At 74.6% G+C, this 55,593-nt stretch carries 61 protein-coding genes and 1 pseudogene (2 of these 62 only partly in view); 26 read left to right on the top strand and 36 right to left on the bottom strand.

The window, feature by feature from the left end; genetic code table 11:
* From GCU56_RS12545 to GCU56_RS12570, 6 genes are all read right to left on the bottom strand, one after another.
* A protein-coding gene (locus tag GCU56_RS12545; RefSeq protein WP_163482081.1) for an AI-2E family transporter crosses the window boundary here: on the bottom strand, positions 1-243 show its beginning. It extends 1,101 nt beyond the left edge of the window; only the first 243 of its 1,344 coding nucleotides appear in the window; it begins with the start codon at positions 241-243; the stop codon falls past the left edge of the window.
* A 154-nt stretch (positions 244-397) separates the two neighbouring features.
* Positions 398-808: an ankyrin repeat domain-containing protein gene (locus GCU56_RS12550; RefSeq protein ID WP_345771807.1), complete on the bottom strand. Its 411-nt coding sequence runs from the start codon at positions 806-808 to the stop codon at positions 398-400.
* 46 nt (positions 809-854) lie between these two features.
* Positions 855-1,601, bottom strand: a complete 747-nt coding sequence (locus tag GCU56_RS12555; RefSeq protein ID WP_163482082.1) for a dienelactone hydrolase family protein — start codon at positions 1,599-1,601, stop codon at positions 855-857.
* 39 nt (positions 1,602-1,640) lie between these two features.
* On the bottom strand, positions 1,641-2,180 hold the full coding sequence (locus tag GCU56_RS12560) for a hypothetical protein (protein WP_345771808.1): 540 nt from the start codon (positions 2,178-2,180) through the stop codon (positions 1,641-1,643).
* Between the two features lie 80 nt (positions 2,181-2,260).
* The gene (locus GCU56_RS12565; RefSeq protein ID WP_163482084.1) at positions 2,261-2,848 is read right to left on the bottom strand and encodes a hypothetical protein; all 588 of its coding nucleotides are present in this window, start codon (positions 2,846-2,848) and stop codon (positions 2,261-2,263) included.
* Positions 2,849-2,886: 38 nt separating this feature from the next.
* Positions 2,887-3,354 carry a PPOX class F420-dependent oxidoreductase gene (locus GCU56_RS12570; protein WP_163482085.1) on the bottom strand — a complete coding sequence of 156 codons (468 nt, stop codon included), beginning with the start codon at positions 3,352-3,354 and terminating at the stop codon, positions 2,887-2,889.
* A 67-nt stretch (positions 3,355-3,421) separates the two neighbouring features.
* Here GCU56_RS12570 and GCU56_RS12575 point away from each other — a divergent pair, with 67 nt between their 5' ends.
* The gene (locus tag GCU56_RS12575) at positions 3,422-4,744 is read left to right on the top strand and encodes an AI-2E family transporter (protein ID WP_345771809.1); all 1,323 of its coding nucleotides are present in this window, start codon (positions 3,422-3,424) and stop codon (positions 4,742-4,744) included.
* Between the two features lie 85 nt (positions 4,745-4,829).
* Positions 4,830-5,783, top strand: coding sequence for a PAC2 family protein (locus GCU56_RS12580; protein ID WP_163482087.1), 954 nt, complete (start codon positions 4,830-4,832; stop codon positions 5,781-5,783).
* A 32-nt stretch (positions 5,784-5,815) separates the two neighbouring features.
* Here the strand turns inward: GCU56_RS12580 and GCU56_RS12585 are convergent, their stop codons facing one another.
* From GCU56_RS12585 to GCU56_RS12615, 8 genes and pseudogenes are all read right to left on the bottom strand, one after another.
* On the bottom strand, positions 5,816-6,181 hold the full coding sequence (locus tag GCU56_RS12585) for a nuclear transport factor 2 family protein (RefSeq protein ID WP_163482088.1): 366 nt from the start codon (positions 6,179-6,181) through the stop codon (positions 5,816-5,818).
* Positions 6,182-6,281: 100 nt separating this feature from the next.
* A pseudogene (locus GCU56_RS24650) lies at positions 6,282-6,599 on the bottom strand (catalase-related domain-containing protein); the annotation flags it as partial.
* Positions 6,600-6,611: 12 nt separating this feature from the next.
* A complete protein-coding gene (locus tag GCU56_RS12590) occupies positions 6,612-7,946 on the bottom strand; it encodes a catalase (protein WP_275585861.1) in 1,335 nt (444 codons plus the stop codon).
* Positions 7,943-8,422 carry a Fur family transcriptional regulator gene (locus GCU56_RS12595; protein WP_163482089.1) on the bottom strand — a complete coding sequence of 160 codons (480 nt, stop codon included), beginning with the start codon at positions 8,420-8,422 and terminating at the stop codon, positions 7,943-7,945. Before GCU56_RS12595 ends, GCU56_RS12590 begins: the two co-directional genes overlap by 4 nt.
* Before the next feature lie 109 nt (positions 8,423-8,531).
* On the bottom strand, positions 8,532-9,452 hold the full coding sequence (gene ligD, locus GCU56_RS12600; protein WP_163482090.1) for a non-homologous end-joining DNA ligase: 921 nt from the start codon (positions 9,450-9,452) through the stop codon (positions 8,532-8,534).
* A gap of 4 nt (positions 9,453-9,456) precedes the next feature.
* Positions 9,457-10,914 carry a non-homologous end-joining DNA ligase gene (gene ligD / locus GCU56_RS12605; RefSeq protein ID WP_163482091.1) on the bottom strand — a complete coding sequence of 486 codons (1,458 nt, stop codon included), beginning with the start codon at positions 10,912-10,914 and terminating at the stop codon, positions 9,457-9,459.
* A 1-nt stretch (position 10,915) separates the two neighbouring features.
* Positions 10,916-11,917 (bottom strand): non-homologous end joining protein Ku, encoded by a 1,002-nt coding sequence (ku, locus tag GCU56_RS12610; protein WP_163482092.1) that lies wholly within the window; start codon positions 11,915-11,917, stop codon positions 10,916-10,918.
* Positions 11,918-12,043: 126 nt separating this feature from the next.
* Entirely contained in the window at positions 12,044-12,616 is a 573-nt protein-coding gene (locus GCU56_RS12615) for a DUF1360 domain-containing protein (RefSeq protein ID WP_163482093.1), read from the bottom strand.
* A 164-nt stretch (positions 12,617-12,780) separates the two neighbouring features.
* Between GCU56_RS12615 and GCU56_RS12620 the strand changes: the two genes are divergently transcribed.
* Positions 12,781-13,191, top strand: coding sequence for a hypothetical protein (locus tag GCU56_RS12620; protein ID WP_163482094.1), 411 nt, complete (start codon positions 12,781-12,783; stop codon positions 13,189-13,191).
* Between the two features lie 292 nt (positions 13,192-13,483).
* Positions 13,484-13,882: an anti-sigma factor antagonist gene (locus GCU56_RS12625; RefSeq protein WP_163482095.1), complete on the top strand. Its 399-nt coding sequence runs from the start codon at positions 13,484-13,486 to the stop codon at positions 13,880-13,882.
* Positions 13,883-14,035: 153 nt separating this feature from the next.
* On the opposite strand, the gene GCU56_RS12630 is transcribed toward GCU56_RS12625, so the two are convergent.
* Both GCU56_RS12630 and GCU56_RS12635 read right to left on the bottom strand, forming a co-directional pair.
* Positions 14,036-15,058 (bottom strand): DNA topoisomerase IB, encoded by a 1,023-nt coding sequence (locus GCU56_RS12630; RefSeq protein WP_345771810.1) that lies wholly within the window; start codon positions 15,056-15,058, stop codon positions 14,036-14,038.
* A gap of 59 nt (positions 15,059-15,117) precedes the next feature.
* Positions 15,118-16,977: a SpoIIE family protein phosphatase gene (locus GCU56_RS12635; protein ID WP_163482096.1), complete on the bottom strand. Its 1,860-nt coding sequence runs from the start codon at positions 16,975-16,977 to the stop codon at positions 15,118-15,120.
* A gap of 226 nt (positions 16,978-17,203) precedes the next feature.
* On the opposite strand from GCU56_RS12635, the gene GCU56_RS12640 reads away from it, so the two are divergent.
* Both GCU56_RS12640 and GCU56_RS12645 read left to right on the top strand, forming a co-directional pair.
* A complete protein-coding gene (locus GCU56_RS12640) occupies positions 17,204-17,701 on the top strand; it encodes an ATP-binding protein (protein ID WP_163482097.1) in 498 nt (165 codons plus the stop codon).
* Positions 17,698-18,654 carry a SigB/SigF/SigG family RNA polymerase sigma factor gene (locus GCU56_RS12645; RefSeq protein ID WP_163482098.1) on the top strand — a complete coding sequence of 319 codons (957 nt, stop codon included), beginning with the start codon at positions 17,698-17,700 and terminating at the stop codon, positions 18,652-18,654. The genes GCU56_RS12640 and GCU56_RS12645 overlap by 4 nt, the downstream gene beginning before the upstream one ends.
* Before the next feature lie 53 nt (positions 18,655-18,707).
* Here the strand turns inward: GCU56_RS12645 and GCU56_RS12650 are convergent, their stop codons facing one another.
* Together GCU56_RS12650 and GCU56_RS12655 are read right to left on the bottom strand one after the other, a co-directional pair.
* Positions 18,708-19,898: an SPFH domain-containing protein gene (locus GCU56_RS12650; protein ID WP_163482099.1), complete on the bottom strand. Its 1,191-nt coding sequence runs from the start codon at positions 19,896-19,898 to the stop codon at positions 18,708-18,710.
* A gap of 44 nt (positions 19,899-19,942) precedes the next feature.
* Positions 19,943-20,395: an NfeD family protein gene (locus GCU56_RS12655; RefSeq protein WP_345771811.1), complete on the bottom strand. Its 453-nt coding sequence runs from the start codon at positions 20,393-20,395 to the stop codon at positions 19,943-19,945.
* A gap of 77 nt (positions 20,396-20,472) precedes the next feature.
* Between GCU56_RS12655 and GCU56_RS12660 the strand changes: the two genes are divergently transcribed.
* From GCU56_RS12660 to GCU56_RS12670, 3 genes are all read left to right on the top strand, one after another.
* Entirely contained in the window at positions 20,473-21,210 is a 738-nt protein-coding gene (locus tag GCU56_RS12660) for a hypothetical protein (protein WP_163482100.1), read from the top strand.
* Positions 21,211-21,267: 57 nt separating this feature from the next.
* On the top strand, positions 21,268-21,918 hold the full coding sequence (locus GCU56_RS12665; RefSeq protein ID WP_163482101.1) for a hemerythrin domain-containing protein: 651 nt from the start codon (positions 21,268-21,270) through the stop codon (positions 21,916-21,918).
* An 81-nt stretch (positions 21,919-21,999) separates the two neighbouring features.
* Positions 22,000-22,485, top strand: coding sequence for a hypothetical protein (locus tag GCU56_RS12670; RefSeq protein WP_163482102.1), 486 nt, complete (start codon positions 22,000-22,002; stop codon positions 22,483-22,485).
* Positions 22,486-22,518: 33 nt separating this feature from the next.
* On the opposite strand, the gene GCU56_RS12675 is transcribed toward GCU56_RS12670, so the two are convergent.
* The 3 genes from GCU56_RS12675 to fabG form a co-directional block, all read right to left on the bottom strand.
* Entirely contained in the window at positions 22,519-23,634 is a 1,116-nt protein-coding gene (locus GCU56_RS12675) for a ferrochelatase (protein ID WP_163482103.1), read from the bottom strand.
* A 66-nt stretch (positions 23,635-23,700) separates the two neighbouring features.
* Entirely contained in the window at positions 23,701-24,471 is a 771-nt protein-coding gene (gene fabI / locus GCU56_RS12680; protein ID WP_163482104.1) for an enoyl-ACP reductase FabI, read from the bottom strand.
* A complete protein-coding gene (gene fabG, locus GCU56_RS12685) occupies positions 24,471-25,175 on the bottom strand; it encodes a 3-oxoacyl-ACP reductase FabG (protein WP_163482105.1) in 705 nt (234 codons plus the stop codon). Before fabG ends, fabI begins: the two co-directional genes overlap by 1 nt.
* A gap of 107 nt (positions 25,176-25,282) precedes the next feature.
* On the opposite strand from fabG, the gene GCU56_RS12690 reads away from it, so the two are divergent.
* From GCU56_RS12690 to GCU56_RS12710, 5 genes are all read left to right on the top strand, one after another.
* Positions 25,283-25,588 (top strand): hypothetical protein, encoded by a 306-nt coding sequence (locus GCU56_RS12690; RefSeq protein ID WP_163482106.1) that lies wholly within the window; start codon positions 25,283-25,285, stop codon positions 25,586-25,588.
* A gap of 117 nt (positions 25,589-25,705) precedes the next feature.
* A complete protein-coding gene (locus GCU56_RS12695) occupies positions 25,706-26,671 on the top strand; it encodes an ABC transporter ATP-binding protein (protein WP_345771812.1) in 966 nt (321 codons plus the stop codon).
* The gene (locus GCU56_RS12700) at positions 26,661-27,563 is read left to right on the top strand and encodes an ABC transporter permease (RefSeq protein WP_163482107.1); all 903 of its coding nucleotides are present in this window, start codon (positions 26,661-26,663) and stop codon (positions 27,561-27,563) included. Before GCU56_RS12695 ends, GCU56_RS12700 begins: the two co-directional genes overlap by 11 nt.
* The gene (locus GCU56_RS12705) at positions 27,560-28,510 is read left to right on the top strand and encodes an ABC transporter ATP-binding protein (RefSeq protein WP_163482108.1); all 951 of its coding nucleotides are present in this window, start codon (positions 27,560-27,562) and stop codon (positions 28,508-28,510) included. Before GCU56_RS12700 ends, GCU56_RS12705 begins: the two co-directional genes overlap by 4 nt.
* A complete protein-coding gene (locus GCU56_RS12710; RefSeq protein WP_163482109.1) occupies positions 28,507-29,235 on the top strand; it encodes an ABC transporter permease subunit in 729 nt (242 codons plus the stop codon). Before GCU56_RS12705 ends, GCU56_RS12710 begins: the two co-directional genes overlap by 4 nt.
* Positions 29,236-29,465: 230 nt before the next feature.
* Here the strand turns inward: GCU56_RS12710 and GCU56_RS12715 are convergent, their stop codons facing one another.
* The 3 genes from GCU56_RS12715 to GCU56_RS12725 form a co-directional block, all read right to left on the bottom strand.
* The gene (locus tag GCU56_RS12715; protein WP_163482110.1) at positions 29,466-30,710 is read right to left on the bottom strand and encodes a 3-deoxy-7-phosphoheptulonate synthase; all 1,245 of its coding nucleotides are present in this window, start codon (positions 30,708-30,710) and stop codon (positions 29,466-29,468) included.
* 199 nt (positions 30,711-30,909) lie between these two features.
* The gene (locus GCU56_RS12720; RefSeq protein ID WP_345771813.1) at positions 30,910-32,178 is read right to left on the bottom strand and encodes an RNA polymerase sigma factor; all 1,269 of its coding nucleotides are present in this window, start codon (positions 32,176-32,178) and stop codon (positions 30,910-30,912) included.
* The gene (locus tag GCU56_RS12725; protein WP_163482111.1) at positions 32,175-32,546 is read right to left on the bottom strand and encodes a YciI family protein; all 372 of its coding nucleotides are present in this window, start codon (positions 32,544-32,546) and stop codon (positions 32,175-32,177) included. Before GCU56_RS12725 ends, GCU56_RS12720 begins: the two co-directional genes overlap by 4 nt.
* A gap of 112 nt (positions 32,547-32,658) precedes the next feature.
* On the opposite strand from GCU56_RS12725, the gene GCU56_RS12730 reads away from it, so the two are divergent.
* Positions 32,659-33,135, top strand: coding sequence for a YybH family protein (locus tag GCU56_RS12730; protein WP_163482112.1), 477 nt, complete (start codon positions 32,659-32,661; stop codon positions 33,133-33,135).
* On the opposite strand, the gene GCU56_RS12735 is transcribed toward GCU56_RS12730, so the two are convergent.
* The gene (locus tag GCU56_RS12735) at positions 33,090-34,313 is read right to left on the bottom strand and encodes an MFS transporter (RefSeq protein WP_163482113.1); all 1,224 of its coding nucleotides are present in this window, start codon (positions 34,311-34,313) and stop codon (positions 33,090-33,092) included. The genes GCU56_RS12730 and GCU56_RS12735 overlap by 46 nt on opposite strands.
* Positions 34,314-34,334: 21 nt before the next feature.
* Here GCU56_RS12735 and GCU56_RS12740 point away from each other — a divergent pair, with 21 nt between their 5' ends.
* Entirely contained in the window at positions 34,335-34,943 is a 609-nt protein-coding gene (locus GCU56_RS12740; RefSeq protein WP_163482114.1) for a TetR/AcrR family transcriptional regulator, read from the top strand.
* Between the two features lie 335 nt (positions 34,944-35,278).
* Complete coding sequence (locus GCU56_RS25865) at positions 35,279-35,662, top strand: helix-turn-helix domain-containing protein (protein ID WP_440588743.1); 384 nt, start codon at positions 35,279-35,281, stop codon at positions 35,660-35,662.
* Positions 35,663-35,703: 41 nt separating this feature from the next.
* Here GCU56_RS25865 and GCU56_RS12750 read toward each other — a convergent pair whose 3' ends face one another.
* Entirely contained in the window at positions 35,704-36,348 is a 645-nt protein-coding gene (locus GCU56_RS12750; RefSeq protein ID WP_163482115.1) for a winged helix-turn-helix transcriptional regulator, read from the bottom strand.
* A 5-nt stretch (positions 36,349-36,353) separates the two neighbouring features.
* A complete protein-coding gene (locus GCU56_RS12755) occupies positions 36,354-36,788 on the bottom strand; it encodes a VOC family protein (protein WP_163482116.1) in 435 nt (144 codons plus the stop codon).
* Between the two features lie 213 nt (positions 36,789-37,001).
* Between GCU56_RS12755 and msrA the strand changes: the two genes are divergently transcribed.
* The 3 genes from msrA to GCU56_RS12770 all read left to right on the top strand — a co-directional run bounded on the left by msrA (position 37,002) and on the right by GCU56_RS12770 (position 39,793).
* The gene (gene msrA, locus GCU56_RS12760; RefSeq protein WP_163482117.1) at positions 37,002-37,517 is read left to right on the top strand and encodes a peptide-methionine (S)-S-oxide reductase MsrA; all 516 of its coding nucleotides are present in this window, start codon (positions 37,002-37,004) and stop codon (positions 37,515-37,517) included.
* A gap of 106 nt (positions 37,518-37,623) precedes the next feature.
* A complete protein-coding gene (locus GCU56_RS12765) occupies positions 37,624-38,541 on the top strand; it encodes a hypothetical protein (protein WP_163482118.1) in 918 nt (305 codons plus the stop codon).
* Positions 38,542-38,821: 280 nt separating this feature from the next.
* Positions 38,822-39,793 (top strand): quinone oxidoreductase family protein, encoded by a 972-nt coding sequence (locus GCU56_RS12770; RefSeq protein ID WP_163482119.1) that lies wholly within the window; start codon positions 38,822-38,824, stop codon positions 39,791-39,793.
* Between the two features lie 60 nt (positions 39,794-39,853).
* On the opposite strand, the gene GCU56_RS12775 is transcribed toward GCU56_RS12770, so the two are convergent.
* The 8 genes from GCU56_RS12775 to GCU56_RS12810 all read right to left on the bottom strand — a co-directional run bounded on the left by GCU56_RS12775 (position 39,854) and on the right by GCU56_RS12810 (position 48,283).
* Complete coding sequence (locus tag GCU56_RS12775) at positions 39,854-40,810, bottom strand: VWA domain-containing protein (RefSeq protein WP_163482120.1); 957 nt, start codon at positions 40,808-40,810, stop codon at positions 39,854-39,856.
* The gene (locus tag GCU56_RS12780) at positions 40,807-41,790 is read right to left on the bottom strand and encodes a DUF58 domain-containing protein (protein WP_163482121.1); all 984 of its coding nucleotides are present in this window, start codon (positions 41,788-41,790) and stop codon (positions 40,807-40,809) included. The genes GCU56_RS12775 and GCU56_RS12780 overlap by 4 nt, the downstream gene beginning before the upstream one ends.
* 65 nt (positions 41,791-41,855) lie before the next feature.
* Entirely contained in the window at positions 41,856-43,121 is a 1,266-nt protein-coding gene (locus GCU56_RS12785; protein WP_440588744.1) for an AAA family ATPase, read from the bottom strand.
* 307 nt (positions 43,122-43,428) lie between these two features.
* Positions 43,429-44,823, bottom strand: a complete 1,395-nt coding sequence (locus GCU56_RS25205) for a C40 family peptidase (RefSeq protein ID WP_345771814.1) — start codon at positions 44,821-44,823, stop codon at positions 43,429-43,431.
* Between the two features lie 268 nt (positions 44,824-45,091).
* On the bottom strand, positions 45,092-46,627 hold the full coding sequence (locus tag GCU56_RS12795) for an AMP-binding protein (protein ID WP_163482123.1): 1,536 nt from the start codon (positions 46,625-46,627) through the stop codon (positions 45,092-45,094).
* A 107-nt stretch (positions 46,628-46,734) separates the two neighbouring features.
* Positions 46,735-47,157, bottom strand: coding sequence for a DUF1772 domain-containing protein (locus tag GCU56_RS12800; protein ID WP_163482124.1), 423 nt, complete (start codon positions 47,155-47,157; stop codon positions 46,735-46,737).
* Complete coding sequence (locus GCU56_RS12805; protein WP_345771815.1) at positions 47,154-47,531, bottom strand: hypothetical protein; 378 nt, start codon at positions 47,529-47,531, stop codon at positions 47,154-47,156. Before GCU56_RS12805 ends, GCU56_RS12800 begins: the two co-directional genes overlap by 4 nt.
* Positions 47,528-48,283: a Sir2 family NAD-dependent protein deacetylase gene (locus GCU56_RS12810; protein ID WP_163482125.1), complete on the bottom strand. Its 756-nt coding sequence runs from the start codon at positions 48,281-48,283 to the stop codon at positions 47,528-47,530. The genes GCU56_RS12805 and GCU56_RS12810 overlap by 4 nt, the downstream gene beginning before the upstream one ends.
* 168 nt (positions 48,284-48,451) lie before the next feature.
* On the opposite strand from GCU56_RS12810, the gene GCU56_RS12815 reads away from it, so the two are divergent.
* From GCU56_RS12815 to GCU56_RS12825, 3 genes are read left to right on the top strand one after another with little or no spacing between them, the layout of a single operon-like run.
* Positions 48,452-51,283: an aconitate hydratase AcnA gene (locus tag GCU56_RS12815; RefSeq protein ID WP_163482126.1), complete on the top strand. Its 2,832-nt coding sequence runs from the start codon at positions 48,452-48,454 to the stop codon at positions 51,281-51,283.
* Complete coding sequence (locus GCU56_RS12820) at positions 51,283-52,044, top strand: SDR family oxidoreductase (protein ID WP_163482127.1); 762 nt, start codon at positions 51,283-51,285, stop codon at positions 52,042-52,044. The genes GCU56_RS12815 and GCU56_RS12820 overlap by 1 nt, the downstream gene beginning before the upstream one ends.
* Complete coding sequence (locus GCU56_RS12825) at positions 52,041-52,820, top strand: sirohydrochlorin chelatase (RefSeq protein WP_345771816.1); 780 nt, start codon at positions 52,041-52,043, stop codon at positions 52,818-52,820. Before GCU56_RS12820 ends, GCU56_RS12825 begins: the two co-directional genes overlap by 4 nt.
* Here GCU56_RS12825 and GCU56_RS12830 read toward each other — a convergent pair.
* Positions 52,763-53,380 carry a TetR/AcrR family transcriptional regulator gene (locus tag GCU56_RS12830; RefSeq protein WP_163482128.1) on the bottom strand — a complete coding sequence of 206 codons (618 nt, stop codon included), beginning with the start codon at positions 53,378-53,380 and terminating at the stop codon, positions 52,763-52,765. The genes GCU56_RS12825 and GCU56_RS12830 overlap by 58 nt on opposite strands.
* A gap of 104 nt (positions 53,381-53,484) precedes the next feature.
* On the opposite strand from GCU56_RS12830, the gene GCU56_RS12835 reads away from it, so the two are divergent.
* From GCU56_RS12835 to GCU56_RS12845, 3 genes are all read left to right on the top strand, one after another.
* Complete coding sequence (locus GCU56_RS12835) at positions 53,485-54,495, top strand: hypothetical protein (protein WP_163482129.1); 1,011 nt, start codon at positions 53,485-53,487, stop codon at positions 54,493-54,495.
* 98 nt (positions 54,496-54,593) lie between these two features.
* Complete coding sequence (locus GCU56_RS12840; protein ID WP_163482130.1) at positions 54,594-55,319, top strand: hypothetical protein; 726 nt, start codon at positions 54,594-54,596, stop codon at positions 55,317-55,319.
* 120 nt (positions 55,320-55,439) lie between these two features.
* On the top strand, positions 55,440-55,593 hold the start of the coding sequence (locus tag GCU56_RS12845; RefSeq protein WP_163482131.1) for a multicopper oxidase family protein. 1,628 nt of this gene lie beyond the right edge of the window; the window shows 154 of its 1,782 coding nt (coding positions 1-154); the start codon lies at positions 55,440-55,442; its stop codon lies beyond the right edge, outside the window.

A 55,593-nucleotide genomic window follows, 5' to 3' on the forward strand; every position in this document is an offset into this window, starting at 1 on the left:
CGTCGCGGCCGCACCGCCCACGAGCAGCACCAGCCAGCGCGGGAGGCCACCCGCGGACTCGATCGCCGGCGGCTCCTCGCGGGGTGCTGGCTCGCCGGGCGCCCCTCCCTCGGGCGCCCGCGCCTCCTGGAGCGCGACCGTGTCCACCTCCGCCACGGTGGCCGGACTCAGCGCGGTGGCGCCCACCGCGTCCGGGACGGCCGTCCGCTCCCCGGCTCCGGACAGTCCCGGCTGCGCGACCATCTCCGGGGTCCCCCGGCTCAGGCCGTGCGCCGGTGGCGCCCGGCCGAGCCTGCGGAGGCCCCACCCACGTGCTTCGCGACCATGTGCACTCCGCTCTCCCCCGTGTGCGGCGCCGCAGTACCCACGACCCAGCCTGACATGCCGGGCCCCGGGCTCAGGACCCGGCGCGCTCCAGCAGCGCGGTCATCGCCGGCAGGTCGAAGAACGCGGCGGTCTGCCGAGCCGTCGGCCCGCCCGCGTCGGGCTCGGCCCCCGCGGCCAACAGGTGGCCGACGGTCTCGGTCGACTGCTTGAAGACGGCGGCGGCCAGCGCCGTCTGCCCGCGGTCGTTGACGACGTCGGGATCGGCACCCCGGGCCAGCAGCGCGGCCACCGTGCCGGCGTGACCGTGGTAGGCCGCCAGGATGAGCAGGGTGTCGCCCTTGTCGTTGGTGAGGTTCGGCGGGACCCCGGCGTCCACGTAGGCGGCGAGCTCGTCGGTCGCACCGCCCCGGGCCATGTCGAACAGCCGCCCCGCCAGCTCGATGACGCCCGGGTCGATCGCCTCGCCGTCCTGTCCGGTCACGGGGCGAGCGTAGGAGCCGCTCCGCCCCCCGTCGCCCCGGAGGCCCTCAGCTCGCCGCGACCCGGTCGGTCAGCTCGAGCACCCGGCGCCAGACGTCGGCGCAGGCGTCCTCCCACTCGCCGTGGGCGCGGTCGAAGAAGGAGTGCGGCGCACCGTCGTAGACCGCGGTCTGCACGTCGGCTCCCCCGGCGCGCAGCCGCTCGGCCAGCGCGAGCTGGTCCTCCACCGGCGTGGCGGCGTCCGCGCCGGCGATGAGCATCAGGGTGGGGCGGGTGGCGACGACGTCCTCGACCATCGACGGCCGCCCGTAGAAGCCGACACAGCCGGCCACGTCGACGTCCCGGCCCGAGAGCCGCCAGGAGTGGCTGCCGCCGAAGCAGAAGCCGACGGTGACGACCGGCAGCTCGGGGCGGGTGCGCTCGCGCAGGTAGTCGATCGCCGCGGTGACGTCGGCGTCCACGCCGGCCTCGGTGGTCTGCGGGATGTGCGTCTGCCAGTCGAAGTCCTGCTCGCGGGTGCCGGTCGGCGGCAGCTCCGCCGTCCGGCCGAACCAGTCGAGGGCGAGCGCGGGGAGGCCGGCCTCGGCGAACCGCTCGACGAGGGCCACGTAGTAGGGGTGCAGCCCGCGGATGTCGGGCAGGACGACCACGCCGACCCGCGCCGGGCCGGCGGGGGCGGCGTAGGCGGCGGCGAACTCGGTGCCGTCGGCTCCGGTCAGGGTGAGGGTCCCGCGCTCGGCGACGTCCCCCGTCCGGGGCGGTGCGGGCGGGCGGCTGTCGGTGTCGTGGCACATGCCACGCGTTTCTACCGGGCCGCCCCGGCGGTCCTCCGCTCAGGTGTCGGCGGCGGCGTCCGCGGCCCCGGGGTCACCGCCGAAGACCCGCGCGGCCACCTCCCGGCGGGTGTCGGCGAGCCAGTGGTGCTGCTTGTCGGCCTGCGCGATCAGCCGCTCGAACAGCGCGGCGTCGACCCGGGAGTCGGCCTCCCCGATCGCCCGCAGCGTCTCGAAACCGGCCCGCTTGGCCAGGACCGCCGTCGCGATGAACTCGAACTCGACGAGGTCGGAGAGCTCCGAACGGGAGAGCACCCGCCCGTTGAGCTTGACCCGGGACAGCTTCTCGCCGATCCAGACGGCGGCCTGCTTGTACTGCCGCACGGGGATGCCCAGCGCGCCCATCGTGGTGCGCAGCGCTGCCCGCTCCTCGCGGAGCTCGTCGAGCAGCTCCTCCAGGCGCGGCTCGTGCGACGTGCCCCGGTGCCGGCCGAGCATCCGGGTGACCAGCTCGATCCCGCCCGTGGCGGAGGCGAGGTGGTCGTTGGTGTAGATCCCGAGCAGCTCGAGGTTGCGGATCCCGCCGGTTGCGGACGGCACGGCCACGAGCACTCCCAGGGACGACGGACGGCGGTCGGCGCCCATTCTCGCCGCACGGTGATCGTCGCGCGCGCCGGCGGTCAGCCGGCCGCCCGCGCCAGAGACCGCGCGGCGGTGGGCCGCAGCTCCTGCTCGAGCTCCCACAGCCCGGCCGCCAGCCGCTGCCCCACCGCCTGCCGGGAGATGCCGAGGGCGGCGGCTGCCGCGGCCTGGCTCCGGCCGCCGGCGACCAGCTCCACCGCCTCCCAGGCCGGTCCGCTGCGCCGCTGCACCAGCACCGCCAGGGCCGTGACCACCGCCTGCGCGTCGGCGGCGTCGGGCGGGACGGCGCCCCGGACCGCCAGCCGGGTGCTGCGCCGGCCGGCTGCCACCACGGCGCGGCGCGCGCTGCGGGCGGCCGGCCCCGGGACGCCGCGGACGCTCTCGGGCAGCGGTCCCGGCACCGGGCCGGCGCCCACCCCGATCCGCCACCCGGAGTCGCGCACCAGGTCGAGCACCACGTCGACCACCACCGCGGGGTCGGTCAGCACCCCCTGCACCTCCGCCTCCGCGGTGCGCTCGAACGGCAGCACGGCGGGCACACCGGCGTTGAGCCGGCGCAGGACACCGGCGAGCCGATCGGGGTCCTGCCGGCCGTCCCGCTGGTCGGCGATCAGCACGAAGGGCACCCGGCCAGCCTGTCAGCTCCCCGGCCGGGAGGCCGGACTCAGAGGGTCGCGGCGACCTCGGGAGGGAAGCCGCCGGTCGCGATCGGTCCCCAGCGTTCGACGGTCACCCGCACCAGCGACTTGCCCTGCCGCGCCATGGCGGCCCGGTACTCGTCCCAGTCGGGGTGCTCACCGCTGATCGCCCGGTAGTAGTCGACCAGCGGCTCCAGCGCCTCGGGCAGGTCGAGCACCTCGGCGCGACCGTCCACCTGCACCCACGGGCCGTCCCAGTCGTCCGACAGCACACACACCGAGACAGCCGGGTCGCGCCGCGCGTTGGCCACCTTCGCCCGCTGCGGATACGTGGACACGACGATCCGCCCCTCGCCGTCGACCCCGCAGGTCACCGGCGACAGCTGCACCCCGCCGGCGCTGCGGCGGGTGACCAGCAGCGCGCGATGACGCGGACGCAGGAACTCCTCGAGCGCGGCGCGGTCGACCCGGTCGGCGGTGGCGGTCCTCGGCATGCCGACGACGCTACGGCGGTCGCCCGATGATCGTTTCCGCCAGCCCCGCAGCGGACATCCCCCCAAGGTGAACGATCGCCTGCGGCTGCGCCGCTCCGGCCACTCCTCCGCAGCGGAGCAGGACCCCGGCCCCTCGCCGGAGCGCGGCACCGCTCGGGACGGCGACCCGGCGGCGGTGACCAGCGCTCCCGCCCCCGGGGCCGACCGCGGCCCCCGGCTGTGGCGGGCGATGCGGACCCTGGCCATCGCCTCGGCCCAGCTCCTGCTGATCGCCGCCGGCGTGGTGGTCATCGGCTGGGTCCTCGGCAAGCTCTGGGTGATCCTGCTGCCCATCATCCTGGGGCTGCTGTTCGCCACCGTGCTGTGGCCACCCACCCGCTTCCTGCGCCGGCACGGCTGGCCACCGGCGCTGGCCGCCGCCGTCGTCCTGCTCGCCGCGCTCGCTCTCTTCGGCGGGATCATCGCCGCGATCGCGCCGTCGGTCGCCGACCAGGTCGGAGAGCTCGCCGACCAGGCGACCGGCGGGCTGCAGGAGGTCCAGGAGTGGCTGTCCGGCCCGCCGTTCAACCTCGGCGAGGACCAGGTCGGCCAGGCCGTGGACAACGCGATCAACTCGCTGCAGAACAACGCGCAGAACATCGCCGGTGCCGCCCTGACCGGCGCCACGGCCGTCGGCAACGGCCTGATCAACCTGGTGCTGGCGCTGCTCCTGGCGTTCTTCTTCATCAAGGACGGGCCGCGCTGGGTGCCGTGGCTGTCGGCGCAGACCGGCCACCGGGCCGCGCCGCACGTGGCCGCGCTGTCGCAGAAGACGTGGGACACCCTGTCGGAGTTCATCCGCCAGCAGGCCCTGGTCGGGTTCGTCGACGCCCTCTTCATCGGCATCGGGCTGTGGATCCTCGACGTGCCGCTGGTGCTCCCGCTGGCCGTGCTGACCTTCTTCGGCGCGTTCATCCCGATCATCGGCGCGTTCGTCGCGGGTGCGTTCGCGGTGCTGATCGCCCTGGTCAGCGAGGGCTTCACGACCGCGCTGATCGTGCTGGTCATCGTGCTCGTGGTGCAGCAGATCGAGGGGAACGTGCTGCAGCCGATCATCCAGGGCCGCGGGTTCAACCTGCACGCGGCGGTGGTGATCCTCGCGGTGACCGCCGGCGGCAGCCTGGCCGGCATCACCGGCGCCTTCCTCGGGGTGCCGGTCGCGGCGCTGATCGCCGTCATCTACCGGTACGTCCGCGACGAGCTCGACGGCCGGTCGCCCGAGATCGCCGACGACGGCACCCGGCCCCAGGTGACCGGTGACGTCGACGGCGCCGAGGTGGTCCGGGAGCAGGTCACCGCGCCGGCACCCGAGGGCACCGGACGCCCGTCCCAGGAGGGCGGGGGCACGTGACGCCGGACAGGTGACGGCGGGAATGCGCGGGGCGCCGCGGAGGCTGTCCTCCACGTAGACGACCCGACCACGAGGAGGCACCACCGTGGCGCAGCGACCGGAGGAGCTCGTCGAGCTGCTCCCCGAGGCCGAGCCGTTCCTGGCGCGGGCGGCGCAGGTGACCGACGCCGCCGGCGGTCGTGGCCTCGTGCTGGTGTACGACCTCACCGGGGAGTTCGACGCCGCGCACGCAGGCGCGCTGGCCGGCTCCCACCTGCTGGCCACGCTCCCGAACCAGGTGGTGGCCCGGTTCGACGTCGACAGTCTGGTCGACTACCGGGCACACCGGCCGCGGATGACCTTCAACGGCGACCGGTACGAGTCCTTCGAGGTCCCCGAGCTGCAGCTGCACGCCCTCGAGGACGACGCCGGGACGCCGTTCCTGCTGCTGCACGGCACGGAGCCCGACCTCGCCTGGGAGCGGTTCGTCGCGGCCGTCGCCGGCGTGGCCGAGCGCCTGGGCGTGACCTCGGTCGTGGGCCTGCAGGCCATCCCGATGCCGGTGCCGCACACCCGCCCGGTCACCGTCACCGCGCACGCCACCCGGCGGGCCCTGATCGAGGACTACCCCGTCTACTGGGGCGAGCTGCGCATCCCCGGCAGCGTCGCCGCGCTGCTGGAGCTGCGGCTGGGCGAGGCGGGGGTGGACGCGCTCGGGGTGGCCGCGCACGTGCCGCACTACCTGGCGCAGGCCACCTCCCCGGCCGCCTCGCTCACGCTGCTCGAGCACCTGGCCCGGCTGACCGGCCTCCTGGTGCCCACCGAGACGCTGCGGGAGGCCGCCGAGGCGCATCGCACCGAGGTGGACGAGCAGATCGCCCGGTCGCCGGAGAACACCGCCGTCGTGGCGGCGCTGGAACAGCAGTACGACCAGTTCACCGCGGCCCGCGAGGGGACCGACCTGCTCAGCGACGTCGGCGAGGTGCCCAGCGGCGAGGAGCTCGGCGCGGAGTTCGAGCGGTTCCTCGCCGAGCAGGACCGTCGCCGCCCCCGCGACTGAAGGAGGACCCTCTCCCCGAGCCCGTAGCAGGCTCAGGGCACGCCAGGAGAGGGCCGGCCGCCGGGGTCGCCGACGTCCATCCGGGACACCAGCTCGCGGCTGAACGTGTAGGTGTGCAGCACCTCGGTGTCGGCCAGCAGGTCGCCGTCGTGGTCGCGCACCACCTGGTGGACGAGCACCTCGACCCGGCCGTCGGGCAGGGCCCGGATCCGCTGGGGGTGCACCTCGGGGTGGATGACGTCCCACTGGCGCAGCCAGTAGTCGCGCACCGCCGCGTGCCCGACCACCCGGTCGCCCTCCCAGGCGTTGGGCCAGTCCACGTCCGGAGCGAACCGGGCCAGCACCGCGTCGATGTCCCGGGCGTTGAAGGCGTCGTAGAGCGCGGCGATGCCGTCCATGCGCGGAACCGTAGCCACCGCGCACGACAGCGGGCCGCGCCCGGGATCGCTCCCGGGCGCGGCCCGCCGTGTGCTCAGTGCGGAACGCGGCCCGCCTGCGTCACCCCGCGAGGACGACGCGCTCGTTGGGCACGGTGTGCGTCATCGTGAGGCCGGTGACGTCGCGCGGGCCGTTCTTGCCGAGGTTGGCCGCGCGGGCCAGCTCCTCCTCGCTGAGCGTCTGCGTCTGCAGGGGCTCCAGCCCCCGGACGTCGTCCGCGCTGATGCCCAGGCCCTCACCGACGCGGGCGCCGAGCTCGTCGTCGCACATGAAGAAGTGCCACACCATCCGCTGCTGGACCTCGGGCACGGCCTCGCCGATGAGCGTGACGAAGTTGGCGACCAGGTCGTCCTTCTCCCACTGCTCCAGCAGCTGGTACCGCTGACCGGCCTACAGGTAGTCGTTGGTCAGCGGGATGCGCTTGCGGGTGAGCCGGCCGGTGATGACCGGGCCCTGCTCGTCGTGCGTCGGGTACTCGGCCTCGCGCAGGCCGCCGGTGATCGAGGGCTCGTAGTTCACGTGCGGGTTCTGGCCGGGGCCGAGGTCCACACCGAAGGACATCTGCCCACCGCGCTGGTTGGTCTGCACCACCGCGTTCTTCGCCGAGTTGACCGGCAGCTGCAGGTAGTTCGGGCCCACCCGGTAGCGCTGGGTGTCGGAGTAGGAGAACGTCCGCCCGATCAGCATCTTGTCGTCGGAGAAGTCCATCCCGTCGACCAGGACACCGGTGCCGAACGCACTCTGCTCGTTCTCGTTGTGGTGGTCGGTGATGTTCCGGTTGAGGGTCATCGTCCCGACGAGCTTGGGCTCGAAGTCGTTCTCCGGCCAGACCTTGGTGTCGTCCAGCGGGTCGAAGTCGAGCTCCGGGTGGTCGCCGTCCTCCATCAGCTGGACGTAGAGGTCCCACTGCGGGTACTCGCCGCGCTCGATGGCCTCGTAGAGGTCCTTCGAGGCGTGCCCCAGGTCCTGCCCCTGGACCACGGCGGCGTCGGCGTCGGTCATGCTCTTGACGCCCTGCTTGGGCAGCCAGTGGTACTTGACCAGCTTCGTCTCGCCCTGCGCGTTGACCCACTTGTAGGTGTTCACGCCGAAGCCCTGCATGTGCCGGTAGTCGGCCGGGATGCCACGCGGCGAGAAGAGGTTCACCAGCATGTGCATCGCCTCGGGGGTCTGCGACATGAAGTCGAAGATCCGCGCCGGCTCCTGGCGGAAGGTGACCGGGTCGGGCTTGAGGGCGTGGATGACGTCGGGGAACTTGATCGCGTCGCGGATGAAGAAGACGGCGAGGTTGTTGCCGACGATGTCCCAGTTGCCGTCCTCGGTGTAGAACTTCACCGCGAAGCCGCGCGGGTCACGCGCCGCCTCGGAGGAGTCCCGCCCGCCGATGACGGTGGAGAAGCGGATGGCCAGGTCGGTCTTCTTGCCCGGGGTGTTGAACAGCTTCGCCCGGGTGTAGCGCTCGATCGGCTCGTCACCCCACGTGCCGGTGGCCTCGAACTCGCCGTAGGCGACGAACCCGCGGGCGTGCACCACGCGCTCCGGGATGCGCTCCCGGTCGAAGTGGCTGATCTTCTCGAGGAACTGGTAGTTCTCCAGTGTGGCCGGGCCACGGGCACCCACGGTGCGCTGGTTCTGGTTGTCGTAGACCGGGTGACCCTGACGGTTGGTCAGGATCGGCCGGTCGGCCTCACTGGCCGCCGGTCCCTGCGATGCGACGTCGGTCATGCGCGAACTCCTCCTCGGATCGAACTGCTGGTGGTGCCCGGTGCGTGCTGGTGCTGCCTGCGCGCGGCCTGACAGCCGGCGCAGAGTCCCCAGAAGACGACCTCGGCCTCGTCGACGACGAACCCGGCCGCGTCCGAGGGGGTCAGGCACGGAGCCGCCCCCACGGCGCAGTCCACGTCGGCGACCACTCCGCACTCCCGGCAGACCAGGTGGTGGTGGTTGTCGCCGACCCGGAGCTCGAACAGCGCAGGCGCACCCGCGGGCTCGATCCGGCGGGCCAGGCCCCCGGCCACCAGCGCCCTGAGCACCCCGTAGACCGGCTGCGGCGAGAGCGACGGGTGCAGCTCACGGGCGCCGGTCACGATGGTGTCGGCGTCGGCATGGGGGCGGTCGGCCAGGACCTCGAGGACCGACAGCCGGGGTCGCGTCACGCGCAGCCCCGCCGATCGCAGCCGGTCCGCCCAGGTCGTCTCCATCGGGTCCCACCCAACCGCCTTTTCTTGACTCAGTCAAAGAAAGGCGCTCGTGCCCCCCACCACTCGCACGCTCGCGGCGGGCTCCTGCGCGAGGCCGCGGCGGCCGGGTTCAGGCCTTCGGCAGGACGGCGCGCTGCGCCCCGGCGATGTCGAACAGGTCGCCGTACTCCTCGACGCGGGCGAGCACGGCGCCGGTCCGGAAGCGCAGCGAGCCGGGGTCGGCTCCGTCGACGACCGCCTCCACCTCGTCCCAGCCCAGCGGCGCGGAGACGGTGGCATCGGGACGGGCGCGCAGCGAGTAGGGCGCGACGGTGGTCTTGGCCGGGTTGTTCTGGCTCCAGTCGACGAGCACCTTGCCGGGGCGGAGCACCTTCTCCATCCGCCACACGACGCGGTCCGGCGTCTCGGCCGACAGCTCCTGGGCGAGGACCTTCGCGTACCGGCTGGGGTGCTCCCGGTCGGTCACCCGGATCGGGGCGTAGACCTGCATCCCCTTGGAGCCCGACGTCTTCACGACCGGGTCCAGCCCGTCGGCCACCAACCGCTCGCGCAGCCGCTCGGCGACCTCGCAGCACTCGAGGATGCCGGCGTCCGGCCCGGGGTCGAGGTCGAGCACGAGCAGGTCGGGCAGCGCCGGCTGCAGCTTGCTGCCGACCTGCCACTGCGGCACGTGCAGCTCCAGGGCCGCCAGGTTGGCCGCCCACGCCAGGTCGGCGACGGTCTCGAGGATGACCATGTCCAGGGTCTCCCGGCCGCGCGAGCTGCCCGGGCTCGGGACGGTCACCCGCCGCACCCAGTCCGGGGCGTGCCGGGCACTGTTCTTCTCGAAGAACGCCTGGCCCTCCACGCCGTCGGGCCAGCGGGTGAAGGTCACCGGCCGGCCGGACAGGTGCGGCAGCAGCACCGGGGCGATGCGCACGTAGTAGTCGATCACCTCGGCCTTGGTGAACGAGACCTCGGGGAAGAGCACCTTCTCCAGGTTGGACACGTGCAGCTGCCGTCCGTCCACCCGCACCAGCTGGCGGCTCACGCCCTCACCACTCCTCCACCACGTCCTCCGGGGCGAGGTCGTCGCGCAGCCCCCGCCACGACGGGTGCCGCATCCGCCCGTCGGTGGTCCAGACGGCGAAGGCCACCTCGCCGACCAGCTCCGGCTCGACCCAGTGTGCGTCCCGGGTCACCTCCCGCGGCAGGGTGCCCGTGAAGGGGGTGGTCCGGCGCGGTGTGAACAGCGGCTCCAGGTCGCGGAGCGCCTGCGCGGTGAAGCCGGTGCCGACGTGCCCGGCGTAGACGAAGCGGCCCTCGTCGTCGTGCAGGCCCACCAGCAGCGAGCCGACCCCGCCGGCCCGGCGGCCCTGGCCCGGACGCCACCCGCCGACGACGACCGCCTGGGTGCGGACGTTCTTGACCTTCCGCCAGTCCGGGCCGCGAACGCCGGGCCGGTAGGCCGAGTCCAGCCGCTTGGCCACCACTCCCTCCAGGCCGTTCTCCCGGCTGGCGGCCAGCACCGCGGCGCCGCCGCCGCGGAACCACGGCGTCGACGCCCAGCGGTGCCCGCCCAGGGCCAGGGCGTCGAGGCGCTCCCGGCGCCGCGCGTACGGCAGGTCCAGGAGGCTCTCGCCGTCCCAGCCGAGCAGGTCGAAGACGAGGTAGGTGACCGGTGCGGCGGCGGCCATCCGGTGCACCTCCGGGCCGGTGCGGTGCATGCGCCCCTGCAGCGCGCCGAAGTCCGGCCGGCCGTGCTCGTCCATGGCCACGACCTCGCCGTCGAGGACGGCGTCGTGCCCGGCGAGCTGAGCGGGCAGGCGGGCGAGCTCCGGGTAGCGGACGGTGATGTCGGTGCCGCTGCGCGCCCAGAGCGTCAGCGCGCCGTCCTGCACCACGGCGACCGCCCGCACGCCGTCCCACTTGAACTCGTACCCCCACTGGCCGTCCTGGGCGGCCGCGGGCAGCTCGCCGGTGGCGGCCAGCATCGGCGCCGGCGCCTCCACCGCGGCCGGCCCCGGGTCGAGCTTGCGCACGTTCCAGGTGCCGTCGGCCAGCCGGAACAGCACGTAGCGGCCGCGCAGCCGGCGTCCGTCGAAGGCCACCGTCACGTGGTCGTCCACCCACTTCTCGGTGGCGTAGCGGCCGGCGTCCCAGATCCGCACCCGGCCGCCGCCGTACTCGCCCGCGGCGATGGTGCCCTCGAACGCGGCGTACTCCAGCGGGTGGTCCTCGGTGGGGACGGCGAGCCGGCTCGGTCCCGTCGTGGTCGGCGGCCCCTTCGGGACGGCCCAGCTCTTGAGGACGCCGTCCCGCTCCAGCCGCAGGTCCCAGTGCACCCGCTCCCCCGTCCGGCCACGGGGGGTGTGGTGCTCCTGCACGACGAAGGTGTCGCCGTCGCCCCGCGGCAGGGGCTGGCCGGGCGGCGGCACGGGCTCGGCGGTGCGGGCCGGGTCCCGCTTGGCGCGGTACTCGGCGAGCGGGTCCTCCTGCCGGCGCGCCGGCACGTCAGGCGGTGCGGCGGGCGCGCTTGGCGGGCGGCTTGTCGGCGGCCGCGGTCTTCTGGGCAGCGGTCTTCCTGGGCGTCGTCCGCTTCGCCGGGGTCGCCGACTTCGCGGCGGTCTTGCGGGCGGGCGCCTTCTCCGGTGCCTCGTCGGCGGTCTCCCGGGCCGGGGCCCGCTTCGCGGCGGCCTTCTTCGCCGGCGCCGGGCGGGCCGGCGGCTCCTCGGCGCCACCCCCACCACGGGCGGCCTCGACGCTGCGGCGCAGGGCACTCATGAGGTCGACCACGGCCGCCCCCGAGTCGGCGGTCTCGGGCAGCGGCTGCACCTCGCCGCCGGTCTGCTTGGCCTCCAGCAGGGCGGTCATGGCCTCGCGGTAGTCGTCGGTGAAGTCGGCCGGGTCGAACTCGCCGGTCATCGACCCGATCAGCGCCTCGGCCATCTGCAGCTCCTGCGGCCGGACGGCGACGTCCTCGTCGAGGAAGGCGAAGTCGGGACGGCGGATCTCGTCGGGCCAGCGCATCGTGTGCAGGACCATCACCCCGTCGCGGACCCGGAGCGCGGCCAGGGACTCGCGCTGCCGGATGGCGATCTTGGTGATGGCGACCTGCCCGGCGTTCTCGAGCGCGTCCCGCAGCAGCACGTAGGGCCGGACCGCCGAGGCGTCGGGCTCCAGGTAGTAGGTCTTCTCGAAGTGGACCGGGTCGATCTCGCTCTGGTCGACGAACTGCAGGACCTCGATCTCCCGGCGGCTGGAGAGCGGCAGCTCGTCGAAGTCCTCGTCGGTGAGGATGACCAGCTGGCCGTCGGGCAGCTCGTAGCCCTTGGCGATCTCGGAGTACTCGACCTCCTCGCCGTCGATCGAGCAGACCCGCTTGTACTTGATCCGGCCCCCGTCGGTGGCGTGCACCTGGTTGAACCGGATGTCGTGGTCCTCGGTGGCCGTGTACAGCTTCACGCCGATGCTGACCAGGCCGAACGACACCGCCCCGCGCCAGATCGACCGCATCCCGCTCCTCCTCCGACCGGACCGACGACCGCGGGCGGGGAAGGCCGGACGGTCAAGATCACCAGGATAGGTCCGCCGGGCCGCGACCGGCAGGTCCAGGGGCGCCGTCTCCTCCGGACGGAGGAGTCAGTCGACGTCCTCCTCTCGGCCGCCGCCGGTCAGCGCACCGTTCTGGATGGCGTCGTAGGCGAACTGGAGCACGTCGGAGCCCGCGACCAGCGTCATGGTGAGCGCCACCAGCCGGGTGGCCCGCGGCATCGTGGCGTATCCGAAGACCAGCCCGGTGGCCACCCACTGCGCGAGGCAGAACGGGCAGGTGAGCAGCTCGCCGACGGCGTGCTTGACGCCACCGTGCTCCCGGACCTCCTCTGCCACCTCCGCGTGGCCCGACGGTCCCTGGAAGGCGGTGAACGGCGCCCGCAGCGGGGCCGTCACCGGGTCCTTGGCGATCCGCCGGGCCAGCCGGAAGGTGGCCACCGCGAGGAGCGCGGCGTCACCGGGCGGGATCCGGTCGGGCAGCTCGCGCCCCGAGGCCCGGACGGCGGCCACGCCGGCCGACACCAGGCCCAGGTAGACGCCCATCGCACCGAGGTCGCCCGCGAGGGGCCGCGCCTCGCCCTGGGAGTACTCGTGCTTCTGGACGCGGGCCCAGCGGCGGACCGGGGCTCCGATCCGCTGGACCTCGTCTGCGATCGCCATGGGCCTCGCGCTACCCCACCGCTGCTCGCGCCATGCGGAACCGCACCGGCCGATGCCGCGAGGAGGGTCACGCATGGGCACGGGAGCGCCGGGTAGGCCGGTGGGCGGTTCCGGCCGAGCCCGGCCGCAGACGGCGCGGTCCACCGCGCAGGAGGAGGCACCCGATGACGCAGCCCGAGGGCCAGACCGCCCGTGACGTCTTCCCCGAGGACGAGGGCATCCCCGAGGTCTCCCAGGACGACTCGCCCACCCAGGAGATGGCCGAGGACCCGCAGTTCGCCCCGATCCCCGGGGACGAGCCGGGAGCCAGCGTCGACTTCGGCACCACCTCGATGGAGCAGTCCGAGGGCGAGTCCCTGTCCGGCCGCCTGGACCGGGAGCTCCCCGACGTGGCGCCGGGCGTCCGCGCGGCCGAGGACCCCCAGCGGGCGTCCATGCAGCTGGAACAGGACACCTCCACCACGCCCGAGTCCGACTCCGGCACCAACCGCACCGCCGACGACGTCGAGGCCACCGCCGACGCGCCGGTGGGCGGCGAGGGCCCGGAGGAGGCCGCCATGCACGTCGTCGACTGACGCGGCCGGACCCCCGCGCCACCGGCTCCGGAGCGTCACCAGGCAACGCCCGCGCGGGTGACGCCGAGCCCGGACGGGTGCCCTCGTCACGGGCAGGTTGGCGTGTCGGCGGACGGGTGTCTACGTTGTAAAGGCGGTTGAGCAGTCAGCCGCGCCCGTGCCAGGTCGTCTGACCGGCACGGACACGTACGCGACGTGCGTGTCCTGGGGCGACGACACCGGCGAGCCGCACAGCGGTATCGTGGTCGAGCGGTCGTGCCGTCGGGCACTGCCGTTGAGAGGAGCTCAACCCGTGACCACATCCGACCTTCCCGCCGAGGGTCAGCACGACGTGTCGCCCGAGGGCACGGAGGCACCCTTCGACGACGTGATCACGCTGTCCACCACCACCGGTGACGACGGCGCGGTCACGGTGACGGTCGTCGGTGAGGTGGACACGTTCACCGCCCCCGTGCTGCGGTCGTCGCTGGACACCCAGCTCGAGCAGCAGCCCCAGAGCCTGGTGATCGACCTGTCCGGTGTCCAGTTCCTCGGCTCCGCCGGTCTCGCCGTCCTGGTCGAGACGCAGAAGTCGGCCCGCTCCCGGGACGTCGACCTGCGCCTGATCGCCACCACCCGCGCGGTCACCCGCCCGCTGGAGGTCACCGGCCTGATCGACCTGTTCACCATCGTGGACGGCAGTCACCGCTGACGCAGCCCCGTGCCCCCGACGAGGGGCCGCACACGAAGGGCCCCGCCGGTTCCGGCGGGGCCCTTCGTCGTGTCACCACGTCAAGCGGTGCCCTCGGCCTGACTCCGCGCCCCGGTCCGCTCGTCCCTCGCTGCGATGCTCCCGGGCCTGTCGTCACGCGGTGAGCATCTGGCAGACCGCCTGCTCCAGCACCCTCTGGGCGGTCCGGTCGTCCGGGGCCGACGCCGCCTCGCCGAGGGCGTCGGCGACCGTGTCCCCGTGTTCGAAGTGGTCGACGACGCGGGGATCGACGTAGCTGGCCTTGCACACCGCCGGGGTGTTCCCCAGCGTCTCCGACACCCGCTCGTAGGCCTGCTTCACCAGACGCTTGCGGGCGGTCCGGCTGGCCGGCGGCGGCGCCTCGGCCAGTGCCGCCGCCATGAGCACGGTGGCGTTCCAGGTGCGGAAGTCCTTGGCGGTGATCTCCGCGTCGCTGATCTCCTTGAGGTAGGCGTTGATCTCCGTGCTCGTCACGTCGTGCCACACCCGCCCACCCCCGGCCGGGTCGTCCACCCAGTAGCCGAGCAGCTCGTCGCCGGTGCCGGAGGGGCGCTTGAGCAGCTCCCGGACGACGTCCGCCGTGGGCCGGTCGGTCAGCTCCAGCTCCCGCTCGATGCCGCCCTTCGCGGTGTAGGAGAAGAACACCCGCTCCCCGCGGACCCGCACGTGCTCGTTGCGGAGGGTGGCGAGGCCGAAGGTGCCGTTGTCCTCGGCGTACTGCTCGCTGCCGACCCGGAAGGCGCCGAGGTCGAGCAGCCGGACGGCGGCCGCGAGCACGCGCTCGCGGGTCAGCCCCGACCCGGTCACCGCCTCGACGACGGCCTCACGGACGTCGGGCAGCTGGTGGGCGATCTCGAGGACCCGCTCGTGCTTCTCGGCGTCCCGCCGCGCGCGCCAGGCGTCGTGGTAGCGGTACTGCCGCCGGCCCGCGGCGTCCACGCCGGTCGCCTGGATGTGGCCGTTGGGCCACGGGCAGATCCACACGTCCTTCCACGCCGGCGGGATCGCCAGGGCGCGGACGCGGTCCAGCCGCTCGTCCTTGATCAGCGTGCCGTCGAGGTCGTAGTAGGCGAAGCCCCGGCCGGCGCGCTTGCGGCGCCAACCGGGGCCGTGCACGTCGCTGCGGCGGAGTCTCACGCCCAGTCAATGGGCACCGGCGCCGTTCCCCAAACCGGGGACGGCGCGCCGTTCACCCGTCAGCGCAGCTCGACCAGGCCGCCGAGCCCACTGATCTCCAGGATGTGGCGGGTCACCCCGCCGACGGGGGCGTGCACCACCACGCGCCACCCCTCGGCGCCGGCGATCCGGGACATCGCGAGCACCACCCGCACGGCCGCGCTGCTGAACAGGGTCACCGCGGTGAGGTCGAGCTCCACGGGGACGGTGCCGCCGTGGCTGGCCTCCAGCAGCCGGATCCGCATCTGCTCGGCGCCCAGCCCGTCCACGGCGCCGGCCACCCGCACCTCGGGGCGCGCGCCGGTGCGGTCGACGACGACGTCGGCCGTGCTGGTGCCGGCGTGCCGTTCCTCGGTCTCCTCCGGAGTGCGCCGCAGCCGCATGCTGAGCGTGACGGTGGTGCCGTGCTCGCCCTGCAGCACGACCCCGTCCACGAGCTGCCGCATGATCAGCAGCCCCCGCCCACGATCGCCCGGGTCGCGGTCCGGCGGCCGCCAGCGCCCCTCGTCGCGGATGGTCACGGTCAGCTGGCCGTCGACGTCCACGGCCGCGGAGACGTACATGCGGCCCGGTTCCACGCCGCGATAGGCGTGCTCGGCGGCGTTGGCGCAGGCCTCACCCACCGCGACCATCACCCCGACCCGGTCCTGCTCGCCCATGCCCAGACCGGTGAGCCACGCGGTCAGCCGCCGCCGCACCACGGGCAGCGAGGCAGGGACGGCGGGCAGGTCCAGGTCCAGTGGCGCCAGCCCCTCGGCCCGGCGGTGCGCGACGAGGACGGCGATGTCGTCGGGCCGGTCGCCGCGGCTCAGCCGCTCGGCCACCGCGGCGGCCAGCGCCGCGGAGCCCTCGCCCTCCAGCGCGCCGGGCGCCTCCAGCACCGCGCGAGCCGTCTCGGCCAGCCGGACCAGACCCGCCGACGGCGGGGGCCCGGACGCCGAGACCGCGCCGTCGGAGAAGAGCACCAGCGTCCCGCCCTGCTCCAGCACGGCGACGGAGACCACGGTCGGGATCCCCGGCAGGCTGCCCAGCGGCGGACGCGGGACCACCGGGAGGAACTCCGACGTGCCGTCGGCGCGGACCAGCAGCGGCGCCGGGTGCCCGGCCCCGGCGTAGGTCAGCCGGCCGGTGGCCGCCTCGAGGACCGCGTAGAAGACCGATGCGCCCTCGACGTCCTCCATCTGCGCGGCGAAGGCGTCCAGCGCGGCGACCACGGCGGCCGGCGAGGGGTCGCGCAGGGCGATCGACCGCATGGCCCCACGCAGCCGGCTCATGGCCCCGGCGGCGGGGATCCCGTGCCCGACGGCGTCACCGATGACCAGCGCCAGCCGGCCCCGCCCCAACGGCACGGCGTCGTACCAGTCCCCACCGGCCGCGCGCACCGAGCTGGCCCGGTGGTAGCTGCCCGACAGCCGCACGTCGGGCAGCAGCGGGAGCGCCGGCGGCAGCAGCGAGTGCTGCGCCTGGTCCAGGACGTCGCCTTCGGCATCCGGCCGGCCGCGCGAGTCCGGGCCCACCACACCGTGATCGGCCTCCAGCACCAGCAGCACCCCCGGACCGCCGTCGACCCTGAGCGGCTGGAGGACCGCGGTCGCCGCGGCCCCGCCGGGACCCAGGGCGCCCCGGACCGTCTCCGGGCGGCCGGTGCGGGCGACGACCTCGGCGATGTCGCCGACGGGGCGCCCGTCGACCAGCGGGAGGTCGGCGCGGGTGGCCCCCAGGGCGCGGGCGCGGGCGTTGGCCCAGACCGGTTCGAGGGCGGGACCGGCCAGGCAGTAGATGGCGGCCGAGGCCGCCTCCATGGCCGCGACGAGCACGGCTCCACCGGTGTCCCCGAGCAGACCAGACCCCGGCGGCAGGCTGTCCTGGCTGGCGTTCATCTGCGACCAGGGAACAACAGGGCGACGACCCCGGCAACCGCGCTCACCCGCCCTGACGACGGCGTTTGCGTCCCGCGCCGGGCTGGGTACGCACCCGGACTGGGCGCGGCCCGACCCGCGCTGCGGCAGGGTCGTGCTGCCGTCGGGCAGGATGGTGCCCGGACCAGCGCAGCCGGGGTCTCCGGCGCGGGGTGTCGAGGCGAGGAACTTGAGGAGCGGACGACGGATGGTGGACTCGAGGGGTGCCCTCGCGCACGACGGGCGGCGCGCCGAGCGACTGGAACTGCGGGTGCCCACCACCCCGACCCAGCTGCCCGCGGTGCGCGCGATGGCCGGTGACCTGGCGATGCGGATGGACTACGACCTCGACGCGGTCGAGGACCTCCGGCTGGCCGTCGACGAGGCCTGCGCCACGCTGGCGTCGGTGGTGTCCGGCGACCGTCGGCTGACCGTGGTGTTCGAGACGACGCGGTCCGGCCTGCACATCGACGCCTGGGTGCCGACGACGGACGGGACCGACGTGCCGCGGGACGGCTTCGGCTGGGCCGTGCTGCACACCCTCGTCGACAACGTCGACGCCGGCCGCGGCACGCAGGCCACGGTGCCCGCCGGCGACGGCAGCGACGCTCCCGTGGCCGTCATCTCCATGGACAAGTTCCTGCCGGGCCAGCACCCGGACCAGCTGCTCGGTGGCACGGGCCGGACCGTCTCGGCCGCCAGGTGACCCGGGGGGCAGCCGCGGAGCCGCAGAGCACGGAGGAGGCCGTCCTGGGCGACGACGAGTCCCCGGTCGTCCCGGACGGGGCGGACGCACCGACGACCGACGAGCAGCCGGTGGTGCCCGACCCGCGCAGCGAGGTCGTGCCCGCGCCGGAGCCGGAGCCGGTCGCCGAGCCCGACGCCGTCCCGGTGTCGGACAACCGCCGCCGCGCCGAGCGGACCGCGCCGTTGTTCGCCGAGCTGGCCACGCTGGAGAAGACCGACCCGCGGCGGGAGCGGCTGCGGGAGATCCTGGTCGAGGAGCACCTGCCGCTCGTGCGGCACTTCGCCCGCCGGTTCAGCAACCGCGGCGAGCCCTTCGACGACCTCCTGCAGGTCGGCACGCTGGGGCTGATCGCCGCCATCGACCGGTTCGACCCCACGCGCGGTGTGGAGTTCCTCTCGTTCGCGGTGCCGACCATCACCGGCGAGATCAAGCGCCACTTCCGCGACCAGGGCTGGTCGGTGCGGGTACCGCGCCGGCTGCAGGAGCTGCACCTGTCGCTCAACGCCGCCGTCGGCGAGCTGGCGCAGAAGAACGGTCGCGCGCCCACGCCGTCGGAGCTGGCCGAGCACCTGGGGATCCCCCGCGCGGAGGTCCTCGAGGGCCTGGCCGTGGCCAACGCCTACCGCAGCAGCTCGCTGGACGAGCGACTCTCCGGCGAGGACGACTCCCCCACCCTGGCTGCGACGCTGGGCGAGGAGGACGCCGCGCTCGAGGGCGTGGAGTACCGGGAGTCGCTGCAGCCGCTGCTGGCCACCATCCCGGCCCGCGAGCGCCGGATCCTCATCCTGCGGTTCTTCGGCAACATGACGCAGTCGCAGATCGCCGCCGACATCGGCATCTCGCAGATGCACGTCTCCCGGCTGCTCAGCCAGACCCTCGCCAAGCTCCGCGAGGGCCTGCTCAAGGACTGAAGGGAGGGACTCTCGGCGCCGGGAGTCCCTCCCGGTCGTGCTCCGAGCCAGCCTCAGGCGGGGGGCTCGGCGCCGTTGCCGTCGGCGGGAGCGATCTGGCGGACCTCCTCGGCCACCTGGCTCAGCGGTGGTGGCGCCGGGACGGCGGGGGTCGTGTCGGCGATGCTGGACAGCTCGATCTTCGCCTCGGGCTGGTCGGCGGCCCGGGGCAGGTGCGACTCGAACCAGCCGGTGGTGTCCAGACCGCCCTCCACCCTGGGCGCCGCGCCGCCGTTGGCCGCCGGCGCGACGTCCATCCACGACTTCCCGCCCTCGGCGCCGCCGAGGCTGGCCAGGCCCTCCAGCGCCTTGCTGAACTCGCTGGGCACGATCCACATCTTGTTGGCGTCCCCCTGCGCGATCTGCGGCAGCGTCTGCAGGTACTGGTAGGCCAGCAGGCCCTGGTCGGGCTTGCCGTCGTGGATGGCCTGGAACACCGTCTCGATCGACTTCGCCTGCCCCTGCGCCTGCAGGAACAGGGCCGCCCGCTCACCCTCGGCGCGCAGGATCCGGCTCTGCCGCTCGGCCTCGGCCTCGAGGATCGCCGCCTGCTTCTTGCCCTCGGCCGACAGGATGGCCGACGCCTTCTGCCCCTCGGCGGTGGTGATCGCCGACTGCCGGGCACCCTCGGCGGTCAGGATGATGGCGCGCTTGTCGCGGTCGGCGCGCATCTGCTTCTCCATGGAGTCCCGGATGGACGGCGGCGGGTCGATGGCCTTGATCTCCACCCGCGCCACCCGCAGCCCCCAGGGCCCGGTCGTGCCGTCGAGCACCTCGCGCAGCTGGCTGTTGATCCCGTCCCGTCCGGTCAGGGCGCCCTCGAGGTTCAGTCCGCCGACCACGTTGCGCAGCGTGGTGGTGGTCAGCTGCTCCATGCCGGTGATGTAGTTCGCGATGCCGTAGACGGCCAGCCGCGGGTCGGTCACCTGGAAGTAGACGACCGTGTCGATGCCCACCTGCAGGTTGTCGGAGGTGATCACCGGCTGCGGCGGGAAGGAGATGACCTGCTCGCGCAGGTCGATCGTGGCCCGCACGCGGTCGATGAAGGGCACTAGGATCGACAGGCCGGGCGACAGCGTGCGGCTGTAGCGGCCGAGCCGCTCGACCACCTTGGCCTGGGCCTGGGGCACGATCGTCACGCTCTTGGCGACGACCACGACCACCAGCAGGGCCAGGACGATCAGCGCGATGAGTGCGGGCTCCACGGGGAGCTCCCTTCGTCGGGGCGGTCAGGACCGGTCGGGGGGAGTCACTCCAGCTCGAACGCGTCGCCGACGACGGCCGTGGCCCCGTCGACCTGGAGGATGCGGACGGTGGTGCCGACGGGGAACGCCTCCCCGCCGTACTGGCTGCGGGCGGTCCACTCGTCGGCGCCGAGCCGGATGCGGCCGCCGTGCCCGTCGATGGCCTGCGTGACCTTCGCCGTCCGCCCGATGAGGACGGCGACGCCGTCCAGCTGTTCGGGGGTGTGGTCGAGCAGGTGCCGCTTGGCCAGCGGGCGCACCAGGACCAGCAAGAGCGCCGCGACGACGATGAAGCCGACCAGCTGGAGGACGACGGCACCGCCGAGCAGCGCGACGGTCATCCCGCCCACCGCTCCCCCGGCGAACATGAGGAGCACGAAGTCCCCACTGGCCATCTCACCGGCGGCGAACAGGCCGGACGCGATCAGCCACAGCAGCCACGGGTCCACGGAGATCACTCTTCCAGACCGGAACCGGAGTGTGACCGATCTCCACGCGATCGTCACCTGGCCGTGGAGCGACATAACCTCGCTGGGTGCACGACTTCCCCGCCGGCCGGTTCGCGGTCTGGGCGACCTCCTGGCTCACCGGCCGTACCAGCTACGACGCGGCGCTCGACGCCCTGCTCGACGACACCGCGCACCGGGTCTCCGGCCTGCCCGGCAGCACGGAGGCGGTGCCCCTGGGCTGGGCGCTGACCGCGCTGCGCGGCCTCGGCGAGCGCCGCGTCCGCCTGGTCCTCCCGGTGGCCGGTGACGTCCGCGGGCTGCCGCGGGTCCCCGGTCTGGTGGAGCTCGGGCTGGAGACCGGGCAGGTCGCCGTCGGCACCCGGCTCGCGCTCGTGCCGGAGACGACCGGCCCCGAGGTGGTCCAGTGGACGGCGTTCGACCTGGCCGCCGCCGCCCCGGTCCCGCCTCCGATCGAGGGCACCCTGCGGGCGGTCTCCGGCGCGCTGGACCTGGCCGTCGCCGACGCCGCCCGGACCCTCGCGCACCTGGATCTGGCCCGCTGGCACCCCGAGGTGCCGGCGCTGCTGGCCGGGCTGGCGACGGGCACCCACGTCCCCGGGATGCCGCCGGGCACCGACCCGCTGGCGCTGTCGGTGCTGTCCCGGGCGCAACGACTGGGGCGGGTGCTCGACCTCGCCCTGACCGACGCGCCCGGCGGCGCCGTCACGCACGGCCAGGCCGCGGCCCGGGACGACGCCCTCCGCCCGCTGGCCGACGCTGTCCGCGAGGCGGTCACCGCCGCCTACAACGCCGTCCCGCGCTGATCCCCCGGGACGACGCGGAGACCCCGCAGGACGCCCCGGGGTGGCTAGCGTCGCGCCATGAGTGCGCCGATGACGATGAACCGGGTGATCCACGCCGCCGTCCGTCGTGACCTGGACCGCCTGGACGCCGCGCTCGGGCAGGTGGCCGACGGCGACCGCACCCGGGCGCGGGACCTGGAGCGGGCGTTCGCCAACCTCCGGCGGGAGCTGACCCACCACCACGAGGGCGAGGACACCCACATCTGGCCGATGGCGGCGACCGTCGGGATCGACCGCGGGCTGCTGGAGGCCATGGAGTCCGAGCACTCCGCCATGGCCGACGCGCTGGCGGAGACGGCCGGCGCCATGACGGCGTTCGCGGCGAGCGGGTCGGCGGCCGACGCCGCCACCGCCCGCGCGAGTGTGGTCCGGACGCGCGCGGTCGTGGAGCGGCACCTCAGCCACGAGGAGACGGAGTTGGAGCCCGAGCTCAGCCGGCACTTCGAGACCCCCGCGTGGAAGGCGGTCGAGAAGAAGCTCAGCCGGCAGCCACCCGGCGTCGCCGGCCGATTCTTCGCCTGGGTCACCGACGGGATGAGCGACGAGCACCGGGCCTTCCTCCGGCGGACCGTGCCCTCACCGGTGGTCACCGTGCTCGCGAGGACCTTCGGCCGCCGCTACTACAAGGACGTCGCCCCGACCTGGCGGGCCCAGGTGCCACGGGCTTGACCCTCGACCAGGTCGAGCCCGCACCCTGACCGGCATGACGCCCCCCGACCACCTCCTCCGCACCGGTACGGCGACCGCCCGATGAGCGCCCCGGACCCCACCATGGCCGACGTCGCCGCTGCGGTGCAGGCGGGCAGGGACGGCCGACGCGCCGAGGCGCGGGAACGGCTGACCGCGCTCTGGGAGCGGCTGGGGCCGGAGGGCGATCCGCTCGACCGCGTCACCGTCGCCCACTTCCTGGCCGACCTGCAGGACGACGCCCGCGACGAGCTGGCGTGGGACGAGCGGGCGCTGGCCGCCGCCGGCGACCTCACCGACGACCGCGGGCACCAGCAGCACGCCGGGTCGCAGGTGCGCGGCTTCCTGCCGTCGCTGCACCTGAACCTGGCCGACGTCCACCGGCGGCTCGGCAACGAGCCGGCGGCCCGGGAGCACCTCGCCGCAGCCGACGCCTCGGCCCCCGACCTCCCCGGCGGCGACTACGGGGACCTCATCCGGAGCGGGCTCGAGCACGTGCGCGCCGCGATCGACCGCGGCTCGACCGACCGCCTGCCGACGGCGCCCTGAGCCGGCGGCGGTCGGCTCCGGGGAGCCGGCGGGTCAGCTCCGGCGGGGAGGCACGAAACAGCAGGAGGCCGGGCAGTCGGTGCCCAGCCGAGGCCGCCCGCCGGCGCGGCGCTCCTCGACCAGCTCCCGGATCGTGCCGACGAAGGCGGGGTGGGTGCCCGCGGTCCCCGCCCGGGCGAAGGCGAGGCCGAGTTCCGCCGCCGTCTGCCTGGCCTCGTTGTCGAGGTCCCAGACGACCTCGAGGTGGTCGCTGATGAAGCCCACCGGGAAGAGCACGACCGCCCGCTCCCCCGCCGCGGCCAGCGCCCGGAGGTGGTCGTTGACGTCGGGTTCCAGCCAGGGCACGGACGGCGGGCCGCTGCGGCTCTGCCAGACCAGGTCGAACGACCGGCCGGGGGCGGCGGCGGCGACCACCCGCTGGGCGGCCGCGGTGAGCTCGGCCTCGTAGGCGTGCCCGTCCGGCCCGGCGACGGCGGCCATCGCGTCGGGGATGCTGTGCGCCGTCGCCACCAGGCGGGCGGTGTCACGGACGTCGTCGGGCAGGGCGGCGATCGCGGCGGCCAGCGCGTCGGCGTTGGCGCGCACGAAGCCCGCCGAGTCGAAGTAGTGCGGCAGCTTCTCCGCGGTGGGCCCGCCGCCGTTCACGACGCGGGCGCGGGCGATGTCCTCGTGGTACTGCCGGCAGCCGGAGTAGGAGGCGTAGGCGGAGGTGGCGAAGACGTAGACGTGCTCGATGCCGTCCTCGGCGAGCCGGCGCCAGGTGTCCTCGACGTAGGGCGCCCAGTTGCGGTTGCCCCAGTAGACGGGCAGGTCGATCCCCGCCCCCACGAGCTCCCGCTCGAGGGTCGCGATCAGCGCCTGGTTCTGCTCGTTGATGGGGCTCACGCCGCCGAAGTGGTGGTAGTGCTGGGCCACCTCCTCGAGCCGCTCGCGCGGGACGCCCCGCCCGCGGGTGACGTTCTCGAGGAACGGCAGGACGTCGTCGGGGCCCTCAGGCCCCCCGAAGGAGAGCACCAGCAGCGCCTCCCGCCGTCCGGCCGGCGCCGGCTCGGCCGGGGGCGGGACGCCGCCGTTGTTGCGGACGGCGAGCGAGGGGTCCTCGTCGGGGCGCTGGCCGGGGGGCGTGATGTCGACGGTGGCGCGGGGCACGGTGGTTGTTCTCCCTGAGGACGGCGCGCGGATGCGGTCCCACGCCGACGGCGTGGTCCCGGGACCTCACACGCCGACGGCGTGGAAGCCCCCGTCCACGTGCACGATCTCCCCGGTCGTGGCCGGGAACCAGTCCGACAGCAGGGCGACGACGGCCTTGCCGGCGGGCTCGGTGTCGGTGACCGACCAGCCCAGCGGGGCGCGGCCCTCCCACGCCTCCTCGAACTGCGAGCTGCCGGGGATCGACTTCATCGCCATGCTGCGCAGCGGGCCGGCCGCGACCAGGTTGACCCGCACGCCCTCGGGGCCCAGCTCCCGGGCCAGGTAGCGCGACGTGGACTCGAGCGCCGCCTTCGCCGCCCCCATCCAGCCGTAGACCGGCCAGGCCACCGTGGCGTCGAAGGTGAGCCCGACGACGGAGGCCGTGTCGCCGAACAGCGGGCGGCAGGCGTTCGTGAGCGAGGCCATCGACCAGGTCGACACCTGGAACGCCGTCGCCGCGTGCTCCCACGCCACCTCCGGGAAGCCCTCGCCCATCGCCTCCTGCGGTGCGAAGCCGATCGAGTGGACGACGCCGTCGAGGGAGTCCCCGACGTGCTCGCGCAGCCGGTCGGCCAGGGTCGACAGGTGCTCGGCGTTGGTCACGTCGAGCTCGACCACCGGCGCCTCCCGGGGCAGCCGCTTGGCGATCCGCTGGCACAGCGACAGCGCCCGGCCGAAGTTGGACAGGACGACCGTGGCGCCCTCCTGCTGCGCGATCCGGGCGGTCGCGTACGCGATCGACGCCTCGGTGAGGACCCCGGTGACCAGGATCGTCTTGCCCTCGAGGATGCCCATCAGTGCCCCATTCCCAGTCCGCCGTCGACCGGGACGACCGCCCCGGTGATGTAGCCCGCCGCGTCGCTGGCCAGGAACCGCACGACGCCGGCGATCTCGTCGACGTGCGCGTACCGGCTCAGCGGCACCTGCGCGAGGATCTCCTGCTGCCGCTTCTCGGGCAGCTCGGCCGTCATGTCCGTCTCGACGAAGCCGGGCGCGACGACGTTGGCCGTGATGCCGCGGCTGCCCAGCTCCCGGGCGATCGAGCGGGCCAGGCCGACCAGGCCGGCCTTGCTCGCCGCGTAGTTGGTCTGTCCGGCCGAGCCCAGCAACCCGACGACCGAGGAGATGAAGACCATCCGGCCCGACCGGGCCCGCACCATCTTGGCCGAGGCCCGCTTGGCGACCCGGTAGGCGGCGGTGAGGTTGGCGTCGAGGACGTCGGCGAAGTCGTCCTCCTTCATCCGCATCAGCAGCCCGTCGCGGGTGATGCCGGCGTTGCTGACCAGGACCTCGACCGGGCCCTGGTGTTCCTCGACCGCGGTGAACGCGCGGTCGACGTCCTCGGCGCTCGTGACGTCGCACCGCACGCCGAACAGCCCGTCGGGGGCGCCGCTGCCGCGGTGGGTCACCGCGACGCTGTCGCCCTGCTCGGCGAAGGAGCGGGCGATGGCCAGCCCGATCCCCCGGTTCCCGCCGGTCACGAGCACCGATCTGCCCACGCGCCATCCTCCTGACAACCGGCGAACCCCGTCAGGGGCCGAACCTAGTGGGTGGTCGCAGGTCACACCTCCGCGCGGCGGGCGGAGGAGGGCGGCAGACTGGGCCGGTGCCGCCGCCGCCCTCCGACGTCCTCTCCGGCGCGCGCGGCGTCGTCCGACTGCTGAACACCGCCGGCGGCCGGGTGCTGTGCCTGGCCGGGGACGTCGACGCCGCGGCCGTCGCCGCCTTCCTCCGCCGCTACGGCCGGGAGCCCGCCCGCGTCGAGTGCATCGACGCCGGCTCGGTGACCGCGCTGTCCCCCGCGGCGCGGGAACTGCTCCTCGACCACCTCGAGGCCGCCGAGCGGGCGGGGCGCACGGTGACCGTGCGGCGGTCGGCGCCGGTCGACCGTGAGCTGACCGGCTCCCGCTGACCGCGCTCCACCCGGGGGACGACACCGGGATCAGACCGGGGTGGGACGACGCGCGGGCCGGTGGGCAATAGCGTGCTCCGTGCGCCAGAGGAGACGGCCGCGCCATGGAGGAGGACCGTGACCACCACCGGAACCGGTGCCGCGGCCGCCCCGGACGCGCCGTTGATCGCCACCTCCGGGCTGACCCGGCGGTTCGGCGCGGTGACGGCGGTCGACGACCTCACCGTCGACGTCGCGCCGGGCGTGGTGGGCCTGGTCGGCGCCAACGGCGCCGGCAAGTCGACGCTGCTGAAGATCCTGCTCGGCCTGCTGCCGGCGACGTCGGGCCGGGTGAGCGTCCTGGGCCTGGACGTGGCCACCGCCGGAGCCACCATCCGGGAGCGGGTCGGGTACATGCCCGAGCACGACTGCCTCCCCCCGGACGTGTCGGCCACCGAGTTCGTCGTGCAGATGGCGCGGCTGTCCGGCCTGCCGAAGACGGCCGCCCGGGAGCGGACCGCGGACACGCTGCGGCACGTGGGCCTGTACGAGGAGCGCTACCGGCCCATGGGCGGCTACTCCACCGGCATGCGTCAGCGGGTGAAGCTCGCCCAGGCCCTCGCGCACGACCCCGCGCTGGTGCTGCTCGACGAGCCGACCAACGGGCTGGACCCGGCCGGGCGGGACGACATGCTGGGCCTGATCCGCCGCATCGGCACCGACTTCGGCATCTCCGTGCTGGTCACCTCCCACCTGCTGGGTGAGCTGGAGCGGGTGTGCGACTCCGTGATCGTCATCGACGGCGGCCGGCTGCTGCGCTCGTCGTCGACCGCCGACGTGACCGCCGCCAGCTCGGTGGTCGTCGTCGAGGTCGACGCGCGGGAGAACGAGGTCGCCGCGCGGCTGCGGCAGGCCGGCCTCGACGTGCACCTGGTCGGGCGGCTGCTCGAGGTGGGGTTGCGCGGCGACGCCACCTACGACCTCGTCCGGGACGGCGCCGACGACCTCGGCGTGGGCCTCGTCCGGATGGAGCGACGCCGGCACCGCATGGCCGAGTTGTTCACCCGCACCGCGGACGAGGGAGGTGGGCCCGGTGCCGCCTGAACCGGTCAGGGACGCCCGGGAGCTCGGGGTCATCCACGACATCGGGTACCGCCACTACGACGGCCCGCGGCTGGGACGCGCCTACATCCGCCGGTCCCTGTACGCGGACAGCGCCAAGGGCGCCTACGGCCTGGGCCGGGCGGCGCGCACCAAGGTCATGCCGATGCTCCTGTTCGCGGCCATGTGCGTGCCGACCCTCGTCATCGTCGTCGTCGCGTCGGTCACCGGTGGCGACGAGCTGCCCGTCGGGTACACGACCTACCTGGTCCAGCTGCAGGTGGTCGTGGCGGTCTTCGTCGCCGCCCAGGCGCCGGTGAGCGTCTCGCGCGACCTGCGGTTCGGGATCATGCCCCTCTACTTCTCCCGCCCCATGCGGCCCGTCGACTACGTCCAGGCCCGGTACGCCGCCCTGGCGACGGCGGTCTTCCTCCTGCTCGCCGCGCCGCTGACCATCCTGTTCGCCGGGGCCCTGCTGGCCGAGATGCCGGTGGGTGAGCACCTGCCCGACTACCTGCGCGCCCTGGTGTACGCGGTCCTCCTGGCGGTCGTGCTCGCCGGGTTGGGGCTCGTGCTGGCCGCCTTCACGCCGAGGAGGGGCCTCGGCGTCGCGGCCATCGTCGCGGTGCTGCTGGTCCTGTCCGGCGTCCAGACGGCGGCGCAGGCCATCGCGGTGGAGCAGGGCGCGGACACGGCCGCCGGCTACACCGGCCTGGTCTCGCCGTTCAGCCTCGTCGACGGGGTCACCCGGGAGCTGGTCGGCACCGACAGTCCGCTGCCGGCCGGGCCACCGGGCGCCGTCGGCACGCTCGTCTTCACCGCCGTCACCGCGCTGGTCGTCCTGGCCTGCTACGGCGTCCTCCTCCGTCGCTACCGGAGGGTGACCGGCGCATGACCACGGTGAGCATCGAGCAGGTGTCCTGCTGGTTCGGCAACGTCGTCGCCGTCAACGACGTGACCATGACGATCGGCCCGGGCGTCACCGGCCTGCTCGGACCCAACGGCGCGGGCAAGTCCACGCTCATCCACATGATGGGCGGGCTCCTGGCCCCCTCCAGCGGCTCGGTCACCCTGGACGGCGAGACGATCTGGCGCAACGAGGACGTCTACCGCCGGATCGGCCTCGTCCCCGAGCGCGAGGCCATGTACGACATCGTCACCGGCTGGCAGTTCGTGCTGGCCAACGCCCGGCTGCACCGGCTGCCGGATCCGGAGTCCGCTGCCCGCCGGGCCCTGGAGACGGTGGAGATGACCGGTGCGCAGGACCGGGGCATCGCGACCTACTCCAAGGGCATGAAGCAGCGGGTCAAGATGGCCACCGCGCTGGTGCACGACCCGCCGGTGCTGCTGCTCGACGAGCCGTTCAACGGCATGGACCCCCGCCAGCGCCTCCAGCTGATGGACCTCCTCCGGGACATGGGCCGGCAGGGGCGGACCGTCCTGTTCAGCTCGCACATCTTGGAGGAGGTGGAGCAGATCGCCACCGACATCCAGGTCATGGTCGCCGGCCGGCACGCGGCCTCCGGCGACTTCCGCGAGATCCGGCGCCTCATGACCGAGCGGCCGCACCAGTACACGATCCGCTCGGACGACGACCGCACGCTGGCGTCGGCCATCATGGCCGAGGCGAGCGTGTCGGGGGTGCAGCTCGACCCGGGTCAGCGCAGCACCGGCCACGGCGGGCGGAGCGGCTCCGGCGGCCTGCACGTCCAGGCCCTGGACTTCGCCGCGTTCGTCCGGGTGCTGCCGCGGCTGGCCCGCCGCCACGGCATCCGGCTGTACGAGGTGAGCCCGGCGGACGAGTCCCTGGAGAGCGTCTTCACCTACCTGGTGTCGCGGTGAACGCGACCGTCGCCCGGCTGACCGCCCGCAGCCTGCTCGGACGCCGACGTGCCCTGCTGCTGCTGCTCCTGCCGGCCGTGCTCCTCGCCCTGTCGGGGGTGGCGCGGGCGCTCGCGGGCACCGAGGAGGACCTGGCCGTCGGACTGCTCGGCGGGTTCGCCCTGGGCACGCTGGTGCCGCTGCTCGGCCTGATCGCCGGCACGGGCGCGATCGGGCCGGAGATCGACGACGGCTCGATCGTGTACGTGCTCGCCAAGCCGCTGGACCGGCACTCGATCGTCGTGACGAAGCTGCTGGTGGCGGTGGCCGTCGTGACCGCGCTGGGGGCCGTCCCGACGTTCGCGGCCGGGGTCCTGCTGACCGGGACGGCGGGCACGCTGGCGGTGGCGTTCGGCCTCGCGGCGGCCGTCGCCGGCATCGCCTACTGCGCGCTGTTCGTGCTGCTGGCGGTCGTCACCCGCAACGCCGTCGTGGTCGGCCTGCTGTACGCGCTGGTCTGGGAGACGCTGATCGGCCAGTTCGTGCCGGGTGCGCAGGCGCTGAGCATCCAGCAGTGGGCGCTGGCGATCGCCGACGAGGTCGTCGGCTCCCGGGCCGGGCAGCTGGGCGTGACGTCGGCGGTCGGCCTCCCCGCCGGGGTGGTCCTGCTCCTGGCGGTGACCCTCGGCGCCACCTGGTACGCGGGCCGGCGGCTGCGCACCATCCGCCTGACCAGCGAGGTCTGATCCGCCGCCGGACCGGGACGCGCCGGTGACGACGGGCCGAGGGACCACCCCAGCCGATGGCGAGCCCGAACAGCGGCGCGTCGGCGAACCGGTGGTGCACGTCGGTGCAGCGGGCGCGATCGGTGTCGTCGCCGACCAGCCACGCCGGCATCGCGGCTCGCCGGTCCCGGGCATCTCGCAGGCCACCCACGACGGCCGGGGACGGGGGTGCGCGCGATCAGCCCGCGCTGCTACTCACCCGCGCGGGTGGCGCGCCGCGCCCGGGCGGCCTCGGCCAGCTCGGCCAGCAGCGTCTCCGTCGTCGCGAGGTCGACGCAGGCGTCGGTGACGCTCTTCCCGTACTCCAGCGTCGCCGGTCGCCCGCGGTCCAGGTCCTGGCGGCCGGCCACGAGGTTGCTCTCGATCATCACGCCGCGGATCGCCTGCTCCCCGCCCGCGATCTGCCCGGCCAGGTCGCGCACGACGTCGACCTGGCGCCGGTGGTCCTTCTGGCTGTTGCCGTGGGAGGCGTCGACCACCACCACCTCCGGCAGACCCCGTTCCGACAGCTGCCGCTTGGTGTCGGCGATGTGGGCCGCCGAGTAGTTCGGCCCGGACTTGTCCCCGCGCAGGATCACGTGGCCGGTCTCGTTGCCGGTCGTCGACAGCTGGGCGCTCACCCCGTGGTGGTCGACGCCCAGGAACTCGTGCGGCGCCCGCGCGCTCCGGACCGCCTGGATGGCGGCCTCGATGCTGCCCTCCGGCGAGTTCTTGAAGCCGACGACGGAGGAGAAGCCGGACACGCGCTCCCGGGCTGTCTGGTCGGTGACGTTGCGCGCGCCGACACCGTTGTAGGTGACCAGCCCGTTGACGTACTGCGGCGTCAGCGCGTTCAGCGGTTCGGCGGCCACCGGTACGCCGAGGGCGGTGATGCCGCACATGAGCATCCGGGTCGCGACGAGCCCGACGCTGATGCGGCTCGATCCGTCGAGGAACGGGTCGTAGGCGAAGCCCTTCCAGTCGACCTCGGTCCGCGGCTTCTCGGTGTACGTCCGCATCAGGATCTCGAGGTCGGCACCGTGCCGCTCCCGCATGCGCGCGATGAAGCCGGCGTACTCCAGGGCGGCGACCGGGTCGTGGATGGAGCAGGGGCCGGCGATGACGGCCAGCCGGTCGTCGCGGCCCTCGACGATGTCGGTGGCGGCCTTGCGCCCGGCTCGCGTCGTCGCAGCCGACGCCGCCGGCAGCGGGACGACGGCCGCGACCGCCGCCGGCGTGACGACGACGCTCAGACCGGTGATCCGCGCGTTCACCAGGTCGGACAGGTCGACCTCGTCCGCGGCTGCGACGCCCAGCCGCTGCTGGACGCCGGGCAGCAGTTCCGCCAGGGCGGCGTCGATCTGCCCGTTCACCCGGGTCTGGACCTCCAGCAGCTGATCGGCGATCCGCGTCGCGTCGTCCAGGATCCGGTCGGCCGGCAGGGTGGCCTGCTCCATCGTCCCCACTCTCCAGGTCCTCGGTGCGGCGGGGCTCCGCTCGGGCGGCTCCCGGCTCGCCACCGGTCCGCTCGACGGACCGGGGGGACCTCGTCCCCAGCGGCTCCGGTGGCCGCCAGTCGGGAAGCCAACCACAGGCAGCGCGAGGGCACGCCGCCGGCGTCGCCGTCGTCCGGGCGCCGGATGCTCCCGGGGCCGGTCAACGCCGCGGCGGGTCCCCGACGTCGCCACGCAAGCGGTCGGCGCGTCGTTCCAGGTAGCGGCGCTCGGGCAGGTTGAGGGTCCGGCGCGCGGCCCGCTCGTACGCGCCGCGCGCGGCGTCGGCGTCCCCCGCGAGTTCCAGCAGGTGGGCGTGCACCGCGATGGTCCGGTGGTGCTCGGCGAGGGCGGCGGCGGAGCCGGCGAGCAGGGTGCCGAGCTCGACCAGGCCGGCCGCCGGCCCGTGCACCTCGGCGACGGCGACGACCCGGTTCAGGGCCACCATGGGGCCGGGGTCGACGGTGCCGAGCAGCTCGTACAGCCCGAGGACCTGCCGCCAGTCGGTGTCCTCGACCGACGCGGCCTCGTCGTGGACGGCGGCGATCGCCGCCTGCAGCTGGAAGGCGCCGATCGGCGTGGCGGCGAGGGCGGCGGAGACGAGCGCGGTCCCCTCCGTGATCGCCGCCCGGTCCCAGCGGCCGCGGTCCTGCTCGGCCAGGGGCACGAGGCTGCCGTCGGGCCGGGTCCGCGCCGGGCGGCGGGCATCCGTGAGGAGCATCAGGGCGAGCAGACCGGCCGTCTCGCCGTCCTCCGGCAGGGCTCCGTGCAGCTGCCGGGTCAGCCGGATCGCCTCGCTGCTGAGGTCGACCCGGTGCAGGGCGGCTCCGGAACTGGCGGTGTGCCCCTCGGTGAACATCAGGTAGAGGACGTCCCGGACGGCGGCGACCCGCTGCGCGCGTTCACCGGGAAAGGGCAGCTCGAACCGCGCACCGCTGGCCCTGATCCGCTGCTTGGCCCGGCTGATCCGCTGGCCGACCGTCGCCGGGGGCACGAGCAGCGCGCCGGCGATCTCCACGGTGCTCAGGCCGCCCACCGCGCGGAGCGTGAGCGGCACCTGCGCGTCCGGCGGGACCGCGGGGTGGCAGCAGAGCAGGAACAGGGTGAGCGTGTCGTCGGCGGACCCGACGACGACCGGCTCCTCCGGCTCCAGCGCCGCCACCGACTCCTCCCGGCGGCGACGGGCGACGTCCTGCCGCCAGGCGTCGGTCCACCGCCGGGACGCGACGGTGACCAGCCAGCCGGCGGGGTTGGCGGGCACCCCCTCGTCCGGCCACTGGGTGGCGGCCGCCATCAGCGCGTCCTGGACGGCGTCCTCGCAGGTGTCGAAGGAGCCACAGCGGCGCAGCAGCGCCGTCAGGACCCGGGGTGCCAGCGCGCGCAGCAGGTCGTCCAGGTCCGGGGTCCCCGGCCGGCCGCGGGCCCTCGTCACAGGTCCAGCTGGCTCATGTCGAAGACGGGCCGCACCTCCACCGAGCCGGTCGCGGCGTCCGGTGCCCGGGCGGCGATCGCCACGGCCCGGTCGAGGTCGGGGACGTCGACCAGGTAGAAGCCGGCCAGGTACTCCTTGGCCTCGGCGAACGGTCCGTCGCTGGTGAGCGTCCGCCCGTTCCGCACGCTCACCAGGGTGGCGGTCGACGGGTCCGGCAGGCCCTCCGAGGCGACCAGTTCCCCGGTGCCCGCGAGTTCGTCGGTGAGCGCCAGGTGGGCCCGGCCGAAGGCCATCCGCTGCTCGTCCGACAGCTGCTCCCACACCGCGCGGGACTGCGGGTTGCTCTGGATCAGGATCAGGTACCGCACGGGTCCTCCTCGGGCCGCTTCCGCCACCGACACCACCGTGTCGAAACCGGCCGCGCGGCTTCGACACCCCTCTGACGGGTCCCGACCGGGATCCGAGGAGAGAGGAACGGCCATGACCAGCGTGCAGCACGGACAGCCGGCCCAGAGCACGACGACGCGCGAGGAGCAGCAGGTCCGCGAGGTGGTCGAGGGCAGGAGCCACGCGATCGAGCAGCGGGACGCCGACCGGCTCGCCGGGTGCTACGCGCCCGACGTCGTCGTCTTCGACCTGGCCCCGCCCCTGCGGCAGCCGGCCGCCCAGGTGCTCGACCCCGCCAGCCACCGGGCGTGGTTCGCCACGTTCGAGCCGGGGATCGAGTACGGCACCCGCGACCTCACGGTCACGGTCGGCGGGGACGTGGCGGTCGCCCACGGCCTCGCGCGGCTGGCCGCGACCCCCCGGGGGTCGGCGGAGGGCTTCGCCATGTGGTTCCGGCTGACGCTGTGCCTGCGGCGGACCGACGGCGGCTGGCTCATCACCCACGAGCACGTCTCGACGCCGTTCTACATGGACGGCTCGTTCCGCACGGCGGTCGACCTGCAGCCGTGACCCGTCGCAGGACGACGCTCGGCCACCGCAGCGGCGACGAGCAGGAGCGCTCCGGCGGCGAGGAAGGCCGTCGCCGTCCCGGCGGCCTCGCTGACCATCCCGAGCACGACCGCGCCGGCGGCCTGCCCGACGGTGAGCCCGACGAACAGGACGGCGGCCGCGGCCGGCGCTGCGGCGGGCCTCCGGTGCGCGCCCCAGGCGAGCAGCACACCGCTCAGCGCGACGAAGGCAGCGCCGAAGCACCCGAGGGCGAGCGCCGCGGGCAGCACCGTTCCCGGCAGCACACCGAGCAGCGCCGTGCCCGTGGCGGCGGCCACCACGGTGCTCCGCCACGCCGCTCGGAGGCCGACTCGACGGACCAGCACCCCGCTGAGCCCACCGAGCAGGCCGGCCGCCCCGAGGAGGCACCACAACAGACCGGTCACCGCTGGGGACAGGCCCCCGTCGGTGGCCAGCAGGTCGCGGGCGAAGGTCCAGACTCCGGCGCAACCGGCGCCGGCGAGCACCGCGGCGACCAGCGGCCGGCCGAGTCCTCGGACCGTCGACCGCTCCTCCGGACCGGGGGCGTCACCACCGGCCCGGCCGTCCCGTACCGACTGCCAACGGGTGCGGCGGTCGGCCCACGCGGTGACCAGCAGCGCCAGCACGGCGAACCCCACCCACGACCAGCGCCAGGCGTCGGGGACCGCCAGCACCAGCAGGCCGCCGCCGACCACGCCGGCCCCGGTCCCGCCGTTCACCAGGCCCTGGGCCCGCGCCTGGTCCGGGGACGGGACCGTTCCGGCGACGGCGGCGACCAGTGCCGGCGTGGCGGCGCCGGCACCGCTCCCGGCGATCAGCGCCCCGACCGCCAGCGAGGCCCCGTTCCAGGCGACGGCCACGATCAGCGAGCCGAGCGCCGCGGTGCCGCCGGCGGCCCACAGGGCCTGGCGGGCCCGCCCTCCACCGACGAGGCCGCTCGCCACCACGGCGGCGCCGCAGTAGCCGACGTAGCCGCCCGCCGCGATGGCTCCCGCAGCGCCGGACGAGAGCCCGAAGGCGGCGCGGAACTGCGGCAGGTGGAGGCCGTAGCCGTAGCGCGCCAGGCCGTAGGTGACGGCGATGACGGCCACCCCGGAGACGACCAGCGATCGCGCGCGCGCCCGCTCGTCGGAGCGGCGTAACGATCGTTTCAGCATAACGCTCGTTACAGTAGTGGGATGACGAGGGGAGCGGCCAGTCGACCGGCCCGCGAGCGGCTGCTGGCCGCGGCGGGCGAGCTCTTCTACGAGGCGGGCATCGCCGCCACGGGCGTGGACGCGGTGCTGGCACGCGCGGGCGCGGCACCCGCGACGATGTACGCACACTTCGCCGGCAAGGACGCCCTGGTCGCCGCCTACCTCGAGCAACGGCTCGAAGCGTGGCGGCAGACCTGGGACGACGTCCTGGCCGAGCGTGACGACCCGGTCGACCGGCTGCTGTCGCTGTTCGACGCGGTCGCCCGGTACCGCTCGCGAGAGGGCACCCGCCGGGGCTGCGCATTCCTCGCGGCGGCCACCGAACTGCCGGCCGACCATCCGGGACACCGGTGGCTGGAAGCCGACACGCGCCTGCTCGTGGACCGCCTGGGCGCCCTGGCCTCCGCCGCCGGCCTCGAGAGCCCGGAGGACGCCGCCGCGACGCTCCTCCTGCTCTACGACGGCGCTCTGGGCCGTTTCGCCCGCGCCGCCACGACGCCCGGCCTGCCCGCCGACGACCCGCTGGTGCGCGCGCGCCGACTCGCCTCGGCATGGGTCGGCGCGCAGCTCGCCGGCCAGCGACGGAGCTGACCCGGGTGCCCCGGTGCCCGGCGTCACGCCCGACCGGACGGCGGAGCCCGGCTCCGCGCTGACGCCGTGCCGCGGCGGACCGACGGCGGCCTGCCGATCCCGGCGGGGCAGGCGGTCGACCGGCGGTCAGGCGACGTCTCGGCGTGTCACCTCGCGCGACGCACCGGTCACGGCCGGCGCACGGTCAACACCTGACGAACCGGACCGGTTCGTCTCGTGCGGACTGCGTCTCGCCACAGCACCCGCCCTTCCCTACGTTCAGTAGCAACGCAGATGCGCGGAGTCGCCGGCAGCGAGTCGGCCAACCGTCCCGTGACCGAACCGAGGAGAACGTCGTGTCCCTGCCCCCCACCCGCCCCGCCCCCGTCCCCGCCCACCAGGGCGCCTACGCCCAGCGCCCGTACACCCGCCCCGCCGTGCCGGTCTCCTCCGTCGCCGCACGCTCCGTTCCTGCCGGCGTCCGCCCGTACTCCGGCGTCGGCCCGATGGGCCAGCGCCCCGTCGCCGTGCGCCCCGTCGCGGAGCGCCCCGCCCCCCGCCCGGCGGTCAGCTTCCTGACCGTGGCCGAGGTCGCCGGGATCATGCGGGTGTCGAAGATGACCGTGTACCGCCTGGTGCACGGCGGGGAGCTGAGCGCCGTCCGCGTCGGCCGGTCCTTCCGCGTCCCCGAGCCGGCGGTGCGCGAGTACCTGAGCGAGGCCCGCACCGACGTCGCCTGACGAGCAGCGGCGCACCCGCGGGGGGACCACTCGGGCGGCGCTCAGGCGGCGAGGTGGAACGTGCTGGCGAAGCGGCCGAGCAGGGCACCGGGCCCGCGCAGCACCTCGACCACGCCGGTGGCGATCGCCCGATCCGGGGTGAGCTCGCCGGAGATGACCCGGCGGATGCTCGCGCCGGCGGCGGCGAAGGCGAGGTCGACCGGTCCGTCCCCGCGCGTCACGTCCAGGCTGGAGCCGTCCACCCGGATGAGCAGCTCGGCGGGACCGAAGCGCGCCGCGTAGGCGGTCGCCGGCAGGTCCGCCGCCACCTCCGGCCGGAAGGCGCTGCGCAGGTCCATGGTCATCGAGTCGGGGGTGAGGACCTGCTCCTCCCGGGGATCGCCCATCCCCTTGTACCCCCAGGCGCCGAGCGCCAGCACGACCGGCTCGAGCTCACGGCCGTAGGGCGTCAGCTCGTAGACGATGACGCGCGAGCGCGGCGCCCGGCGGATGACACCGGCCGCCTGGAGCTCCTTGAGCCGCGCCGCCAGGATGTTGCTCGGGATGCGAGGGAGACCCGCGGCGAGCTCTCCGTAGCGGCGCGGCCCGACGAGCAGGTCGCGCACGATGAGCAGGGCCCAGCGCTCCCCCACGAGCTCCAGGGCCCGGGCGATGCCGGAGTACTGCCCGTAGTCGCGTGCGGTCACCGACCTCAGGCCTGCTGGTTCGCGACCGCCTCGGGACCCTGCTCGGCGGCGACCGGGTCCATCCAGCCGAACTCGAGGACGTTGCCGTCGGGGTCGGTGAGCTGACGCTGGTACATGAACCCGTAGTCCGAGGCGGGTCGCGACTCCGAGCCGCCCGCGGCGAGGCCGTCGGCGACCGCTGCGTCGACCTGCTCCCGGCTGTCGAGGAAGATCGCGGTCGACACCGACGGGCTGATCTTCGGGTCGCCGATCGGCAGGTCGGTGAAGGTCTGGAAGAACTCGCGCACCAGGATCATGACGTAGCTGTGGCCGTCCTCGACGACGACGCAGGCGGCGTTGTGGTCGGTGAACTGCGGGTTGATGGTGAACCCGATCGCCGTGTAGAACGCCTTCGCGCGCTCCAGGTCGGTCACCGGCAGGTTGACGAACATCGCGGTCATCGCGGTCTCCCTCTCGTGGGGCCCGGTGTGGGCGAGGACCACGCTTGCAAAAAGCAAGTGACCGGTCAACACCTTTGAGCCTCCGGCCGTGGTCTCCGTCCGGCCGTTCTCCCGGGGCAGCTCCGGCACGTCAGCACTCTGGGGCGCCGAGGAGGAAACACCGGACCGGTTCGCGGTGTTCACCCGTCGTGCTGGACACAGAAGGAGGCACACGTGACCACTGAGACCGCGATCCTCGCCGGCGGCTGCTTCTGGGGCGCCCAGGAGCTGCTGCGCAAGCGCCCCGGCGTCATCTCGACCCGCGTCGGCTACTCCGGCGGCGACACCCCCGACGCCACGTACCGCAACCACGGTGACCACGCCGAGGCGGTCGAGCTCGTCTTCGACCCCGAGGTCATCTCGTTCCGGGAGCTGCTCGAGTTCTTCTTCCAGATCCACGACCCGTCGACCAAGGACCGGCAGGGCAACGACCTGGGCCGGAGCTACCGCTCGGCGATCTTCTACACGAACGAGGAGCAGCGGCGCGTCGCGCTCGACACGATCGCCGACGTCGACGCCTCGGGCCTCTGGCCCGGCAAGGTCGTCACCGAGGTGGTCCCGGCCGGCCCGTTCTGGGAGGCCGAGGAGGAGCACCAGGACTACCTGCAGAAGATCCCCTTCGGCTACACCTGCCACTACGTGCGGCCCGACTGGGTGCTCCCGCGGCGCGAGGCGCAGACCACCCGATGACCCGAGGTCCCCACCGGTCGCGTCGCGTGGCGGAACCGGTGGGGCGCCTGGGACCCGTGGGGCGCGGCGCCACCACCGGCGCCCGAACCGTGCCCACGATGGGGGCATGCCCGATCGACCGGACGCCGTCGCCGCACTGCCGGCCGCTCCGGGCGTGTACCGCTTCCGGGACGACGGCGGCCGCGTGCTGTACGTCGGGCGGGCCGGAGAGCTGCGCCGCCGGGTCAGCTCCTACTGGGGCGACCTTCGGGACCGCCGCCACCTGCGGCGGATGGTGCTCCGGGTCGCCCGGATCGAGGCGCTGGTCTGCGACTCGACGCACGAGGCCGCCTGGGCCGAGCGGAACCTGCTCGAGCGGTCGCTGCCACCGTGGAACCGGATCGTCGGCGGCCTGGAGGTGCCCGTCAGCATCCGCCTCGACCCCTCGCCCGAGGCGCCGCGCCTCGGCCTGGCCTCCGAGCACCGGCCGGCACCGGGTGTCCGCTGCTTCGGGCCCTACCTCGGGGCCCGCAAGGTGCGGCTGGCCGTGTCCGGACTGGAACGGCTGTACCCGATCAGCCACGCCGGCCCGACCCGCACCGCCGGCGAGCGCGAGCTGGCGCGGGTGCGCGGTGGACAGGACACCCCCGTCGCGCAGCTGGCCAGTGCCGTGGCGTCCGTGCTGGACCGCGAGCCGGCGGCGGTCGCCGACGCACTGGCCGCCCTGACCGCCCGGCGCGACACCGCGGCCGGGGCGCAGGCCTACGAGGCCGCGGCCCGGCTCCAGGACGAGATCGAGGCGGTCCAGTGGGTGGTCGCGCCGCAGCGGGTCACCACGCCCGGCGAGGCAGGCGACGAGGACGTCACCGCCTGGGTGGACGACGTCCTGGTCCGGCTCCGGCTCCGGGACGGCCGACTCCGGACCTGGGAGCAGGAGGCCTGCACCCGGTCGGTGCCCGGCACCCGGGCGCCCGACGGATGGGTGCCCTTCCTGCGTCGCAACGCGGAACTGGCCGCCCGGCTCGCGGCGCTGCCCGTCGGCTGAACGGGTCCACGGCGCGGAGGTGGCCCCGGCCGCATCCACCCGTCGTCGAGCGCCGTGGCGCAACGGTCCGACGACGCCCCTGACCTCACTGGACTGTCCCGGGCCGAGGTGACGTCTGGGTCTGGCACCCCTCCCGCCCCGAGTTCGACTGACGTCTGGGCAGGCCCTCTCGACCCGAGGCGGTCGTGCGATGCCTCGGGTGTCGGACGACCTCCGCCTCGGACGGAGCAGATCGGCGGCCGGCCCCTGGGCATGACCGTCGACCCCTAACCTCACCGGCATGCGTGCTGTGCAGATCACCGAGTTCGGTGGGCCCGAGGTCCTGAACGTCGTCGACGTCCCGGAGCCGGAGGCCGGTCCCGGCCAGCAGCTGTACGACGTCTCGACGGCCGGCGTGAACTACGCCGACACCCACCAGATCGAGAACTCCTACCTGGCCGCCCAGCAGCTGCCGCTGGTGCCCGGTGCGGAGTTCGTGGGGACGGCGGCCGGCGGCGGTCCCCGGGTGGTCGGCCTGCTCGACGGCGGCGGCTACGCCCAGAAGGTCGCGGCCCACCCCCGGCTGACCTGGCCGGTGCCCGACGGGGTGACCGACGAGCAGGCGCTCGCCGTCGTCCTGCAGGGCGCGACCGCCTGGCACCTGCTGCGCACCAGCGCGCACCTGGCCGCCGGGGAGACCGTCGTGGTCGTCGCCGGTGCCGGCGGGGTCGGCTCGCTCGCCGTCCAGCTGGCCAGGCGGTGGGGCGCCGGACGGGTCATCGCGACGGCGTCCAGCCCGGAGAAGCGGGCGCTGACCGAGGAGCTCGGCGCCGACGTCTCGATCGACCCCGCCCTCGCCGACGACGACCCCAAGGCCTTCGCCGCCGCACTGCGCGAGGCCAACGGCGGCAAGCCGGTCGACGTCGTCCTGGAGATGACCGGCGGCCACGTGTTCACCGGTTCGCTGTCGGCGCTCGCCCCGTTCGGCCGGCTGGTCACCTACGGGATGGCGGCGCGGCAGGACACCCCGTCCGTGGCGCCGGGCGCGCTCATGCAGCGGAGCCGGGCGGTCATCGGGTTCTGGCTGGCCCACTGCATGGCCCGGCCGCACATGATGGACGACGCGATGACCGAGTTGCTGCCCCTGGTGGCCGACGGCGCACTGACGCCGATCTCCGGCGGCCGCTATCCGCTCACCGCCGTCCGCGAGGCCCACCAGGACCTGCTGGCCCGCCGCACCACCGGCAAGCTCGTCCTCGACCCCGCACGCTAGCGGCCCTCCTGCGGGGACCCGCCGCGAGTGAGCGAGTGGCGGGGTCCAGGAGAGTCCTCCTCACAGCAGGCGGTTGGTCCAGAGCAGGCTGAGGACGACCCCGAGCAGCGCGAGCAGCACGCCGCCGCGGACGAACCAGTAGCTGACGTCGCGGGGCTCGGTGGTGTAGCCGATCTGGCTGCCGAGGTCCTCGTAGACCTGCTCGAGCTCCGCGGCGCTGGCCGCCTCGCTGTAGCTGCCGCCGGTCTCGTCGGCGATCTCCTCCAGCGTGGCCCGGTCCACCGGCACCGGTACCCGCTCGCCGTCGATGTCGAGCGTGCCGTAGTCGGTGCCGAACGCGATCGTGGACACCGGGATCTGCGCGTCGACGGCGGCGGCGACCGCCTGGGTGTCGTCGCGGCCCACGGTGTTGTAGCCGTCGGACAGCAGCACGATGCGGGCCGGCGCGAGCTCCTCGTCGCCGGCGTCCAGCGCCGACTGGTAGTTCTCGATCGCGTTGAGCGAGGTGAACACCGCCTCGCCGATCGCCGTGGACTCGGCCAGGTCGAGGTTGTCGATCGCGCTGCGCACCTGGCCGCGGTCGGTCGTCGGCGTCACCAGGGTGGTCGCCGTCCCGGCGAAGGAGACCAGGCCCAGGTTGATCCGCGCGGGGAGGACGTCGACGAACTCCTTGGCCGCGACCTGCATGGCCTCGAACCGGCTGGGCTCGATGTCGGTTGCCTGCATGGACAGCGAGACGTCCACGGCCATGATCACCGTCGCCCGCTCCCGCGGCACCCGGACCTCGGTGCTCGGGACGGCGAGGGAGACCACCAGTGCCGCCAGTGCCAGCGCGACCAGCCCGAACGCCAGGTGCCGCCGCCAGCCCGGCCGCTTGGGCACCAACGTCCCGAGCAGCGCGACGTTGGTGAAGCGGGCCGCGTAGGCCTTGCGGCGCAGTTGCAGCAGCACGTAGAAGGCGACCAGCGCCGCGACGGCCAGCAGGCCGAGCAGCCACAGGGGGGCCTGGAAGGTCATCGGGAGGCTCCTCCGCTGCCGGCCCGCCGGCGGTCGGCGACGAATCTGACGACGTCCATGAGCCAGTCGCGGTCGGTGCGCAGCTGCAGGTGACCGGCGCCCGCCCGGCGCAGCGCCGCGGCGATCGCCTCGCGCTGGGCGGCGGCCCCGGCGGCGAACCGGGCGCGGAACTCGGCGTCGCCGGTGGGCACCTCCAGCGTCTGCCCGGACTCCGGGTCGACCACGGTCAGCAGGCCGACGTCGGGCAGCTCGAGCTCCCGGGGGTCGACGACCTCGATGGCCAGCAGCTCGTGCCGGCCGGCCAGCCCGCGCAGCGGCCGCTCCCAGTCCGCGGTGCCGTGGGCGTCGGAGCCGAGGAAGTCCGAGACGACCACGACCAGCCCGCGGCGCCGCGGCGGACGACGCAGCGACTCCAGCGCCTCGGCGAGGTCACCGCGCCGTCCGCCCGACGCCCGCGGCGTGGCGACGACGGCGCGCAGCAGCCGGTCGGCGGCCAGCCGGCCGGACATCGCCGGGTAGCGGTCGACCCGCTCGCCGGTGGTGACCACGGCTCCCAGCCGGTTGCCGCCCCGGACGGTGAGGTGGCTGACCGCGGCCAGGCCGGCGATGGCAAGGTCACGCTTCTGGCAGTTGGCGGTGCCGAAGTCCAGGCTGGCCGAGAGGTCCACGACCGCCCAGGTCTCGAGCTCGCGGTCGGCGATCGTCTCCCGCACGTGCGGCACCTGGGTGCGAGCGGTCACCGGCCAGTCCATCCGCCGGACGTCGTCCCCCGGGTGGTAGGTCCGCGAGTCGCCGGCCTCGCTGCCCGACCCCGGCACCAGCCCGAGGTGGTCGCCCTGCAGCAGGCCGTCGAGACGGCGGCGGACGGTGAGCTCCAGCCGCTGGAGGAGGACGTCGGCGGGGCCCTCGGCGAAGGTCGGCGGCGCACCGTCGCCGCGGCCGGGGTCCACCCCCGACCCGGGTGTGTCGGCCCGGCTCATGCCGGGGGTCGGCGCGGGTCCGGCCGGCTCCGCCGGAGCAGTACCGGCGGCGCGGCGGCGGAGGATCACGCCGACGAGGCCCCGTGGGCGTACCCGTTGCCGGTGGCACCCGGCTGACCCTGGGGCGACTGCGGGCCCTGCGCCTGCTGGCCCTGCGGCGACGGGAAGCCCTGCGCCGGCTGCTGTCCCGGCCCGCCTGGCCCGGGCGCACCGAACTGCGGCGGGGCGAACTGGGGGGCGCCCTGCGGCGGGCCGAACGACGGGACGCTGGGACCGCCGGGGACACCGGGGCCGAAGCCCCCGGCCCGCTGGCGCGGCGTGACCTGGGGCAGCGGGACCGTCTGGAGGATGCGCTTGACCACGTGGTCGGCCGGCACGCCGTCGGCGAGGGCGTCGTAGGAGAGCACCAGCCGGTGGCGCAGGACGTCGGCGGTGACGTCGAGGACGTCCTGCGGGAGGACGTAGTCCCGGCCGCGGACCAGCGCCAGCGCCCGGCTGGCGGCGATCAGCCCCAGCGAGGCGCGCGGGCTGGCGCCGTAGGAGACCCACGAGGCGACGTCCTCCATGCCCAGCTCGCGCGGGGCCCGGGTGGCGACGACGAGCCGGACGACGTAGTCGACCAGCGCGTGGTGCACGAAGACCTGCGAGGCGGTCCGCTGCATGCGGAGCAGGTCGTCGGGGCCGAGGACGGTCTCGGCGACCGGAGGGGTCGACCCCATCCGGTAGATGATCTCCCGCTCCTCCTCGGGGCTGGGGTAGTCGACCAGCACCTTCATGAGGAAGCGGTCCCGCTGGGCCTCGGGCAGCGGGTACACGCCCTCGGACTCGATCGGGTTCTGCGTGGCCAGGACGAGGAAGGGCTCGGGCAGCGGGTGCGTGACCCCGCCGATGGAGACCTGGCGCTCGGCCATGACCTCCAGCAGCGCCGACTGCACCTTGGCCGGCGCCCGGTTGATCTCGTCGGTGAGCACGAAGTTGGCGAAGACCGGGCCGAGCTCGGTGTCGAAGGCGTCCTGGCCGGCCTTGTAGATGCGCGTGCCGATGATGTCGGCCGGCACCAGGTCGGGGGTGAACTGCAGGCGGGCGAACCTGCCGCCGACGACGGTGGCCAGCGTCTCGACGGCGAGGGTCTTGGCGACGCCGGGCACACCCTCGAGCAGTACGTGCCCGCGGGCGAGCAGGGACACCAGCATCCGCTCCACGAGCCGGTCCTGGCCCACGATGACCCGCTTGATCTCGAACAGCACCCGCTCGAGCTGGGCCGCGTCGACCGACGGCGGCACCGGCGCGCCGGCGGTCTTCTCGAGGGGGGTGCTGGCAGCGGTGCTCACGGGGCTCCCTGATCGGACCGGTCCGCGGCCTCCGCGAGGCCGGCGCAGGGACGGAGTACCCGTCCCTGCGCCAGTGTCCTACACGTTCCTGGACGGGGGCTGTGGCCGCCGCCGGGCGCGCCCGCGGCCGAGCCCCACCGCACCGGGCGCTCGCGCGGCGTGCCCACACCACTGCCCGCAACCGGAGGCGGCTGCTAGCCTCGGCGGTGCGTCGGGCAGCTCCCCCCGTGGCTGCCCGACGCCTTTCCTGTCCGCTCTTCGGCGCCCGCCCCGAGCGTGCGCGGGGTCGGGACGACGGCGTCCTCGCTCAGCCGGTCGGCCGGACGGCTCCGAAGTAGTCGCTGCCGAACCACATCGACGAGATCTTGACGACGTCGTTGCTCTGCGGCGCCTGGACCACCTGGCCGTTCCCGATGTAGAGCGCGACGTGGTAGATCGACGTGTAGGCCGATCCCGACGCCCAGAACACCAGGTCGCCGGCCTGCAGGTCCGACGCGGCCACCGTCGAGCCGCGGAAGCGCCACCACTGGTCCCGGCTGGTGCCACCGATCGCGATGCCGGCCTGCGCGTACGCGTACTGGGTGAGCCCGGAGCAGTCGAAGCCGAAGATGGTCGTGTCCGGCGGGATGCCGTAGGTCGGCCCGTTGCTGTCGCCACCGCCCCAGCTGTAGGGCAGGCCGCGCTGCGACTTCGCCGCCGAGATGGCGACGTCGACCGCCGAGCGTGAGGGCGCGCCGGCCGTCGTTCCGCCACCGCCCGACGACGAGGAGCCACCGCCCGACGACGATGAGCCGCCACCCGACGACGCACCGCCGGACGACGAGCCGCCGCCGGCCGACGAGCCACCGCCCGAGGACGAGCCGCCGGACGACGAGCTCCGCGAGGGAGCCGGGGCCGGCGGGCGGGCGCGGGCGGCCTCGGCCGCCGCGGCGGCGGCCGCGGCTGCGGCCCGCGCGCCCTCGGCGCCGTAGAGGGTCTCCTGGGCGGCGGCGAGCTCGGCCTCCCACGTCTGCCGCTGCTCGGCCAGTACCGCGGCCTGCGCGCGGGCGGCCATCTCCTGCTGCTGCGCGGCGGCCAGCGAGCCGGCGGCCTCGGCCCGGGCCCGGTCGGCCTCGGCGACCGCCTCGCGGGCGGCCGCCTCGGCCGCCACCGCCTGACCCTCCAGGACCGTCAGCTGGGCCAGCACGTCGACCCGGTGGTCGCCGGCCGCGTCGAGCAGGGCGGCCCGCTCCACCAGCTGGGCGGGGCCCTCGGCACTCATGAGCGCGGCGGCGCCGGGAGCGGTGCTGCCCTGCATGTAGCTCGACCGCGCGAACGCGGCGACCTGTGCCCGACCGCGGGCGAGGTCGGCCGCCGCCTGGGCCGCCGCCGCGGCGGCGGCGTCGGCGCCGGCCTGCGCCGCCTCCTGGGCCGCCCGCCGCTCCTCGTACTCCTGCAACGCGATCTGGGCGTTCTGGTGGGCCGCGTCGGCCGAGGCCTGGGCGCGGGCGAGCTCGGCGCTGACCGCGCCCACCTGGGCGGCAGCGGCGTCCCGGGCGGCCTGCGCCTCGGCAACCGCTGCGTCGCCGGGCGCCGCGCCGGCCGTGCCGGGGACGAGCCCGACCACCACGAGCGCGGTGAGCCCCGCGCCGAGGGTCCGGGAGATCCAGCGGATCCCCCGGTTCCCGGGATGGGATCCCCCGCTGTGCGTACGCCTGTCCACCGAGCCGACCTCTCCCCGGCGCGCCATGACGCCCCGAGGGGACGTCGCCGCGCGACCTGACACCGACGGTCACCCCGGAGGGCGACCCACTGGTGCGGGGATCGACGGGATCGGACGGAGGGTTGAGCAGCCCCTCCCCCGGACGGGTGAGGAGTCAGGCGCCGCTGGAGCGACCCGCCGCGAGCGTGCGAGGGGTGGGGAGGAGTCAGGCCCCGCTGCAGGGACCCGCCGCGAGCTCGCGAGCGGTGAGGGGCAGCGGGGTCCTCCTTCAGTTCACCTGGCGCTCGGCGTCGGTCCAGAACGCCTCGCGGAGCTTGAACTTCTGGATCTTGCCGGTGGCGGTACGGGCCAGCTCGTCCCGGAACTCCACCCGCTTGGGGATCTTGTACCCGGCGATCCGGCCACGGCAGTGGGCCACGATCTCCTCCGCCGTCGCCTGCTGCCCCTCGGCGAGGACGACGATCGCGGTCACCATCTCCCCCCACTTGTCGTCGGGGACGCCGATGACCGCCACCTCCGCGACCGCCGGGTGGCTGAAAACGGCGTCCTCCACCTCGATCGAGGAGACGTTCTCACCGCCGGTGATGATCACGTCCTTCTTGCGGTCGGAGATGGTCAGGTAGCCGCCGTCGTCGAGGGTGCCGCCGTCGCCGGTGTGGAACCAGCCGCCCTCGAGGGCCTCCCCCGAGGCGTCCGGGTTCTCCCAGTAGCCGGCGAGCACGGTGTTGCCCTGCGCGAGCACCTCGCCGCTGTCGCTGACCGCCAGCCGGGTGCCCAGCGCCGGGACGCCGGCCCGGGACAGCCGCTTGGCCCGCTCCTCGGGCTCGAGCTCGTCGTACTCCGCGCGCGGGCGGTTGATGGTCAGCAGCGGGGCGGTCTCGGTGAGGCCGTAGATCTGGTTGAACTCCCAGCCGAGCTCGGCCTCCACACGGGCGATGGTGCGCGAGGGCGGCGGGGCCCCGGCCACGATGATCCGCACCCGGTCGCGCCCGGGGACCTCGCCGTCCCACTCGGCGGCGGCGTCCAGGACGGCGTTCCACACCGCGGGCGCACCGGCCATCACCGTGACGCCGTGCTGCTCGACCCGGCGGAGGATCTCCGCCCCGTCGACCTTGCGCAGCACCACCTGCCGGGCACCCAGGCCGGCCATCGAGTAGGGCAGGCCCCAGCCGTTGCAGTGGAACATCGGCAGCGTGTGCAGGTAGACGTCGCGGTCGCTGACCTGCATGTGCATCGCGAAGGTGACCGCGTTGACCCACTCGTTGCGGTGGGTCATCTGCACGCCCTTGGGCCGCGCGGTCGTCCCGCTGGTGTAGTTGATCGTCGCCGTGGCGTCCTCGTCGGGCTCGGCCCACGGCACCGGCTCGGTGTCGGGGCGGAGCAGCTGCTCGTACTCCTCCCCGGTGCTGAACCGGTGGTCGGCCTGCACGCCCTTGAGCGAGGTCTCCAGCTCCGGGTCGACGAGCAGCACCTTGGCGCCGCAGTGGCCGACGATGTAGCCGACCTCCTCCGGCGAGAGCCGGAAGTTGATCGGCACGGCGACCCGCCCCGACGACGGGACGGCGAGCAGGCACTCCAGCAGCCGGCCCGCGTTGTGGCTGACGATCGCCACCCGCTCGCCCTGCCCGACGCCGAGCGCGTCGAGGCCGGCCTGCAGCGCGCGTCCACGGCGGGCCACCTCGCGGTAGGTGAGGTCGCCGAGCGAGGGCGCCGGCTGGTCGGGCTCGTCGACGATGCCGACCCGGTCGCCGTAGACGAGTTCGGCCCGGTCGAGGAAGTCACGGGTGGTCAGGGGCACGCGCATGCCGACTCCCGAGGGGTGCGGGGCCGGCTGCTCCGGCCGCTCGTCGTGGTCCCCGTCACGCTAGCCGCCGGTGCCGCTCCCGTGCGCCCCGACTCGGCCCGGCCGTCTCAGCCGAGCAGCGCCCACAGCGCGGCAGCGGTGCCGGCCGTGGCCGCCACCGCCCGAACGGTGTCGACCTGCAGCAGCCGCCGGTGTGCGGCGGAGTCCCACGCGCGGTCCAGCCGGCGGTGCAGCGGAACGGCGCCCAGCCCGGTGAACCCGAGGACGACGGCCAGGCAGGCTGCGCCGGCCACCACGGCGGGCAGCGGCGTCCCCGCCGGCCGGTCGGCGAGCAGCCACGGCGTCGTGACGCACTGACCGGCGAACAGCGGACCCACCACCCGGGAGATCCGCTGCTGGTGGCGGCGCTCGTAGGCCGGGAAGGCGGCCGGCGGGACCTGCGCGAACTGCGGGTAGACCAGCGCCCGCACCGTCCACTGGAAACCCGCGTAGGCCGCGGTCAGGGCCAGGTGCACCGCCAGCAGCGTCACGTCCGCAACCGGCTCGGGTCGGCCTCCCCGCAGGGTCCCGCCGCGGGCGGGCGAGTGGTGGGGGGCAGGGAGGTCCTCCTACCGCGCCAGGCCAGGCTCCGGGCGTCGAGCTCGCGCAGCACCGGGTCGCCGTCGGCGAGCACCCGCTCGGCCAGCGCGACCGCGGTGGCCAGCTGCTCGTCCTCCGGCTGCGCCGAGGCCGGCGAGCGGCGCCGGTCCAGGACGTCGTACCACCGTCCGCCGACGGCGTGGTCGAGCAGGATCCGGCCGGAGCAGTGGTCCCCGGTGACCACCCAGCGGCCCGCGCGGGCCCGACGCGGCAGCTCGTCGTCCACCAGCCGGCGGTAGCGGGCGGACAGCTGGTCCCGCGTCACCGCGCCAGCAGCCGGGGCAGCGCGACGCCGATGGGCTCGCGGACGACGAGGTCGGCGACGTCGTCGTAGGGCGTGGGCTCGGCGTTGACGACGACGACCCGCGCCCCGGCCTGCGCGGCGACGTCGGTCAGTCCCGCGGCCGGGTGCACGGTGAGCGAGGTACCGACCGCCAGGAAGACGTCGCAGTCGGCCGCCGCCTGCGCCGCCGCCTCGACCACCGCGGCGTCCAGCGCCTGACCGAAGCTGATCGTCGCCGACTTGAGGATGCCGCCGCAGACCCGGCAGGCCGGATCGGGCTCGCCCGCGTCGACACGGGCCATGGCCTCGGCCATCGACGTCCGGTCGCGGCAGCCGAGGCACTCGACCTCGTGCACGGTGCCGTGCAGCTCGAGGACCAGCGCCGGTGACGACCCGGCCGCCTGGTGCAGCCCGTCGATGTTCTGGGTGAGCAGCGCGCGCAGCCGGCCCTCCCGCTCCAGGTCCACCAGCGCCGCGTGGCCGGCGTTGGGCGCGATGTCGCCGACCTGCAGGTCGCGGCGCATCAGCCAGGCCCGGCGGCGGATGTCGGGGTCGGCCACGTAGTAGGACAGCGTCACGAGCTTCTCGGCGTCCGGGTCGCGGGTCCAGACGCCGTTGGGCCCCCGGTAGTCGGGGATGCCGCTGTCGGTGGAGATGCCCGCCCCGGTGAGCACGGTGATCGCGCGCGCGGCGGTCAGCCACTCGGGCAGGGGCTCGGGGACGGCGCCGGTCACGGCTCCACCGTAGGCAGCCGCCGTCCGCGAGCGCCGGGTGACGAAGCCCACCGGGTGAGGCAAGGGGTGCCTCACCCGATGCGCTCCGGGCCGAACTGGGATGATCGGGGTCGGACAGCAGCGCGACGTACCAGCCGCGACGAACCAGCGAGGGGTAGGCGCAGAAACGTGGCAGCCAGCAAGGACACCTTCGGAGCCCGGTCGACGCTCACCGTCGACGGCACCGACTACGACATCTACCGACTCGACGCGGTGGAGGGCTCCGAGAAGCTGCCCTTCAGCCTGAAGGTCCTCCTCGAGAACCTGCTGCGCACCGAGGACGGCGCGGACATCACCGCCGACCACATCCGTGCGCTGGCGAACTGGGACCCCTCGGCCGAGCCCGACCAGGAGATCCAGTTCACGCCGGCCCGCGTGGTCATGCAGGACTTCACCGGCGTCCCCTGCATCGTCGACCTCGCCACCATGCGCGAGGCCATGGCCGAGCTCGGCGGCGACCCGCAGAAGATCAACCCGCTCGCCCCGGCCGAGCTGGTCATCGACCACTCGGTGATCGCCGACGTCTTCGGCACCGAGGACTCGTTCCAGCGCAACGTCGAGATCGAGTACGAGCGCAACGGCGAGCGCTACCAGTTCCTGCGCTGGGGCCAGGGCGCCTTCAGCGACTTCAAGGTCGTGCCCCCGGGCACCGGCATCGTGCACCAGGTCAACATCGAGCACCTGGCCCGCGTGGTCTTCCCGCGCCAGGACGGTGACCGCGTCGTGGCCTACCCCGACACCTGCGTGGGCACCGACAGCCACACCACGATGGTCAACGGCCTGGGCGTGCTCGGCTGGGGCGTCGGCGGCATCGAGGCCGAGGCCGCGATGCTCGGCCAGCCGGTGTCGATGCTCATCCCCCGCGTCGTGGGCTTCAAGCTCTTCGGCCAACTGCCGGACGGCGCCACCGCCACCGACCTGGTCCTGACGATCACCGAGATGCTCCGCGAGCACGGCGTCGTCGGGAAGTTCGTCGAGTTCTACGGCGAGGGCGTCTCCGCGGTGCCGCTGGCCAACCGCGCCACGATCGGCAACATGAGCCCGGAGTTCGGCTCCACCGCGGCGATGTTCCCCATCGACGAGGAGACGATCACCTACCTGGAGCTCACCGGCCGTTCGGCCGAGCAGGTCGCGCTCGTCGAGGCGTACGCCAAGGAGCAGGGCCTCTGGCACGACGCCTCCCGCGAGCCGGCGTTCTCCGAGTACCTGGAGCTCGACCTCGGCAGCGTCGTCCCGTCCATCGCCGGCCCGAAGCGCCCGCAGGACCGCGTCGCGATCACCGAGGCGAAGCAGGCGTTCCGCGAGGCGCTGCCCACCTACGCGCCCGACGGCGACAGCGAGCCCGACGACGCAGCGGACGAGGGCTCCAGCGTCGACGAGTCCGTCGAGGAGACCTTCCCGGCCTCCGACCCGGCCAGCCCCTTCGCGCACGGCAACGGCGAGGCGGGCAAGCCGCACGATGCGGTCACCGGCAGCGGGGACGGCGGGCGTCGCGCCTCCAAGCCGACCCGCGTGGTCATGGAGGACGGCACGGAGACCGAGATCGACCACGGCCACGTCGTCATCGCCGCGATCACCTCCTGCACCAACACCTCGAACCCGCAGGTGATGATCGGTGCGGCGCTGCTGGCGAAGAACGCCGTCGAGCGCGGGCTGACCAGCAAGCCGTGGGTCAAGACGACGCTGGCCCCCGGGTCCAAGGTGGTCATGGACTACTACGAGAAGGCCGAGCTCACCCCGTACCTGGAGAAGCTCGGTTTCTACCTGGTCGGGTACGGCTGCACGACCTGCATCGGCAACTCCGGCCCGCTCCCCGAGCCGGTGTCGAACGCGGTGAACGAGGCCGACCTCGCCGTCGTCTCGGTGCTCTCGGGCAATCGCAACTTCGAGGGCCGGATCAACCCCGACGTCAAGATGAACTACCTGGCGTCGCCGCCGCTGGTCATCGCCTACGCGCTCGCCGGGTCGATGGACGTCGACCTGAACAACGAGCCGCTCGGCCAGGACACCGACGGCAACGACGTCTTCCTGCGCGACATCTGGCCCTCGCCCCAGGAGGTCCAGCGGGTCATCGACCACGCCGTCTCCGCGGAGCAGTTCGGCCGCAGCTACGAGGACGTGTTCGCCGGCACCGAGCAGTGGCAGAACCTGCCCACGCCCACCGGGGACACCTTCGAGTGGGACGCCGAGAGCACCTACGTCCGGAAGCCCCCCTACTTCGACGGGATGGCGGCCGAGCCGTCCGCCGTCGAGGACATCACCGGCGCCCGCACACTGGCGGTGCTCGGCGACTCGGTGACCACCGACCACATCTCGCCGGCCGGCTCCATCAAGGCCGACAGCCCCGCGGGCCGGTACCTGCGCGAGCACGGTGTGGACCGTCGGGACTTCAACTCCTACGGCTCCCGGCGCGGGAACCACGAGGTCATGATCCGCGGCACCTTCGCCAACATCCGGCTGCGCAACCAGCTGGTGCCCGGTACCGAGGGTGGCGTCACCAAGAACCACCTGACCGGCGAGACGACGACGATCTACGACGCCTCCCGCGCCTACATCGACGCCGGCATCCCGCTGGTCGTGCTGGCCGGCAAGGAGTACGGCTCCGGGTCCTCCCGCGACTGGGCGGCGAAGGGGACGGCACTGCTCGGGGTCAAGGCCGTCATCGCCGAGAGCTACGAGCGCATCCACCGCTCGAACCTCATCGGCATGGGCGTGCTGCCGCTGCAGTACCCCGAGGGCCAGAACCGCGAGTCGCTCGGCCTGACCGGAGACGAGGAGTTCGCGATCACCGGCATCACCGCGCTGAACGACGGCTCGGTGCCGCGGACGGTGAAGGTGCGGGCCGGGGACGTCGAGTTCGACGCCCGCGTGCGCATCGACACCCCCGGTGAGGCGAACTACTACCGCAACGGCGGGATCATGCAGTACGTCCTGCGGTCGCTGCGGGGCTCGGCCGCCTGATGGACCTGGGCCTGGGCGGTCGCGGATACCTGGTCACCGGCGCGAGCCGAGGGCTGGGGTTCGCGACCGCCCGCGCACTGGTCGACGACGGGGCGCAGGTGCTCGTCAGCTCGCGGTCCCCGGAGTCCGTGGACGACGCCGTCGCGTCGCTGGGCGGAGCGCCCGGGGCACACGGCGAGGCCGCGGACCTGGCCGACCCGGACGCCGCCGAGCGCCTGGTCGCCGCGGCGCTGGAGCGACTGGACCGGGTGGACGGCGCACTGGTCTCCGTCGGCGGCCCCACCCCGGGCAGCGTGCTGGACACGTCCGAGGACGCCTGGCGGACCGGCGTCGAGAGCGTGCTCCTCGGCCCGCTCCGGCTGGTCAAGGCCCTCGTCCCACACCTGGGCGACGGTGCGGCGATCGGCTTCGTCCTCTCCACCTCCGTGCGCCAGCCCCTGGAGGGGCTCGCGGTCTCCAACGGCCTGCGCCCGGGCCTGGCGATGACCGCCAAGGGACTGGCCGACGAACTCGGGCCGCGCGGCATCCGGGTCGTCGGGCTGATGCCCGGGCCGTTCGCGACCGACCGGACCGTCGAGATCGACTCGCGGAAGCCCGATCCGCAGGCCGCCCGGCGCGCGACCGAGGCGACGGTGCCGCTGCGCCGCTACGGCCGGCCGGAGGAGTTCGGCCGGGTGGCGGCGTTCCTGCTCTCCCCGGCCGCCAGCTTCGTGACCGGGACCATGATCGCCGTCGACGGGGGGCGGATCCGGACGCCGTGAGGACGGACCCCCTCGCCCCCGTCGAGGGACCACGTGGCGGGCCCCTGCGAGGGAGCCCGGTCCTCGTCGCCTGCGCGCACGGCACCCGCAATCCCACCGGTCGCCGGCTGATCGCCGAGCTGGCGCTCGCCGCTCGGACCGTGCGACCGGGTCTCGTGACGACCGCCGCGTTCGTCGACGTCCAGCCGCCGACGGTGGTGAACGTCGTGGCCGGGCTGTCGGCTGCCGGGCAGTCCGCCGTCGTCGTCCCGCTGCTGCTGTCCGGCGGGTACCACGTGCACGTGGACATCGCCTCGGCCGTGGCCGGCACCGACACCGCGGTCGCCGCCCGGCCGCTGGGTCCCGACCCGCGGCTGGCCGAGGTGCTCGCCGACCGGCTGCGGCAGGCCGGCGCCGATCCCCGTGACCCGCTGACCGCCGTCGTGCTCGCCGCCGCGGGGTCCAGCGATCCGCGTGCGGTGGCCGACGTCGAGGACACCGCGGACCTCCTGCAGCGCTCGTGGGCCGGACCGGTCACCACGGGATACGGCTCGGCGGCCCGGCCGGCCGTGCCCGACGCGGTGGCTGCCGCCCGCCGGGGCGGTGCGGAGCGGGTCGTCGTCGCCAGCTACCTCCTGGCCCCCGGCCACTTCCACGACAAGCTGGCCGGAGCCGGTGCCGACGCCGTCACCGCACCCCTGCTCCCCGACGAGCGGATCGCCGCCGTGCTGCTGGACCGCTACGACGCCGTGGCCGGCGGGGGGCCGGCCAGCAGCACGCGCACCGCCGCGCCGTAGTCGGGCGCCGGCACGTCACCGAGCAGCAGCCGCTGCAGCAGGAACCCCAGCACCAGCGACAGCATGGCCGCGGAGAGCTCGTGCGGGTCGGCGTCCCGCGGCAGCCGCCCCGCGGCCTGAGCCCGGACGGCCGCCTCGCGCAGGTAGCTCCGGATCGTCCCGTAGGCACCCTGGACCACGTCGTACACAGCCGGGTTGCGCAGCGCCTCTGCCCACGCCTGGACGGCGACGCGGGTCGGGTCCACCGGAGCGCGGCCGGCGACGTCGGCCACCAGGTCGACCGCCGTGGCGACCGCCTCCGCCGGGTCGGGGTCGTCCTGCTCGGCCAGCCACCGGTCGAACCCGGCCACCGCCCGGCCGAGGACCCGGTCGACGATGGCCCGGATCAGGTCGTCCTTGCTGGTGAAGTAGCGGTACACGGCGCCCGCGGACAGCCCGGACTCGGCGATGACGTCGGCCATCCCGGTGGCCTGGAAACCGTTGGCGGCGAAGCGGACGATCGCCGCGTCGATGATCTGGTCGCGACGGGCGGTCAGGTGCTCGGCGGAGACACGTGGCATGCGGGGACTATAAAACGAACATCCGTTCTTGACGGCGCGAGCGCGGCGGAGCATGCTCCTCCCTGAGGAGAACGGTCGTTCGTTTTCGACATCTGGAGGCAGTCGTGTCCACGTCCCCGAGCGGCACCGGCCGCAGGATGCCCGCCCTGATCGCGCTGTTCGCCGTCGTGCTGACGGTGCTGCTGACCGCCTTCGCGTGGCCGGCGGTGCGCTCCCAGCCCCGGGACCTCCCCGTCGCCGTCGCCGGTCCTCCCGCGGCCACGGCGGCGCTCACGGAGTCCCTGGAGGTCGGTCGAGCCGGCGCCCTGGACGTCCGCGCCGTGCCGGACGAGGCCGCCGCGGTGGACGCCATCCACTCCCGGGAGGTCTACGGCGCGGTCGTCGTGGCGCCGGGCGCACCGCCGCGGGTGCTCGTCGCCTCCGCCGCGAGCCCGGTGGTGGCACAGGCGCTGCAGCAGGTCGCCGCCGGGCTGGGAGCGGCCGCAGGTGCGGACGTCCCCGTCGAGGACGTCGTCCCCGCGCCGGCGTCGGATCCGCGCGGCGCCGGCCTGGCCGCGGGGGCGCTCCCCCTCGCCGTCGGCGGCATCCTCACCGCGGCCCTGACCTCCCGCCTGCTCCCCCGCCTGCGGCAGCGGGTCCTGGCGGCGGCCGGCATGGCGGTCGCGGGCGGCATGGTGACCGCGACGGTCCTGGGCACCTGGCTGGGGTCGCTCTCCGGCGGCTGGTGGGCGGTCAGCGGGGTGGTCGCCCTCGGCATCGCGGCCACGGCGCTGGTGCTGCTGGGACTCGAGGCGCTCGCCGGTCCGGCCGGCCTGGGCGTCGGCGCGGCGACCGTCGTGCTGCTGGGGAACCCGCTCTCGGGCATCGCCACGGCGCCGGAGCTGCTCCCCGCCGGCTGGGGCACCCTGGGCCAGCTGCTGCCGCCGGGGGCGACCGGCTCGCTGCTGCGGTCGGTGTCATGGTTCGACGGCGCCGGTGCGGGGCGGCCGGTACTGGTCCTCACCTGCTGGGTCGCCGCCGGTGCCCTGCTGTGCGTGGCGGCGGCGACCCGGCGCCGTCACACCCCGGCCCCGGCCCCGGCCCCGGCCGAGCACGGTGCCGCCGTCCCGGCCTGACCTGCCTCCTCGGATCCGCCGGCGCCGGTGCGCCGGCGGATCGCGGGGCGTGCCCGGACCGGTTGTCCGGCGTCTCCCGGCGGACGACGCTGCTGGTCATGGGCACCGACGCGGTCTTCTTCGCCCGTCCGGAGGGTCCGGCCAGCCCGCTGGGACTCGCTCCCCGCCTCGCCGGCTGGATGGCGACCGGCCACCCCGACCAGACGCACGTCCGGGCGTTCCTCGTCCATGCCGGGCAGCTCCTCGGTCGACGGCCGCCGGACGCCGCCGGCCCCCTCGCACTGCGACTGGACGTCGGGCTGCCCGACGACGTCCGGCTGCTCGACCAGTACGCCCTCGGCCGCTACCTGGGCCCGCTGGTGGAGTGGCTGGGCGCGAACGGCGGGTGGGACTTCGCCAGTGCGTGGGCCACCAAGGGGGTCGCTGACGACACGATCCTGCGGATCGGCGCGACCGAGCCGGACGCCGAGCCGGCCGGCGACCGGCGGTTCACCGTTCGGACGACGACCGCGGCGGGTTCCCCGGAGTTCACCGAGCAGGTCCGGGCGGGGCTGGACGGGGAGCCGCCGTTGCCCGGTGGGGCGGTGTCCCTGCAGCTGTCGTTCGCCGTGCCCCGCGGCTGCCACTGGGCCGGCCTCTGGCAGCCGACCCTCGACGGGCTGGTGCCACTCCTGGGGGCCGCCGCCGACGACCGGCCCGAGGACGCCGTCGACGGCCGGGTCGTCGAGCTCGGACTGCACCGGCAGGAGCGCGACTCCCCCGGTGCCGAGGTCACGGTCACCGGCGTCGCCCGGCGGCTGCCGGAGCGCCCGACCGCGCACTGACCGTCCCCCTACCCCCAGTTGCGGGGCCGCCCCCACCCCCCGAGGACGGCTGGGACCGGCTCCCCGTCTCCAGCAGGGTGGACCCCGCACGGGGGCTCTCAAGCAGACGGGAAGCCGGTCATGGACGACCCCACCCTCAGCCGGCGCGACGTCCTCAAGGTCGGCGCGCTCGGTGCAGCAGCACTGTCCCTCCCCTTCCTCCCCGGCCCTCTCGCGGCGAAGCGCGCGGGCGAGCTCAAGGAGGGCGAGCTGCCACGGCCGTACACGACGGCGT

Source organism: Geodermatophilus sabuli, assembly GCF_010686765.1.
GTDB lineage: Bacteria > Actinomycetota > Actinomycetes > Mycobacteriales > Geodermatophilaceae > Geodermatophilus > Geodermatophilus sabuli_A.

Coding starts and splice junctions, on each gene's coding strand:
- GCU56_RS12770 (WP_163482119.1), top strand. CDS start 38,822: ATGCGTGCTGTGCAGATCACCGAGTTCGGTGGGCCCGAGGTCCTGAAC.
- GCU56_RS12640 (WP_163482097.1), top strand. CDS start 17,204: ATGGTGGACTCGAGGGGTGCCCTCGCGCACGACGGGCGGCGCGCCGAG.
- GCU56_RS12765 (WP_163482118.1), top strand. CDS start 37,624: ATGCCCGATCGACCGGACGCCGTCGCCGCACTGCCGGCCGCTCCGGGC.
- fabI (WP_163482104.1), bottom strand. CDS start 24,471: ATGGGCATCCTCGAGGGCAAGACGATCCTGGTCACCGGGGTCCTCACC.
- GCU56_RS12705 (WP_163482108.1), top strand. CDS start 27,560: ATGACCACGGTGAGCATCGAGCAGGTGTCCTGCTGGTTCGGCAACGTC.
- GCU56_RS12635 (WP_163482096.1), bottom strand. CDS start 16,977: ATGAACGCCAGCCAGGACAGCCTGCCGCCGGGGTCTGGTCTGCTCGGG.
- GCU56_RS12830 (WP_163482128.1), bottom strand. CDS start 53,380: ATGCCACGTGTCTCCGCCGAGCACCTGACCGCCCGTCGCGACCAGATC.
- ku (WP_163482092.1), bottom strand. CDS start 11,917: ATGCGGTCGATCTGGCGCGGGGCGGTGTCGTTCGGCCTGGTCAGCATC.
- GCU56_RS12840 (WP_163482130.1), top strand. CDS start 54,594: ATGGGCACCGACGCGGTCTTCTTCGCCCGTCCGGAGGGTCCGGCCAGC.
- GCU56_RS12620 (WP_163482094.1), top strand. CDS start 12,781: ATGACGCAGCCCGAGGGCCAGACCGCCCGTGACGTCTTCCCCGAGGAC.
- GCU56_RS12590 (WP_275585861.1), bottom strand. CDS start 7,946: ATGACCGACGTCGCATCGCAGGGACCGGCGGCCAGTGAGGCCGACCGG.
- GCU56_RS12615 (WP_163482093.1), bottom strand. CDS start 12,616: ATGGCGATCGCAGACGAGGTCCAGCGGATCGGAGCCCCGGTCCGCCGC.
- GCU56_RS12820 (WP_163482127.1), top strand. CDS start 51,283: ATGGACCTGGGCCTGGGCGGTCGCGGATACCTGGTCACCGGCGCGAGC.
- GCU56_RS12740 (WP_163482114.1), top strand. CDS start 34,335: ATGACGAGGGGAGCGGCCAGTCGACCGGCCCGCGAGCGGCTGCTGGCC.
- GCU56_RS12780 (WP_163482121.1), bottom strand. CDS start 41,790: ATGAGCCGGGCCGACACACCCGGGTCGGGGGTGGACCCCGGCCGCGGC.
- GCU56_RS12795 (WP_163482123.1), bottom strand. CDS start 46,627: ATGCGCGTGCCCCTGACCACCCGTGACTTCCTCGACCGGGCCGAACTC.
- GCU56_RS12595 (WP_163482089.1), bottom strand. CDS start 8,422: ATGGAGACGACCTGGGCGGACCGGCTGCGATCGGCGGGGCTGCGCGTG.
- GCU56_RS12730 (WP_163482112.1), top strand. CDS start 32,659: ATGACCAGCGTGCAGCACGGACAGCCGGCCCAGAGCACGACGACGCGC.
- GCU56_RS12755 (WP_163482116.1), bottom strand. CDS start 36,788: ATGACCGCGATGTTCGTCAACCTGCCGGTGACCGACCTGGAGCGCGCG.
- GCU56_RS12735 (WP_163482113.1), bottom strand. CDS start 34,313: ATGCTGAAACGATCGTTACGCCGCTCCGACGAGCGGGCGCGCGCGCGA.
- GCU56_RS12670 (WP_163482102.1), top strand. CDS start 22,000: ATGAGCGCCCCGGACCCCACCATGGCCGACGTCGCCGCTGCGGTGCAG.
- GCU56_RS12585 (WP_163482088.1), bottom strand. CDS start 6,181: ATGGACGGCATCGCCGCGCTCTACGACGCCTTCAACGCCCGGGACATC.
- GCU56_RS12775 (WP_163482120.1), bottom strand. CDS start 40,810: ATGACCTTCCAGGCCCCCCTGTGGCTGCTCGGCCTGCTGGCCGTCGCG.
- GCU56_RS12555 (WP_163482082.1), bottom strand. CDS start 1,601: ATGTGCCACGACACCGACAGCCGCCCGCCCGCACCGCCCCGGACGGGG.
- GCU56_RS12715 (WP_163482110.1), bottom strand. CDS start 30,710: ATGGAGCAGGCCACCCTGCCGGCCGACCGGATCCTGGACGACGCGACG.
- GCU56_RS12570 (WP_163482085.1), bottom strand. CDS start 3,354: ATGCCGAGGACCGCCACCGCCGACCGGGTCGACCGCGCCGCGCTCGAG.
- GCU56_RS12665 (WP_163482101.1), top strand. CDS start 21,268: ATGAGTGCGCCGATGACGATGAACCGGGTGATCCACGCCGCCGTCCGT.